The 44,129-nt window shown below is 45.3% G+C and carries 47 protein-coding genes; 38 read left to right on the forward strand and 9 right to left on the reverse strand.

Translation table 11 applies throughout. The features are described from left to right. The 3 genes from BN1234_RS09395 to BN1234_RS09405 form a co-directional block, all read left to right on the forward strand. The coding region (locus BN1234_RS09395) for an FGGY-family carbohydrate kinase (protein ID WP_245640138.1) at positions 1–287 on the forward strand (287 nt) is incomplete at its 5' end. A 157-nt stretch (positions 288–444) separates the two neighbouring features. Further along, positions 445–2,124: a glycerol-3-phosphate dehydrogenase/oxidase gene (locus tag BN1234_RS09400; RefSeq protein WP_054956408.1), complete on the forward strand. Its 1,680-nt coding sequence runs from the start codon at positions 445–447 to the stop codon at positions 2,122–2,124. Between the two features lie 109 nt (positions 2,125–2,233). After that, entirely contained in the window at positions 2,234–3,223 is a 990-nt protein-coding gene (locus tag BN1234_RS09405; protein ID WP_054956409.1) for an aldose 1-epimerase, read from the forward strand. Positions 3,224–3,307: 84 nt separating this feature from the next. Here the strand turns inward: BN1234_RS09405 and BN1234_RS09410 are convergent, their stop codons facing one another. The 3 genes from BN1234_RS09410 to BN1234_RS09420 all read right to left on the reverse strand — a co-directional run bounded on the left by BN1234_RS09410 (position 3,308) and on the right by BN1234_RS09420 (position 5,936). Beyond that, a complete protein-coding gene (locus BN1234_RS09410) occupies positions 3,308–4,147 on the reverse strand; it encodes a YwaF family protein (RefSeq protein ID WP_306455057.1) in 840 nt (279 codons plus the stop codon). A 111-nt stretch (positions 4,148–4,258) separates the two neighbouring features. Then, positions 4,259–4,594, reverse strand: coding sequence for a hypothetical protein (locus BN1234_RS09415; RefSeq protein WP_054956411.1), 336 nt, complete (start codon positions 4,592–4,594; stop codon positions 4,259–4,261). Positions 4,595–4,751: 157 nt separating this feature from the next. Then, on the reverse strand, positions 4,752–5,936 hold the full coding sequence (locus BN1234_RS09420; RefSeq protein WP_054956412.1) for a peptidylprolyl isomerase: 1,185 nt from the start codon (positions 5,934–5,936) through the stop codon (positions 4,752–4,754). A 340-nt stretch (positions 5,937–6,276) separates the two neighbouring features. Between BN1234_RS09420 and selD the strand changes: the two genes are divergently transcribed. The 7 genes from selD to bcbE all read left to right on the forward strand — a co-directional run bounded on the left by selD (position 6,277) and on the right by bcbE (position 15,762). Beyond that, on the forward strand, positions 6,277–7,326 hold the full coding sequence (gene selD / locus BN1234_RS09425) for a selenide, water dikinase SelD (RefSeq protein WP_054956413.1): 1,050 nt from the start codon (positions 6,277–6,279) through the stop codon (positions 7,324–7,326). A gap of 51 nt (positions 7,327–7,377) precedes the next feature. Further along, on the forward strand, positions 7,378–8,442 hold the full coding sequence (gene mnmH, locus BN1234_RS09430; RefSeq protein WP_054956449.1) for a tRNA 2-selenouridine(34) synthase MnmH: 1,065 nt from the start codon (positions 7,378–7,380) through the stop codon (positions 8,440–8,442). A gap of 347 nt (positions 8,443–8,789) precedes the next feature. Then, complete coding sequence (locus BN1234_RS09435; protein WP_054956414.1) at positions 8,790–9,443, forward strand: phosphatase PAP2 family protein; 654 nt, start codon at positions 8,790–8,792, stop codon at positions 9,441–9,443. Between the two features lie 110 nt (positions 9,444–9,553). Next, the gene (locus BN1234_RS09440) at positions 9,554–10,612 is read left to right on the forward strand and encodes an FUSC family protein (RefSeq protein ID WP_054956415.1); all 1,059 of its coding nucleotides are present in this window, start codon (positions 9,554–9,556) and stop codon (positions 10,610–10,612) included. Between the two features lie 14 nt (positions 10,613–10,626). After that, a complete protein-coding gene (helD, locus tag BN1234_RS09445) occupies positions 10,627–12,963 on the forward strand; it encodes an RNA polymerase recycling motor HelD (protein WP_054956450.1) in 2,337 nt (778 codons plus the stop codon). A gap of 182 nt (positions 12,964–13,145) precedes the next feature. Then, positions 13,146–14,450: a methyl-accepting chemotaxis protein gene (locus BN1234_RS09450; protein WP_054956416.1), complete on the forward strand. Its 1,305-nt coding sequence runs from the start codon at positions 13,146–13,148 to the stop codon at positions 14,448–14,450. Between the two features lie 28 nt (positions 14,451–14,478). Continuing rightward, positions 14,479–15,762 (forward strand): bacillibactin exporter BcbE, encoded by a 1,284-nt coding sequence (bcbE, locus tag BN1234_RS09455; protein ID WP_054956417.1) that lies wholly within the window; start codon positions 14,479–14,481, stop codon positions 15,760–15,762. 18 nt (positions 15,763–15,780) lie between these two features. Here the strand turns inward: bcbE and BN1234_RS09460 are convergent, their stop codons facing one another. Then, positions 15,781–16,968, reverse strand: coding sequence for an MFS transporter (locus tag BN1234_RS09460; protein ID WP_054956418.1), 1,188 nt, complete (start codon positions 16,966–16,968; stop codon positions 15,781–15,783). Between the two features lie 16 nt (positions 16,969–16,984). Beyond that, positions 16,985–17,416, reverse strand: a complete 432-nt coding sequence (locus BN1234_RS09465; protein ID WP_170308015.1) for a MarR family winged helix-turn-helix transcriptional regulator — start codon at positions 17,414–17,416, stop codon at positions 16,985–16,987. A gap of 183 nt (positions 17,417–17,599) precedes the next feature. Here BN1234_RS09465 and BN1234_RS09470 point away from each other — a divergent pair, with 183 nt between their 5' ends. The 14 genes from BN1234_RS09470 to BN1234_RS09535 all read left to right on the forward strand — a co-directional run bounded on the left by BN1234_RS09470 (position 17,600) and on the right by BN1234_RS09535 (position 30,320). Beyond that, positions 17,600–18,343 carry a DsbA family protein gene (locus tag BN1234_RS09470; RefSeq protein ID WP_054956420.1) on the forward strand — a complete coding sequence of 248 codons (744 nt, stop codon included), beginning with the start codon at positions 17,600–17,602 and terminating at the stop codon, positions 18,341–18,343. A 188-nt stretch (positions 18,344–18,531) separates the two neighbouring features. Next, positions 18,532–19,260, forward strand: a complete 729-nt coding sequence (locus BN1234_RS09475; RefSeq protein WP_054956421.1) for a glycerophosphodiester phosphodiesterase — start codon at positions 18,532–18,534, stop codon at positions 19,258–19,260. A gap of 13 nt (positions 19,261–19,273) precedes the next feature. Next, positions 19,274–20,479, forward strand: coding sequence for an SLC45 family MFS transporter (locus tag BN1234_RS09480; protein ID WP_054956422.1), 1,206 nt, complete (start codon positions 19,274–19,276; stop codon positions 20,477–20,479). 104 nt (positions 20,480–20,583) lie between these two features. Then, positions 20,584–21,561: a diaminopimelate dehydrogenase gene (locus BN1234_RS09485; RefSeq protein ID WP_054956423.1), complete on the forward strand. Its 978-nt coding sequence runs from the start codon at positions 20,584–20,586 to the stop codon at positions 21,559–21,561. A 192-nt stretch (positions 21,562–21,753) separates the two neighbouring features. Then, positions 21,754–22,374: a TraX family protein gene (locus tag BN1234_RS09490; RefSeq protein ID WP_054956424.1), complete on the forward strand. Its 621-nt coding sequence runs from the start codon at positions 21,754–21,756 to the stop codon at positions 22,372–22,374. A gap of 34 nt (positions 22,375–22,408) precedes the next feature. Further along, the gene (locus BN1234_RS09495; RefSeq protein ID WP_054956425.1) at positions 22,409–22,936 is read left to right on the forward strand and encodes a GNAT family N-acetyltransferase; all 528 of its coding nucleotides are present in this window, start codon (positions 22,409–22,411) and stop codon (positions 22,934–22,936) included. A 39-nt stretch (positions 22,937–22,975) separates the two neighbouring features. Further along, the gene (locus BN1234_RS09500; RefSeq protein ID WP_054956426.1) at positions 22,976–23,425 is read left to right on the forward strand and encodes a hypothetical protein; all 450 of its coding nucleotides are present in this window, start codon (positions 22,976–22,978) and stop codon (positions 23,423–23,425) included. Between the two features lie 87 nt (positions 23,426–23,512). Beyond that, positions 23,513–24,067: an O-acetyl-ADP-ribose deacetylase gene (locus BN1234_RS09505; protein WP_054956427.1), complete on the forward strand. Its 555-nt coding sequence runs from the start codon at positions 23,513–23,515 to the stop codon at positions 24,065–24,067. A 96-nt stretch (positions 24,068–24,163) separates the two neighbouring features. Then, complete coding sequence (rpiA, locus tag BN1234_RS09510; RefSeq protein WP_054956428.1) at positions 24,164–24,847, forward strand: ribose-5-phosphate isomerase RpiA; 684 nt, start codon at positions 24,164–24,166, stop codon at positions 24,845–24,847. 33 nt (positions 24,848–24,880) lie between these two features. Beyond that, entirely contained in the window at positions 24,881–25,330 is a 450-nt protein-coding gene (locus tag BN1234_RS09515) for a MarR family winged helix-turn-helix transcriptional regulator (RefSeq protein WP_054956429.1), read from the forward strand. A 35-nt stretch (positions 25,331–25,365) separates the two neighbouring features. Then, positions 25,366–25,794 carry a GNAT family N-acetyltransferase gene (locus BN1234_RS09520; RefSeq protein WP_054956430.1) on the forward strand — a complete coding sequence of 143 codons (429 nt, stop codon included), beginning with the start codon at positions 25,366–25,368 and terminating at the stop codon, positions 25,792–25,794. A 114-nt stretch (positions 25,795–25,908) separates the two neighbouring features. Beyond that, on the forward strand, positions 25,909–26,412 hold the full coding sequence (locus BN1234_RS09525) for a MarR family winged helix-turn-helix transcriptional regulator (RefSeq protein ID WP_054956431.1): 504 nt from the start codon (positions 25,909–25,911) through the stop codon (positions 26,410–26,412). After that, positions 26,396–29,560: an MMPL family transporter gene (locus BN1234_RS09530; RefSeq protein WP_054956432.1), complete on the forward strand. Its 3,165-nt coding sequence runs from the start codon at positions 26,396–26,398 to the stop codon at positions 29,558–29,560. The genes BN1234_RS09525 and BN1234_RS09530 overlap by 17 nt, the downstream gene beginning before the upstream one ends. A 124-nt stretch (positions 29,561–29,684) precedes the next feature. Then, complete coding sequence (locus BN1234_RS09535) at positions 29,685–30,320, forward strand: GDSL-type esterase/lipase family protein (protein ID WP_245640139.1); 636 nt, start codon at positions 29,685–29,687, stop codon at positions 30,318–30,320. A gap of 73 nt (positions 30,321–30,393) precedes the next feature. On the opposite strand, the gene BN1234_RS09540 is transcribed toward BN1234_RS09535, so the two are convergent. Then, positions 30,394–31,065 (reverse strand): tetratricopeptide repeat protein, encoded by a 672-nt coding sequence (locus tag BN1234_RS09540; protein WP_054956433.1) that lies wholly within the window; start codon positions 31,063–31,065, stop codon positions 30,394–30,396. Positions 31,066–31,217: 152 nt separating this feature from the next. Here BN1234_RS09540 and BN1234_RS09545 point away from each other — a divergent pair, with 152 nt between their 5' ends. Next, positions 31,218–31,808, forward strand: a complete 591-nt coding sequence (locus BN1234_RS09545; protein ID WP_054956434.1) for an HD domain-containing protein — start codon at positions 31,218–31,220, stop codon at positions 31,806–31,808. A 51-nt stretch (positions 31,809–31,859) separates the two neighbouring features. Continuing rightward, a complete protein-coding gene (locus tag BN1234_RS09550; RefSeq protein ID WP_054956435.1) occupies positions 31,860–32,108 on the forward strand; it encodes a helix-turn-helix domain-containing protein in 249 nt (82 codons plus the stop codon). A gap of 94 nt (positions 32,109–32,202) precedes the next feature. On the opposite strand, the gene BN1234_RS09555 is transcribed toward BN1234_RS09550, so the two are convergent. After that, on the reverse strand, positions 32,203–32,409 hold the full coding sequence (locus BN1234_RS09555; protein ID WP_054956436.1) for a DUF5316 domain-containing protein: 207 nt from the start codon (positions 32,407–32,409) through the stop codon (positions 32,203–32,205). Between the two features lie 733 nt (positions 32,410–33,142). Between BN1234_RS09555 and rsmD the strand changes: the two genes are divergently transcribed. Together rsmD and coaD are read left to right on the forward strand one after the other, a co-directional pair. Next, positions 33,143–33,748 carry a 16S rRNA (guanine(966)-N(2))-methyltransferase RsmD gene (gene rsmD / locus BN1234_RS09560; protein ID WP_054956437.1) on the forward strand — a complete coding sequence of 202 codons (606 nt, stop codon included), beginning with the start codon at positions 33,143–33,145 and terminating at the stop codon, positions 33,746–33,748. Next, positions 33,738–34,250, forward strand: a complete 513-nt coding sequence (coaD, locus tag BN1234_RS09565) for a pantetheine-phosphate adenylyltransferase (RefSeq protein WP_054956438.1) — start codon at positions 33,738–33,740, stop codon at positions 34,248–34,250. Before rsmD ends, coaD begins: the two co-directional genes overlap by 11 nt. On the opposite strand, the gene BN1234_RS09570 is transcribed toward coaD, so the two are convergent. Next, complete coding sequence (locus tag BN1234_RS09570; RefSeq protein ID WP_054956439.1) at positions 34,231–35,460, reverse strand: nucleoside recognition domain-containing protein; 1,230 nt, start codon at positions 35,458–35,460, stop codon at positions 34,231–34,233. The genes coaD and BN1234_RS09570 overlap by 20 nt on opposite strands. 117 nt (positions 35,461–35,577) lie before the next feature. Between BN1234_RS09570 and BN1234_RS09575 the strand changes: the two genes are divergently transcribed. Beyond that, positions 35,578–36,618, forward strand: coding sequence for a SepM family pheromone-processing serine protease (locus BN1234_RS09575; protein ID WP_054956440.1), 1,041 nt, complete (start codon positions 35,578–35,580; stop codon positions 36,616–36,618). Here BN1234_RS09575 and BN1234_RS09580 read toward each other — a convergent pair. Beyond that, positions 36,608–37,843, reverse strand: coding sequence for a nucleotidyltransferase (locus BN1234_RS09580; protein WP_054956441.1), 1,236 nt, complete (start codon positions 37,841–37,843; stop codon positions 36,608–36,610). The two genes, BN1234_RS09575 and BN1234_RS09580, sit on opposite strands and share 11 nt — an antisense overlap. Before the next feature lie 183 nt (positions 37,844–38,026). On the opposite strand from BN1234_RS09580, the gene BN1234_RS09585 reads away from it, so the two are divergent. The 9 genes from BN1234_RS09585 to BN1234_RS09625 all read left to right on the forward strand — a co-directional run. Next, the gene (locus BN1234_RS09585) at positions 38,027–38,536 is read left to right on the forward strand and encodes a YceD family protein (RefSeq protein ID WP_054956442.1); all 510 of its coding nucleotides are present in this window, start codon (positions 38,027–38,029) and stop codon (positions 38,534–38,536) included. A 53-nt stretch (positions 38,537–38,589) separates the two neighbouring features. Beyond that, positions 38,590–38,763 carry a 50S ribosomal protein L32 gene (rpmF, locus tag BN1234_RS09590; RefSeq protein ID WP_006211382.1) on the forward strand — a complete coding sequence of 58 codons (174 nt, stop codon included), beginning with the start codon at positions 38,590–38,592 and terminating at the stop codon, positions 38,761–38,763. Positions 38,764–38,942: 179 nt separating this feature from the next. Further along, positions 38,943–39,509 carry a transcription factor FapR gene (gene fapR / locus BN1234_RS09595; RefSeq protein ID WP_054956443.1) on the forward strand — a complete coding sequence of 189 codons (567 nt, stop codon included), beginning with the start codon at positions 38,943–38,945 and terminating at the stop codon, positions 39,507–39,509. Between the two features lie 28 nt (positions 39,510–39,537). Further along, complete coding sequence (gene plsX, locus BN1234_RS09600) at positions 39,538–40,524, forward strand: phosphate acyltransferase PlsX (RefSeq protein ID WP_054956444.1); 987 nt, start codon at positions 39,538–39,540, stop codon at positions 40,522–40,524. An 8-nt stretch (positions 40,525–40,532) separates the two neighbouring features. Further along, positions 40,533–41,525, forward strand: coding sequence for a beta-ketoacyl-ACP synthase III (locus BN1234_RS09605; RefSeq protein WP_054956445.1), 993 nt, complete (start codon positions 40,533–40,535; stop codon positions 41,523–41,525). Positions 41,526–41,560: 35 nt separating this feature from the next. After that, positions 41,561–42,490, forward strand: coding sequence for an ACP S-malonyltransferase (fabD, locus tag BN1234_RS09610; RefSeq protein ID WP_054956446.1), 930 nt, complete (start codon positions 41,561–41,563; stop codon positions 42,488–42,490). Between the two features lie 60 nt (positions 42,491–42,550). Beyond that, positions 42,551–43,300 (forward strand): 3-oxoacyl-[acyl-carrier-protein] reductase, encoded by a 750-nt coding sequence (gene fabG / locus BN1234_RS09615; RefSeq protein WP_054956447.1) that lies wholly within the window; start codon positions 42,551–42,553, stop codon positions 43,298–43,300. A 105-nt stretch (positions 43,301–43,405) separates the two neighbouring features. Next, positions 43,406–43,639 (forward strand): acyl carrier protein, encoded by a 234-nt coding sequence (gene acpP, locus BN1234_RS09620; RefSeq protein WP_054956448.1) that lies wholly within the window; start codon positions 43,406–43,408, stop codon positions 43,637–43,639. Positions 43,640–43,794: 155 nt separating this feature from the next. Further along, the coding region (locus tag BN1234_RS09625) for a beta-ketoacyl synthase N-terminal-like domain-containing protein (RefSeq protein ID WP_281177642.1) at positions 43,795–44,129 on the forward strand (335 nt) is incomplete at its 3' end.

Raw genomic sequence — 44,129 nt, forward strand, 5'->3', positions numbered from 1 at the left:
TCGAATCGCTTCGTGTAGATGGTGGAGCCGTAGCCAATACTTTTATCATGGAATTCCAAAGCGATATTCTGAATGTACCGGTAGAACGTCCTGTAATCAGTGAAACCACAGCCCTGGGGGCGGCATATCTTGCGGGACTTGCGGTAGGCTTCTGGAAGGACCAGGATGAAATCTGCCAAAAATGGAGCGTAGAACGGAAATTTGAACCCACAATGCCGGAAGAAGCCCGGGAGAATCTTTATAAGGGATGGAAAAAGGCTATTTTTGCCGCTATGGCTTTTCATTAAAATTTAATATGTTATAATAGTCCATAAGTTAATATGAGTCAGGAGATCTGGAGAGACCGCAACTCGCGAAATACCTTGTCTAAGGTAGGCTCGCGTGCTTCGCGGTCTCTTTTTTTGTTGGTTATTAAATACTTTGGTTACTCAGGGAGGATATACAATGAATAAGCAGGCACAATCATTTTCAAGCTTGGATCGGAAAGAGAAGCTGGAGAGAACGAAAGGGAAAGCATATGACCTGATTGTAATTGGCGGCGGCATTACGGGGGCGGGAATCGCACTGGATGCTGTCACGCGAGGCATGAGTATTTTGCTGCTTGAAATGCAAGACTTTGCCGCCGGAACAAGCAGCCGATCCACGAAGCTTGTACACGGGGGCCTACGCTATCTGAAGCAATTTGAAATCGGAATGGTAGCTGAAGTGGGTAAAGAACGGGCAGTGGTATATGAGAATGGACCGCATGTAACGACACCGGAATGGATGCTCCTTCCTATACACAAGGGAGGGACTTTCGGAAAATTCAGCACCTCCATAGGACTTCGAGTATATGATTTTCTCGCTGGGGTGAAGCGTAGTGAACGGCGGTCGATGCTGTCCTCTGAAGAGACATTGCACAGAGAGCCGCTCCTGAAGAAAGAAGGATTAAAAGGCGGAGGCTATTATGTGGAATACCGGACTGACGATGCCCGATTAACACTGGAAGTGCTGAAAGAAGCAGCAGTGCATGGTGCTGAACTGATCAATTACGCAAAAGCAGAATCTCTCGATTATGATTCTAACGGTGTAATTACTGGAATTAAGGTCCGGGATATGCTGGACGGAGATGTTTATGCAGTAACAGGGACAAAAATCGTAAACGCTGCTGGTCCATGGGTTGATCATATCCGTGAAATAGATGGCTCCAAGAAGGGGAAGAAGCTTCAATTGACCAAAGGTGTCCATCTCGTTATAGATCAATCGAAATTCCCGCTTCGCCAAGCTGTATATTTTGACACGCCGGATGGTAGAATGGTGTTTGCTATACCGCGTGAAGGCAAAGCATATGTAGGGACAACAGATACTGTTTATTCAAAAGATCCTGCGCATCCGGTGATGACGAAGCAGGACCGTGACTATATCTTAAAAGCAATCCATTTTATGTTTCCTGAAGTCAAGCTGAAGGAATCGGATGTAGAGTCGGCTTGGGCGGGCGTGAGACCTCTTATTTTGGAAGAAGGGAAGTGCCCTTCAGAAATTTCACGTAAAGACGAAGTGTGGGAGTCTCCTTCTGGGCTAATTACGATTGCAGGAGGGAAGCTGACGGGATATCGAAAGATGGCCGCTGAAGCAGTTGACCTGGTTGCCAAGCGAATTCAAGAGAGTGGTGGCAAAGGTTATGGTTCTTGTCAAACGAAGAGGATGCCTATTTCAGGGGGCCATGTGGGAGGATCAGTGAATTTTCCGGCATATATACGTGAATCTACTGAGCAAGGCAGCAAGAGAGGGATTGATGCACATCTTGCGGAAAGCTGGGTACGGATGTATGGCTCCAATGCAGAGAAGCTGTTTAAGCTTGCCTCTGAAGTGAAGAAGGAAGGAGAACAATACAATCTTCCTCTAGAGGTTTTGGTGCCCCTGGTGTATGCAATACAATATGAAATGGCTGTGAAGCCTGTAGATTTCTTTATTCGGCGTACCGGTTCTTTGCTCTTTAATATTCAGTGGACGCGTCAGTGGAAAGAAGCGGTTATACGGTATATGGCGGATAAAATGAACTGGACCGCAGAGCAGACCAGGGCATTAACTGAGGAACTTGAACGGGAAATTAAAGATGCGACGATACCGGCAACCCTGGATTAGCATACCTTCAGTCCATCAAGCGAGTATAAGTGGATGTTGGGAATGATATAGTGCCTTCATTCGTGGGTATGGTATCCTTATAAGAGTCATTACAGGGAGGAGAATAGCTATGAACCACAAGGCATATGAAGGATCTTATCAGGGGGAAAAGGCAGTATGGCTGCAATATGGCCCTTATGAGGCAGTGATGCTGCCTGAAATCGGTGGAAATCTGATTGCTTTCCGGGACAATGAAAGCGGTTATCGGTTTTTGCGGGAGCCTTCTGAATCAGAGATGGAGGGATTTAAAGAAAATCCCGGCGTACACGGTATTCCGGTTCTGTTTCCTCCAAATCGATATGAGGATGGGGAATTCCCTTGGAATGGGCAGATGTATCAGTTTCCGGTGAATGAAGAGGATACGGGTAATCATTTACATGGTTTTTTACATACGATTCCTTGGCATGTAGAGGAGTTTGGAACGAACGCCTTCGAAAGTTTTGTCACGGTAAGTATTCGTATCGATAAAGACCATCCCGTATACCGTATGCTGCCTCATCAGTTCACCTTCAGGCTTCGGTATGCGTTAAGTGGGGACGGCCTGTCTCAGCAAATATTTATCCGCAATGAGGGTGAACAGGAGATGCCTTGTCTTCTGGCATTCCATACAGCCATTAATGCACCGTTCGCTGAAGGCAGCACAGCTGATGATTGTAAGTTGAAGCTTACCATCGGCAAGCGGTGGGAATTGAGTAACCGCATGCTGCCAACAGGACAACATCAGCCATTGTCTGAAGATGAGGAGCTTATGCGTACAGAAGGAGTTAGTCCGTATTTTGACGAAATGGACAATCACTATACCGCAGTTCCGCAGAATGGAAGAAATCGCATGGAGCTTAGTGATTCCCGAATAGGCAAAACCTTGGTCTACGATGTAGGCACTTCCTATAAACAGTGGATGATCTGGAACAACAAAGCGTGTAAACAATATTTCTGTCCGGAGCCGCAGATCAATCTAGTCAATGCTCCGAATGTCGATCTGCCAGCGGAAGAGATTGGCTTGTTCGGACTCGGGCCAGGGGAGATCTGGGAAGAGACAGCTCGATTATATCTGAAATAAATTTTTGATATTTTATATTATGAAGAGAAGCGTATGGATAATCCCCTCTGGATAGAGCGGATACCATACGCTTCTTTTATGATTTTATAACGATGACTCAGAAGATATTTTCCCGGCCTTGAGTGATGATCTTATACGATCCGGGATTGCAAAGAATATTGCATACATTCCAATAAACAGTACGAGCGCGAACATTTCTTCTATTATAAGATATAGCGGATGGGGGCCGAGTAAATCAAGCAACGAAGGTGCCGAAGGTTTACGCATCAGGAACATATAATTGGAACCGAGCGCAAAATTGATGAATCCGACGATAATTGCAGCAGCATTCAGGTATACCATAGTCCAGCCAATCGATTTCCAGCTTGGGCGATATCCGCGAATCCATGTCATATATAATGGTGCAATGATAATAGCAAGATGGACTACAAAGAAATGAAAGAATCGGAAATGCGGAAATGGATAATCAAGACTCGGGGTAAGAACTGCCTGGAGTGCACCGCCTATTCCGGCAAAATAAATGAAAGGATAAATAGCGCGGCTGTCTGTCATGAGCATGATGGCTGACAGCAGCATTGTCAGGCTGCACAGCTCCAGCGGAAGAGAAGTGGTACGGTCCCAGATCCCGCTCGATACATACCAAACTTGAAGGCAAATTTCAGACAGGACCAAGGCAGTAATTAACATCCATTTGATAAAAGAGCCGGCAAAGCGGTTGTTCCTGATCCAGTTACGGCAAAAATATAATCCCAGAATCAGAAGCACCAATAAGCCGAGAATAAGCATATGTTCTAGGGAGAAGGCTTGAAAGACATGCGGATAATTAGGGTCGAATATCGAAATAATGGGACACCTCCCCTTGAATAAGGAATGGAATATAAGAATATTACCATAAAATACAAAGTTTAGAAATGGTAATTCGATCTCTTAGGAAGGGAGGAGGTGGATGAAATAAAGGGGACACAGCAAAAAGGAGGTTCTCAAGATCTTGGATCTTCTTGAGATACCTCCTTTTTAGTCCGATTAGGCAGCTGTTTATCTGTTTGCCGCTATTAACCGTTTGAGTGGCTCCTGTTTTCTTCGAGGAATCCGAAGAATTTTTGAAGAAGGTGCCTTTTCACCAAAAAAAACAATTCCCTGTTCGACATCAGTAGCTTTGTTAACATTAACATAGCAGTGGCCGCCTACATTAAAGAACTGTTTTCTGGATAAAAGCGAGGTGATTTGTTCGGCAGTCATTCTTTTCTTTATATTGTAATTCCTGCCGTGAAAGCTGACCAAACCATGAATTCCGGTTTTAAAGAACAGAATGTCCGTCTCGACCACGAAGTCCTCATACACATTTCTGGATTCAGGTGCGTACTGCATCATTCTGATTCCCCCTTATTGGATCATCCTTATTGATAACGCTTTCATTCTAACATTTTTTTGGAACGAGTCAAAGAACTAATTTTGAATTCATAAAAAAAAGCACCCTATATCAAAGAAGATATAAGGTGCCTTGCTGAAACCGTAGGACGAGGATAGTCTACTTAGACTCTTTAGAAGCGTCAGCGCTATCGTTTTCTTTGGCTTCGAGTGTATTTGTAATTTTGGCTTTCTCTTTCAATTCCTGAAGGTACGCACCGGACTGATCGTTCACTTTACCGGCAACGAGCTGCTTGCGGATATCCTCTTTCTTATCTTCCAGGGTTGGGTTTGTTGCTTCCTTCCGGTCCGTCACTTTGACAATATGGTACCCGTAGGAGGTTTTTACAGGCACTTTAGAATAAGTGCCTTTTTCCAGTTTAAAGGCTTCTTCTTCAAAAGCAGGGTCATATTCCCCTCTGCTAAAGAAGTCCAAGTCGCCGCCTGTCTCTTTCGTTGCATCTTGGTTTTTCTCTTTGGCAATCGCTGCAAAGTCTGCGCCTTCATCCAGCTGTTTAATGATTGCTTTCGCTTCTTCTTCAGTTTCTACAAGGATATGGGAAGCACGGACTTGTTCAGGAGTAGAAAAGCTATCCTTGTACTGTTCGTAAGTTGACTTTATCTCTTCGTCAGTAACCTTAACCTTGTCGCCCAGCAGTTGAGTGAGTTCAAGCTGGTATTTTGTTTGTTCTTTGAATAAATCAAGGGTCATACCGCTTGCAGTTAAAGCCGAGTTGAACTGTTCTTCTGAAGGGAAGCTTTTCTTAACAGATTCAACCTCTTCGTTTACCTGAGCATCTGTAATTACGATGGACTTCTTGTCCAGCTCCTGATTAACCAGTTCCATGCGGATGAGGTAATCCAGTGTCGGTTCTCCGCCGGCTTTAACCAACTCATCATATAACTCGTCTTTCGTAATTTTCTCATTATTTACTGTCGCCACTGCCTTACCGCCATTATTCTTGCCAAAAGGGTTCACAATCAGAACCACGATTAAAGCAGCTGCCAGTACGATCGAAGCAATCATCCAGCCTTTTCCGCCATTGCCGCCAGAGGCTGCTGCTGTTTGTTTTATGTCGCCATAGTTAGATGAAGCAGCACCTGATGTCTCTGCCTGCTGCATGGTATTATCATCCAATGGTTTAAGGTCATCCTGATCCGCATCCGGAGTATTCTCTAAATCTGATGGTTCTGTCACCAGATTATTCTCTTCCGGGGTAACAGACTCTGTTGTTTCGTTCGGAGCTTGTCCAAAGTCATCTTCCGGACGCCCGCTATTTGTTGGTTGTACATCATTTTCTTTCATTAAATTATTGACTCCCTTCAACTGCTCCTCATAATGAGTAACTATTATCTTTTTTCACTTTACCAGATTACTTGGTCACTTACCTTAAGAATTGATAAAAAAATAATGAAATCTAACCACAAAATTTAGTTTTAATGGTTGCTTTGGGGAAAATTCATGATTAAATGGCTCATAAATAGACTTAGAGCCTGCATTTTCATATAATGAATAAGGAGTTTACTTTAAGGACGTTTGTTAATCAGCCCCCGGTAGATGCCGAAATGCTGCAATGCGGCGCTGCATTCCGGGGTTGTTGTATGTCAATACAGCTGATTGTATAAATTTGAAAGGATGATCGATCATGAATCAACCAGAAAAAATCAAACTAACCTCATTCTCTTCTAAAGGAGGATGCGGATGTAAGATCGGTCCTGCTGATCTGGCCGGGGTTATCCGAACTCTTCCGCCGACTGAACCAAATCCGAACCTACTCGTAGGCCTGGATACTAGCGATGATGCGGGTGTATACCGCTTAACGGATGAGCTTGCTATGGTGCAGACCGTTGATTTCTTCACACCGATTGTTGATGATCCGTATTCTTTTGGACAGGTCGCTGCAGCTAATGCGATCAGTGATATATACGCCATGGGAGGTAAGCCTCTGACTGCATTGAACATTGTTGCATTTCCGATTTCCACGCTGGACAAGCAAGTCCTTTCGGATATTTTGCGCGGGGCGGCAGACAAGTTGAAGGAAGCGGGCGTTACTCTTGTAGGCGGTCATTCCATTGATGATAAGGAACCGAAATTTGGCCTTGCTGTTACAGGCATTGTCCATCCGGATAAGGTTCGCACTAACGCAGGAGCTAAGCCGGGGGACGCACTTATTCTGACCAAACCTATTGGAGTAGGTATTCTGACAAGCTCTATTAAGAAGGATTTGCTAAACGAAGAAGAAATATCCCGAGTTACTTCCGTTATGGCCGGATTAAATAAGACGGCTGCAGAAATCATGGAAAGCTATCAGGTTCATGCTTGTACAGATGTAACAGGATTTGGCCTCATGGGTCATTCGCTTGAGATGGCTAAAGGAAGCGGGACGGGAATCGTGATTGTCAAAGATCAGGTTCCTGTTCTTCCAAGAGTACGGGAATTGGCTGAAGCGGGTGTTATTCCTGGCGGTACGAAGAATAATCATGCCCATGTTCAGGATTCGGTTCATTTCCCTGAAGGGATGGACGAAACCGATCGTTTGATTTTGTGTGATGCCGTTACTTCAGGCGGTTTGCTCATTGCACTTGATGAAAAGGAAGCTGGAAAACTTCTTAAGGAATTACTTGATGCCGGGGTAGAAGCAGGTATGATTGGACGCGTGACAGAAGAGAATCCGGGTATGATTGTTGTCGAGTAACAACCAGAGCGGTTTGGCATGGAATAAAAGGAGCGTAATGATATGTTTCAAATGTTTCAAGACATCGGCGTGGAAGAATTATTGGAGCTTAAGCGCAGTAAAAAATTCAGTCTGATCGATGTTAGGTCTCCTTCCGAATTTAGAGAGTCAACCATACCGGGAAGTTATAACATACCGGTATTTAATGATGAAGAAAGAGCCGAGATCGGAACCCTTTATAAGCAGGTTAGTGTTGATGCAGCCAAGGAGCGCGGTCTCGAATTGATGTCGGCCAAGCTTCCGGATTTTGTGAAGCAATTTAAGGAAATAGAGGGCAATAAGGCCGTATTCTGTTGGAGAGGCGGAATGCGCAGCAGAACGGCAGCTACCGTCCTCGCCTTAATGGACATTCATGTATACCGGATCCAGGGCGGAATAAAATCATATCGTAAATTCGTTTTGGATACGCTAGATCATTTCGAGTGGGATGCGAAAGCTTTCGTACTCCATGGTTTCACAGGAACAGGAAAAACGGCGGTTCTGGAGCAGCTTCAGAGTGAGGGATATCCTGTCTTGGATCTGGAGAACTTGTCGGGACACCGTGGATCCATTTTTGGACATATCGGTCTTGCCTCACATAATCAGAAGACGTTTGATTCCTTGTTGTTTGAACGAATCAAGGAAATCAGCGACGCTCCTTATGTCTTGCTGGAAGCCGAGAGCAAGCGGATCGGAAAGGTTATACTTCCTGATTTTCTTATGAAGAAGAAAGAGGAAGGCGTGGCAATCGTACTGGATGTGCCAATAGAGGAACGAATTTCTCAGATCATGAAGGATTATCGTCCCGCCGAGTTTAAATCCGAGTGTATCCAAGCTTTCAATCGGATTAAGAATAGAATCCATACTCCGATCGCCGCCGAAATTAGCAAATGTCTTGATGAGGATCGTTTTCCGGAAGCTGTAGAAATGCTGCTGACGCATTACTATGACCCGAAGTATGATCATTCTTCAAGTCACTATAACGAGGACAACCAGATTGCCATACATGTAGAAAGCATTGAAGAAGGCGTTCAGGCAGTAAAAGATCTGCTGCGCGAGCGGGGTTATGTAGAAGAATCTGCGAAGCCACAGTCCTAATGGGAGCTGGCATATAGGAATGGCCCTAGTTTAAATGAGACAGCTTATTCGAGTAATAAACACATGGCGGTGCCAGGGAACACATCCCTGCATCGCTATTTTGTTTTGGTCAGAACAAATAAACTGGAACAGGGCAGCGATGGGAGGAATGTTTCGTATCCGTAGCGTCTCTCAAAAGCTAAATGAGGCGGCACTTCATGCATGTTTACATGTCAAACGGTGATAATAAAGGAAATTTAATGGAAGTAGGAGCCTTGTTCCTACAGGGGTGTACAGCAAGTACTATACATGGTATCATCTTGTTTCTGGTGATTTTTAACTGTGAACGATGATAAGGAGCGAACTTCATGAATCACTACCGCACAGGTACCAGTACCCGGTTCAGACGCTTTTTAACAATTTCCCTGATCTCATGCTTAGCCTTTGCAGCGGTGGCGGCTTTAGTTGTAGCGGGGGAAGCAGATTGGTTTGATGTCAGTGTGAAAGAACTGGTCCGTGGATTTGAGGCGCCCTCCGTTACAGTGATTGCGAAGGGATTCACCTACTTGGGTTCCAATCTTTCAATCACTGTGATTTGTATAGCGATTGGCATATGGATGTATGTGAAACTGCGGTTCCGAAGAGAAGTGATGTTTTTTGCTATCGTGGTACTCTGCTCGGCCATTTTGAATATGATTTTAAAAAATATGTTTCGGCGATTAAGGCCTGACACAGAGCGTTTAATCGAGGTAACCGGATATAGCTTTCCAAGCGGTCATTCCATGGCTGCCTTTACGCTTTACGGTATATTTACATACTTGCTATGGAAGCATTTAGCGACGGCAGCGAGCAGAAGATTTGTTCTGACTGTATTCAGTGTTCTCATTCTTTGTATTGGATTGAGTCGAATCTATTTGGGCGTTCATTATCCCAGCGATGTGCTCGGGGGTTATTTGGCAAGCTGTACATGGCTGATGTTAGCCATCGGGATATATGAGTATCGTTATAGCTCAAATGCATAATATTGTAACGCACAGGGTAATAACTCCGTATATGAAATGGTTTCGGAATTTGAAGTGTTATTCCATTATACATAATAGTGGATAGAAACATGTGTAAAGGAGGGCTGTCGATGGCCTTTGGCGCTAGAATGTTTAAGACGGGCTTGGCTGTGACCCTAGCCCTCTATCTGACGCAACTATTAGGGATTTCCTCTCCGGTCGGTGCTGCCATTGCGGCGATTTTTGCCATGCAGCCCTCGATTTATCGATCGTGGAGGTACTTTCTCGATCAAATACAGACGAGTACTTTAGGAGCGATACTGGCTATGCTTGGAGGATATTTTCTAACCAATCAGCCTATTGCTGTCGGTCTTGTTTGTATTCTGGTCATTATGATATGTATTAAATTAAACATGGGGGAGACGATAGGCTTAACGTTGGTTACCGTCATTTCAGTGATGGAAGCTTCGGGACAGTGGGATTTTGCTTTTAATCGTTTTTTTCTCACGCTGATTGGTATTATTTCTGCTTTTTTAATTAATATTTTGGTTTTCCCTCCTAAACCGAAAGATCAATACTTTAAACAGATCAACAGTGTCTTTGATAAAATGTCATTGCTCATGCGAACGGCGATCTCTCATGAAATTAAAGATTCTGTGTACCGCGACGAGATGAACAGCCTTGAAGGATCAATCAAATCGATCGGAGACAAGTATAATTTATTTGAGGAAGAACAGAAGAAGCTGAAGAGGGCGAAGTACAGCCACTCCAGACAATTGGTTGTGTATAAGCATTTATTGATTTCGCTCCAAAAAGGGTACGAAGTGCTAAATGCGGTGGAGAATCATTATTTCCAGGCGAAACGAAGTGGAGAGATTGATGAACAGTTTGATGCTCACCTTGAGCATCTTATCAAATTCCATGAGCATATATTGTGGAAATTTGAAGATAAACTGAAGCCTAACGTGGATGAAGCCGATACTATGGCAGAGAAGAACGAAGCTTTTATGGACCAAGTGATATGCGGTGCGGGAACAGAGCCGGGAGGCTTCCGAATGACCATTGTTGCCGCAGCTATGTATGATTACGGTCATACACTGGATCGTTTAAACAGCGTTGCTGATCATATCAGCCGGTTTGTTGAAAAGAAGAACAATGGTGGAGATATCTTGGCTTGGCTCAAAAGATAACGGGGGATGAAAAGATGGCAATCAGTGATCAGGATTGGAAGGATGAACAGGCTCGAGTCACCGAGGTGACCGAGAAAATCGGCCGAAAGATTACAGAGCTTGAAGCCGATGTCGGTTTAGTACGCGGTGAAGTCATTTCCATGCGGAAAGAATTCTGGGATGAAGTAACTGTCAATTTCAGCAACCCTGACGATTTAGGAGAGACATCCACGAACCTGCGGCAGCAGTCTCAGGTACTTTCGGAGAGAGAAAGATCTCACCTGCAATCCAGTAAGGCACTAAAAAAATATAATAAACTGGTGTATTCACCCTACTTCGGACGAATCGATTTCAGGGAAGAAGGCTCAAGTAAGACGGAGCAGATCTACCTTGGGATTGGCTCCTTTATGGATGATGATTCAGAAGAATTCCTTGTTTATGACTGGCGTGCTCCGATTTCCAGCTTGTATTATGATGGTTCTCCGGGATTGAGTCAGTATGAAACTCCTTCCGGCATGGTTTCAGGAGATATGAGTTTGAAACGTCAGTTTGTTATTCACGACCGTATTATTGAGGTCCTGTTTGACACAGGCATGACTATTGGAGATGAGCTGCTTCAGCAGGTGCTCAGCCACAGTGCCGATGACCGCATGAAGAATATCGTAGCAACGATTCAAAAGGAGCAGAATGCGGTTATTCGAAATGACAAAACCCGGATGCTGATTGTTCAGGGTGCTGCAGGAAGCGGCAAAACATCCGCTGCACTGCAGAGGGTCGCTTACTTATTATATAAGTACCGTGAGGTGCTCCAGGCGGATCAGCTGATACTATTCTCTCCGAACCCGCTTTTTAACAGCTATGTATCCACAGTGCTGCCAGAGCTTGGGGAAGAAAATATGCAGCAAACGACATTTCAGTCTTATCTGGAGCATCGCCTAGGCAAGGAATTCGAGCTGGAGGATGTGTTTACACAGACTGAAATCTTGCTGAATGCACCGGATACGCCAGCTCATCGGGCCCGGCTTCAGGGGATTGCTTTTAAATCCTCCGCTCCATATCTGGATATCATTCGTTCCTATAAGACCCTGCTCGAGAAGGAGAACATGATGTTCAAGCCTGTCGTCTTCCAGGGAAAAACAATTGTAAGCAGAGATGAGATGACTGCCCAATTCTATAGCTATGATTCGGCAGTGAAGATGACGGGAAGACTTGAGTTAATGAGGGAATGGCTTCTCAAACGATTGTCTGAATTTACTCATGAAGAACGAAAAGCATCCTGGGTAGAAGATCAGATCGAGCTGATGGATCCCGATGACTATCACCGTGCGTACCAAACCATGCGCCGCAAGCAGAATAAGAAGGAAATAAGCTTTAATGATTTTGATAAAGAAAAGGAATTGCTTGGACGCATGGTCGTGAGTAATCGTCTGAAGCCATTGCGTCGATGGGTTAAACGGCTCCGCTTCGTTGACGGGAAAGGTTTATACAAGAAGCTGTTCATGGATGAACGATTAATCCGGCGGTTGGCTGGCACAGATACGAATCTGCCTGATCTTTGGAATGAGGTATGCAGCCAGACCATACAGAAGATCGAAGATAATGAGTTGTTTTATGAGGACGCAACTCCGTTTCTTTATCTGAAAGAGCTGCTGCAGGGGTTCCATTCCAATACAGCGATACGGCATGTGATTGTGGATGAGGTGCAGGATTACTCCGAGTTCCAATTAGAGTTTCTCAAGCGGCTTTTCCCGCGTGCGAAGATGACGGTTCTGGGAGATTTGAATCAAGCCATTTATGCGCATGGAGAGGCGCTTGGAAACCTTGAGAATCTGGTAAGTCTGTATGGGAAGGAAGAGACAGAAGTGATCTCTTTGACTCGAAGTTACAGATCTACCTATGAAATTGTTAATTTTACAAAAAAAATGATTCCGGGTGGAGAGGTTATCGTTCCGTTTAACCGGCCGGGAGCTGAACCACTGGTCATTCAAACGGAAAATGATTCTGAATTGAAGCAAGCCGTTATTGATGATATCCGAGCTCTTCATGCGAAGGGCTACCATTATGTAGCCGTTATATGCAAGACCGAAGCGGAAAGCAGGTATGTTGAACGTCAACTGTCTGCAGACATTCCTGTAAGGCTGATCACCAAGACCACACCTGCATTCGAGAAAGGAACCCTGGTTATTCCGGCATATCTGGCCAAGGGAGTGGAATTTGATGCCGTCATTATATATAACGGATCAAATGATGTGTACAGCAAGGAGAGCGAACGGAAGTTGTTCTATACAGCATGTACCCGGGCTATGCATGAGCTTCATATTTACCATAAAGGGGAGAAAAGCCGGTTTCTTCCTGACACGCAGCAGCATTAAAGAGTTATAACAATATCGCCCGTTGCAGAATATGTATTGATCGTGTTGATCTTACCTATTCTGCAACGGGCGTTTTTTTATAAAAAAGATATATTTAGCAGCATATTAAAATATGTATTAGTAACAATTAATAGTTTCCGTAAGCTGTTCAAATACCATGGGTAAGGGAAGGGTGGTCCGGAATGAAGCTAAAAACAAAAACCATGATCTTTTCTATTGTGGCTTCTATCATGATCCTCAGTATGATATGGATCAGTTTCATTCCGGTTAATGCAGACCTTCGGAATGGAATCATACTGGCTGTCGGAATCATGCTAATTATTTATTCCTTACTCCACAGTAGGATGCTAGTGAGGTCCATTCACTCTGTAACACAGATTCGGCACCAGCTCTTGGCTTTTGCTGAAGGCGGAGGCGATCTGGTAGCCCTTCTGGATATCCGGACAAAAGGCGAGATCAGAGACACTGCAGATGCTTGCAATAAGCTGATGAAATCCTACAGAGAAAAGGTGATCGAGGTTCAATCTGCAGCTGATCAGTTAGCCCAATATACAAGTTTGCTTCAAACCGGCTCTGAAGAATTACGCCGGACAACACAGCACGCCTCGGGAATTATGGATGAACTTAAGGCAGGTGCTGAGAGTCAGCTGCAAGATATGGAGACTACATCAACTGTTGTGTGTGGAATGACGGAGAGGATAAAGCAGATTACTGTGACAACAAGTACTGCGGCTGAACTTTCCAGTAAGACCAATAAACTTGCTGGAAAAGGGGAAGAGGCGATGGATCATATTCTCCCGAAGATAGAAAATATTCGTGAGGGTGTCGATAAGTCTTCAAAAGCATTGGAGGCAGTAGGGGAAAAGGCTGCAGGTATTGGGGTTATGGGCAATATAATAACCGACATAGCAGCACAGGCAGGACTTCTTTCCTTAAACGCCTCTATTGAAGCTGCCAGAGCTGGAGAACATGGAAGAGGATTTGCTGTTGTTGCTTCTGAAGTGAGAAAACTGTCTGAACAGACAACCGCCTCGACTGAAAAAATCGCTCAATCTATTCATCAGATTCAGCAGGATGTAATGGATATAACTTTCGTGATGAAGGAAGCGCTTCTTTTAATAAAGGAAGTAATTCGTGGAGCTGCCGGAGCCAGAGATTCCCTTCATAACATTGAACAATCCATCGGAGATCTGAATGATCATATGAACGGAGTTAGCGCCACTGCTGCTCAGTTGAATGATGAAGCGGAGAAAATTCTGAATTCAACCCATCGAATTACATATATTACGAAGAAGACGGCAGACTATTCCCAAACGTTCAGCACCGAGGAACAAGTAGCTGCAATGGCGGAAATTAAAGGTGCGATACACATGCTAAATGAGCTATCGGGTCACTTGAAGGGATTAAGCTCAAAAATTAAGTGTAACGATGATGACCATCTATTTAACATGCATATTACGGAGGAAAGAATCCACAATATAAGATGAAGCAAATGATGTTAAAGGTGGTCTTCTCATGGAGAGTAAGAAGCGGGATTTGTTTGCACTTGCATCCATACCGCTAATTATGACGCTGGGCAACTCGATGCTAATCCCTATTCTCCCGCAAATAGCAAAAGAATTACGAATTAGCTCGTTTATGGTCAGCATGTTGATTACGGTTTATGCAGTTGTGGCTATACTGCTTATACCTATTGCAGGTTATCTTTCAGATCGATTTGGTCGAAAGAAGATCATCATTCCAAGCTTAATCATTGCTGCAGCTGGGGGAGGCGTATCAGCCGCTGCTGCCTGGTTAATGAGTGGGACTGGTGCGTATGCTGTAATTTTAGCCGGGAGGCTGCTTCAGGGTATAGGAGCTGCCGGTGCTTTCCCTATTGTGATTCCGCTTGTAAGTGACATGTTTAAAGAGGAAGAAGAAGTAAGTAAAAGCCTGGGCATTATCGAAACATCGAATACATTTGGCAAGGTCATCAGCCCTATTCTGGGAGCTTTCCTGGGAAGCCTAATATGGTTCTTGCCGTTTATCGCCATACCTGTATTGTGTTTGATTTCTCTTGTGCTGGTTATTTTTCTTGTGAAGCCGCCGAAGTTCAAGGAAAATAAACAAACAATCCGGGAATTTTTAAGCACAACGAAAGAGATTCTTCATGAAAAGGGCCGGTGGTTGTATGCGATCTTCGCCATTGGCGGTATAGCAATGTTCGGTGTGTTTGGTGTTCTATTTTATTTATCGGAGACATTGGAATCGACTTACGGTCTAAAGGGAGTTGTAAAAGGCCTTGTCCTGGCAATACCGCTCGCGGCGCTTTGTTTAGCTTCGTTCCTGGCAGGAAAATTCATTGGAGACAACAAGGTTGTTATGAAGTGGACTGCATTCGCAGGAATGACCTTACTTACAGCAGCGCTGATTATTGCAGGATTCAGCGATCAGATTTATTTTGTTGTCGGCTTAATGACACTGGGAAGCATCGGCATCGGACTAGCGCTTCCATGTATGGATACGTTGCTTACTGAAGGTATAGAAAAACAGCAGCGAGGTATGATCTCGTCGCTGTACAGCAGTATGCGCTTCATAGGAGTCTCGCTTGGACCTCCGGCAGTTTCCTTGCTTCTGAAAGCACATCACTGGGTCTTGTTCAGCGTGCTGGCGTCCGTATCAGCAGTTGGAGCTCTTCTTACTTTCTTTGCTGTCAAACCCGGAGAGAAGAATGAGGATGATGAGCATAAGAAAGAGCCACGGAGAGTTAACTTTAGACTTCAGCGTTCTATTAGAAATAAAAGCCTTGCCCGTAAATAGGGCAAGGCTTTTGAATATTCATTTCCGGAAGAGCGCAGATGATTTAGTTATAAGGTTTATTGCATAAATAATGACTACTAAAAAGACAGCAATGGCAGAATAACGGTACATGATTGTATAACTTGTTATCTGTGCAATAGCTCCAAGCAGCATCGCACCGATTGCTACGCCCAAATCTAGAGAGTTCAGAAACATTCCGTTTGCCATACCGCGCTGCCGGGGAGGTACCTCCTGAATCATCCAGGTCTGCAGTGAAGGCTGTATAGAACCAAATCCAAGCCCATAACATAGTGCTGACATAAACAGGCCGAATGTTGTTGTTTCGAACGTAAGCAGCAATAGACCCGCACACATAAATAGCGCACCGGGAATAAGAAGAGCTTTATGTCCATATCGATCATATAATCTCCCGGATACAGGTCGAATTACAATGATGGCAAGTGCATTAAACAAAAAGAAGTATTGCGGATTAGAAAGGTGAACCTCCATCCCGTATAAAGCCAGAAAACTTAGCAGACCCCCATAGGTAATAGAAACTAAAAAATTCAAAACAGCAGGAAGGACCAGCCGGCGCAGATTCACAGCACTATTTTCTTTCAGGGGAGATGCAGGCTTAGGCTCTCTATGCACCTTCGGTGTTTTTGAAGTCAGTATAAAGGCTAACGGAAAGATAAGGATGTTGATTGCTGAAGTCATAAAGACAAGTGGAGTGAAGCCTCCTCCTTGAAGAAGGGTCAATCCAATCATCGGTCCAATAGACATCGCAAGCGTTGTAGATAATCCGAAAAAACCCATGCCTTCACCCAAGCGCTTGGCCGGGATGATGTCCGAAGCCATGGTCGGAAAGGAAGTGCTTGTCATACCAAAGCCGATACCATATAAGATGCGCATAAGCAGCAAAAAAATAATGCTTGATGCTGCATAGTATCCGAGAATCGCTAACAGGGAAATAAACAGCCCGATATATAAAAGTTGACGGCGTTTGCCTTTCTCAAGAGCTTTGCTGGAGAACAGTCTGGAAAAGATAGCGCTGAATGCAAACAGACTTGTAATTAAGCTTACCTGGGTCGGATTAGCATCAAAGGCTTCCTTCGCATATGCGGGTAAAGTAGTTAACAGCATCTGAAGGGTGAGGAATAGGAACAGGTTGCTTATTGTTAGCATTATAAATTCTTTGGTCCAAAGTTTGTTGGTTGCTTGATTCATGAATAAATATCTCCTGTTAAATCAAATTCGTTAAGTTTTCGTTCATGCGGGAGAGTATATCCCTGAACTTTTCCATTTCACTGTCATGGATGCCTTCTGTGATCAGGCGGCTGCATTCTTGCTCGATTGTAGATGTAGAGGCAAGCAGATCTTTACCGGCTTCAGTAATGTAGAGTAAGAAGGCTCTGCGATCATGAGGGGAGGTTTCTCTCTGAATGAGTCCTTTTCTTTCTAATAGATCAAGGATCCGGGTAGTTGTTGGCTGATCCTTCACAGCTCTTGCGGCGACTTCCTTCTGGTTAACACCTTCACTGCGCGCGATTTGATTTAGAACAGTCCACTGTTCAGGAGTGATATCAAAAGGTTTCAATTTACTTAAGAACAGATTGGAAGCTCGCCGGTATGTATAACCAAGCTGAAATCCAATGGAATGATTGTCTTCAGGCATTCTCAAGAAGTTCACCACTTTCGTTTTGTTTTAAATAGTTGTCTATGCAATTATATGCCTGACATGTGAAATAGGCAACATTTTGAAGACTATTACTAGGAAAACGACTGTTAGATATGTCCTAGGAGCGCAGCGAATACTTACTTATAATGTCGATATCTATAAATAATGGAGGAAAAAGAAATGGGAGAGAGTAAACGTAAAGGTCCGTCCCAGTCACGGGTGAACCAGACTAGATCAGCAAGGTCATCTTCTCGCAGCATGGCTTGGGCTGCTATCATCACTGGATTCATCATTGTTGCAGTGATTTCTGCCCTGATTATGATGAATAATAAAGAAGGAATGGAATATCCTGATCTTGATCAAGTTCAAGCAGGAGAAGTCCCCGAAGGATTTGATGTCCAGAACCAGCCCGTCTTGGGTGACCTCAATGCACCGATTCAAATCGTTGAATTTTCAGATTATAAATGTCCTTTCTGTAAGGAATGGACAGAAGAAGTTTTCCCGAAGCTTAAAACAGAATATATTGATACAGGGAAAGCGAATTTTGTATATGTAGATATGGCCTTTCTTGCTCCGGACTCTGTCCTTGCTGCTTTAGCCGGGGAGACGCTGTACCAGATGAACCCGGAGTATTTCTGGAAGTACCATCAGCTAATGACTGAGCGTCAGGGGGACAAGCATCAAGAATGGGCAACGTATTCCTTCATTACAAATTTGGTCAAAGATGAGATGCCTGAAGTGCCGTTAGAGCAGTTTAAGGCGGATTTGAAGTCCGAGAAGTATATTAAGCATATCAAGCGTGATCTGGATATCTCGGATAAACAAGGTGTGAACGGAACTCCAACGGTATTCGTGAATGGAGTTAAATTTGAAGAACCTACCTTCGAGGATCTCAAGGCATTTATCGAAGAAAGTGCCAACTAGTCAAAATGTAAAATCACTACGAATAAACCAGGCGCAGCGTAATGCGCTTGGTTTTTTTCTGCTGATAAGACGGGAAGGCGAAGCCATATTTTTAGTGAAAAAAATGACTGCGCTTACAGGATGTTGCAGGGTGAACGTGGAATAGGAAGGAGATAGAGTGAATAACGTACATTCAGGAGGAATTCAAAATGACAGAGATGATTAATTTTGCACACCGGGGGGCATCAGCCGTCTGTCCTGAGAACACCATGGCAGCATTTCGGAAAGCACTGGAATTTGGCGCAACTGGGATTGAGACCGATGTACAAATGACGAAAGACGGCAAGCTTGTTCTCATCCATGACGAGATACTCAAGCGAACAACCGATGGACAAGGCTTTGTAAAGGATCATACATGGGAGGAGCTCCAGCAGCTTGATGCAGGCTCCTGGTTTCATGAGCAGTTCCGCGGAGAACGGATTCCTTCGCTTGAACAATTGCTTCACTTAACCAAAGACCAGGGAACCATCATAAATATTGAATTAAAGAATGGGATTATTCAGTATGCTGAGCTGGAAGAAAGGGTTATTGCCGCCGTTCGCAGCTTCGGGATGGAGGAGAGGGTAGTGATTTCCAGCTTTAATCACTATTCGCTTGTGAAGTGCAAGTCCCTTGCACCGGAAATCCGTACCGGTCTCTTGTATATGGAAGGTCTGTACCGGCCTTGGGAATATGCCAAGACTGCTTTGGCTGATGCTCTGCACGCTAACAAGTATGCTGTATTGCCGGAATGGGTGGAAGAGGCTAAGGCAAACGGTATCGTGTACCATCCCTTCACGGTTAATGATCCTGAAGAAATGAAGAAGCTGATTGCAGCTAATGTTGCAGGAATTATTACGGACCATCCGGATTTACTGCATCGATTGCTGAATACTTAAGGAGTGTGAATAGGTGAAAAAGACGTGGCTGCTCGGATTCGGATTTTTCAGTATCAGTATTACCTGGGCATTATATAATGCGTTTGTTCCTTTTTTTCTTGAAAGGTACATATCGAGTGTAGCAATGATCGGTTTTGTGATGACCATTGATAATTATTTTGCTCTGTTTCTGCAGCCATGGATCGGCAATCGAAGTGACCGGACCCATACCCGATTCGGCAGAAGGATGCCGTATCTGCTTATCGGCATGCCGCTGGGTGCTTTATTTACAGCCATTATTCCATTTCATACTGGAATATTTACCTTAATAATATTTATGATGCTTATGAATCTGGCGATGAGCCTTTACCGTTCACCAACTGTAGCTCTAATGCCTGACATAACAGCGGAGAAGGACAGAACCCGCGCGAATGGAATTATTAATTTCATGGGAGGAATAGGCTCTATTGTTGCATTTGGCGCCGGTTCGATTTTATACAAGGCTAATCCTTCATTTCCGTTTATAGCGGCTGCATGCGTGACGGTCATCTCTTTGTTTATTTTGATGCGGTTTATCAAGGAGAGACGAGATGCACCAGGTTACGCCGCTCAAACTGAAGTGAAGACAAGAATATCTCTAAAGGGCCAGCTGGACCGCACAACGATCTTCCTGCTAGCCGCGATATTCTTCTGGTTCGTTGGTTACCAAGGCGTGGAAACCTTATTCACCTTATATGGCAAAAATGAAATGGGGCTAACTGAATCGGAAGCGTCGTTCTCCCTTACGTTCTTTTCACTTGCTTTCGTATTATTCGCCATCCCAAGCGGTTTGCTTGGAAGTAAGTTTGGCAAGAAACGGGTCATTCTGATTGGTGTTACGGGGTTGTTTATTATCTTTGCACTGGTTCCGTTTATTAAATCCTTGCTCGTACTTCGAATTCTGCTGGCTGTTGGAGGCTTGTTCTGGGCTTGCATTAATATCAACTCCTATCCATTTGTTGTATCGACAGGTTCCGAGAAGAGCATCGGTACACGTACAGGATTATATTATTTGGTATCCTCGCTTGCAGCCATTACATCTCCGCCGCTGCTCGGACAGCTTATTGATGTGTTCGGTTACCCGATCCTGTTTTATTGTGCGGCAGGCAGTATGCTTATTGCCTTGTTCTGTGTATCCATGATCCAACATTCTGAAAATTCAAACCGAGCACAAGAAGATAATTCTGTTCTCCCGATATGATGGATATTTCAACAAAATATTTGCACTTAAGTGCTGGTAATTGTTTAAATATTACAAAACTCTTGATACAATAGCGGAGGTTAATCATATTAAGGAGGCGTCATATGTCACACAAGATAAGAGTGGGGATTGTTGGATACGGAAACCTGGGCCGCGGGGTTGAAAAGGCTATTAAGCAAAATTCTGATATCGAATTGAAAGCTGTATTTTCCCGCCGGGATCCTGGGGGAGTGGCCTCTGAGGCAAAAGCGGTACATATATCCGAGTTAGATCAATATAAAGACCAGATTGATGTACTGATTCTTTGCGGCGGTTCAGCTACGGATTTACCGGAACAGGGACCGGCTTTGGCTGGGAAGTTCCATACGGTAGACAGCTTTGATACTCATGCTAAAATTCCGTCTTATTTCGAAAGTGTGGATGCTCCTGCACGTGAAGGCGGTAAAGTAAGCGTCATCTCCACAGGCTGGGACCCGGGACTGTTCTCCCTGAACAGACTGCTGGCAGAAGCCATACTTCCAGAAGGTAATGAATATACATTTTGGGGAAAAGGTGTAAGCCAAGGCCATTCTGATGCAATCCGCCGTGTTGCCGGTGTGAAGAACGGTGTCCAGTATACCATTCCTCGTGAAGAGGCGATTCAGCGAGTTCGTAGAGGTGAGAATCCTGAGCTTAGCACACGTGAGAAGCATCTTCGTGAATGCTTCATCGTGGCTGAAGAAGGAGCAGACAAAGCTGCGATTGAGCAGGAAATCAAGGAAATGCCGAATTACTTCGCTGACTATGATACTGTAGTAAACTTTATCAGCGAGGAAGAGATGAAGCGTGATCACGCTGCAATGCCGCACGGCGGCATGGTACTGCGCAGCGGTCGTACAGGTGAAAACAGCAACCAGATTATCGAGTTTGGCTTGACTCTGGATAGTAACCCTGAGTTTACAGCAAGCGTGTTGGTTGCTTATGCCCGTGCTGCTTATAAACTCGGACAAGCAGGGGACAGTGGAGCCAAAACAGTGTTTGATATTCCATTTGGCTTGCTCTCACCAAAATCTCCAGCGGAGCTTCGTAAAGAGCTTTTATAATAATTTATTTTAAAACGGTGCAGGAAAATGCCCGTACCCACGATGGGTACGGGCATTTTTCCCGAGAACAGGCACAACTGGAAGCGGTTAATGCCAGGAACTTGCAGCCTAAGGAAAAGAAACTCATAATGGGAGAAAGAGTGAGCCGGATACTCATTGTATTTACTGCTTAAAACTATTGGAGGAACGAACATGCAGCTGCTGGCGATGCTAACGATGCTAATAGATCATGTGGGACTCGTCTTTTTTCCGGATCAGGAGATTTGGAGAATAATTGGACGGATTGCGTTCCCCTTGTATGTCTACGCACTTGTTCAAGGTTATAACCGCACATCCTCCAAGCCCCGGTATATAATTCGGTTAAGTGTCATTGCTCTGTTATCCCAAATTCCTTATCAGCTTGCACTAGCTTCTTCCGGTTTAAATGTAGTTGTATCTCTATTAGCCGGTGTTATCGTGCTTCTGTTGCTGGACCGAACCGAATCCTTCTTAATATCAGTATTTATTGCTGCCGGGGCAGGCTTTATTATGGAGATGTTTCCTTTTGATTATGGAGCTTACGGTCTGATTCTAATCTTGATTTTTCGATATGCGCCGGTTCACTGGCTAGTACCATGGCACCTCATGCTGAATATTCTTTATATGTACTTAAACGGCTGGTTTTTGCAAATGTGGAGTCTTTTTCCGACCGTATTATATGCTTACGGTCCAGCGATATGGAGGAGCCTAGAAAGGATCCGAGTCCGTTCATGGATGTGGAGATCATTTTATCCGCTTCATTTATCGTTAATTGCTGTGATTAAATGGTTGTAAATCATGTTAAGGTTACATAATTGGGGAGGATTCAATGATTATTATTCGAGAGATGGACGCACAAGAAGGAAAGAAAATATCAGAAATTGATCGTTCTGAATTTATTCATCATATCTATGTTGATAAACAAGGTGAACTTCAAAAAATTGATAACCCTCACGAGTGTCCTACTTGGGATGGGGAATCGATGGAGTATCTTATTAAACGATTTACTGCAGAGCTTGAACAAGGCGGAAAAGGGTTTGGAGCGTTTGATGGCGAACGGTTAGTAGGGTTTGGCGTGCTTGGTCATCGTGAAAGAGGTCTGCTAAAGGATCATTTGCAGGTTGACCTGATGTATGTAAGCCGCAATTATCGGAGACAGGGAATTGGAACTCTATTAATGAAGGAACTAAGTGAAGAGGCAAGAGACCGTGGGGCTTCTTATCTTTATATATCCTCCACGGAAACAGAATCAGCAGTTAGCTTCTATACTTCGAATGGAGGTCTGCTTACAGAGGACAAGGACCCGGACCTTTTTGAGTTGGAGCCGAAGGATATTCATATGGTTATAAAGCTATAGCGCAAGTCGCTGTACAAACGTACATAAGGAGAAGGTCAAATGCTTAAGTTTGGAATTGCGGTAAGTTTATTGATATTTGCAGCAGCAGGTTACTTGGCATTTCGAAATTCAAGATTGATTGCTGAGAAGAAGCAGGGAGCATACATGAACGCGCCTGCCGCTGAATATACCGTTTATATGACAAAGGATTTTACCGAAGAGGATCAGATGGCGATGACACCGCTGTACATGATGGAAGCCCATGATCAGGATGGAAGAGTGAATGTGATGCTGTGCCGGCTGAAAGGAGGAGCTCGCGGGGATCTAAAGCTCACAGAAGCGGGGAATATTTTGATTCATCATATACGTCAAGCACATCAAAAAGGAAGTTTTATATCTTACCGCATGAATAAGGAAGCATGGGAAAGCCAGGAAGAGCTGCAGATGGCTGAACGCATTGCTGAAGCAGCTGGCAAAGAACAGGCACCGGATCTGATTAATGTGAAATGATATATGTTAAATAGATGAGCTGGGAAGAGGGTCAATCTCCCCTATGTCGGGGTAATGTAGGTAAAAGGCCGAAAGGAGATTTTCCGAATGAAAAAGGTAACGATCGGAAAGACAACGGTCTCTGTTTTATCAGGCGATATAACCGCTTGGAAAGGTGATATTATCGTTAATGCTGCAAATTCCGGCCTGTTGGGCGGAGGTGGTGTTGATGGGGCTATTCACCAGGCAGGCGGGCCTGAAATTATGGAGCAATGTAAGGAAATACGCAAGCTCCAGGGAGGATGCCCGCCTGGTCATGCCGTTATAACAGGGGGTGGCAATCTGGAAGTTAAGCATGTCATCCATACCGTGGGACCTATATGGGAAGGCGGAGGGCGCGGTGAAGCGATCACGTTAGCTGAGTGTTATCGAAGCAGCTTGCAGCTTGCAAACGAAGTGGGAGCCCGCTCGATTGCATTCCCGAATATTAGCACAGGTATTTATGGTTATCCCAAGTCTCCTGCTTGTGACGTTGCTTTAAAATCGGTAGCTGAATTTTTAGAAGAGGAACAGCAGCAAAATCAGCTTGAGCAGATTGACTTTGTCTGCTATGATGCCGAGAATGCAGAATTATACGCTCGCTGGCTCGAAAGATATGATTAACTGATTATCACTTTTGGCGGGGCTTGCTTTTGCAGCCTCGTTTATATTTTACTAGTACATATGGGAGCGGTTATTTGGCAAAGGAGATCATGAGGCATGAACAAGAAGAAGAATGCTGCTGAAAAAGCTGTAACATATGTTCAGGATGGAATGAAAGTGGGGTTAGGTACAGGCTCAACAGCCTATTGGGCAGTTGTAAGGCTTGGTGAGCTGGTTCAGGAAGGGCTTCGGATTCAAGCTGTAGCAACTTCGAAGGCTACGGAAAAGCTGGCTGCCGAGCACGGAATAGAGCTTACCCCATTCCACCAGATTGACAGGCTTGACCTAACGATTGATGGTGCTGATGAGCTGGATTCCCAGCTTCGTTTAATAAAAGGCGGAGGCGGCGCGCTGCTGCGTGAGAAGATAACCGCATACCACAGTGACAAGCTTCTGATTGTGGCAGATGAAGGAAAGCTGGTTACGACGCTTGGCGCTTTTCCGCTGCCTGTTGAGATTGTTCCTTTTGCAACCGAATGGACTGTGGCTGCTTTAGAGCAATTAGGCTGCAGCGTGCAGCTTCGAAAAGATGAAGCTGACGGATTATATATTTCTGATAATGGAAATGTTATAGCCGATTGTAAGTTTGGTATAATAAACTCTCCTGAGCAACTGCAGAAGCAATTGAAGGAGATTCCGGGTATTGTCGAGCATGGTTTGTTTATTGGAATGGCAGACAAAGCTTTTATCGGATGCGATGATGGTTCTGTGAAAGTGATCCAAAGCCAGCCGTTCAAATAACTCGGAATAGATAATTTCGGAGGTTAAGAGAGCATGTCGGATAATCATGAGCACGAAGATTTGTCATTATATTTGTTAGTGGTGCTTTCACGGGCTTACAATTCAGTGATGGCACATTCGAATCGTAGTATTCAAAGCCATGGATTGAATTCAACGGAGTTCGGAGTATTGGATGTGCTCTACCATAAAGGACCGCAGCCTCTTCAAAAAATCGGTGAAAAAGTCCTTATTTCCAGCGGAAACATTACCTATGTAGTGGACAAGCTGCAGAAAAAGAACCTGCTTGTAAGAAGAGCCTCGGCTGAAGACCGCCGGGTCATTTATGCAGAGCTGACAGAAGAAGGGACCAGGTTGTTTGAGAACATCTTCGCCAGCCATAAAGAGAAGATTATGAAAGCAGTAAGCGGGTTATCTGATGAAGAGAAGCGACAGGCATCTATTCTGCTTCGAAAACTCGGAACATCAGCACAAGAAATGCTGTGATGGATGAAATTAGCTGCTGAAATGGGGTTAGAAACATGATAAAAAATATTTCCTCACGTTTGGATGATTTAGAGGTAAAGGAACTGCTTGCCTACTCCGTTTTCCCAGACCCTGAACAATTGGATCAAGCTGTAGAAGCCTACAGGAGCCCGAATGGACTGGAACTGTTCGGATATGAGGAAGAAGGAATATTAGTCGGTATTATCGGTATAGACATCGAGGATGAGGAACTAACGATCAAGCATATTGCTGTTACACCGGAAAACCGTGGAAAGGATTACGGCCGAGGAATGATTATGGAACTGATGCTTCAGCTAAAGCCCTCAAGGGTTATTGCGGAGACGGATGAGGAATCCGTAGGCTTCTACCGCAGCATCGGATTCGAAATCTACAGTCTTGGAGAAACCTATCCTGGAGTAGAACGCTTCCGGTGTGTGTATGAGGTGGAAGAGGAGCAGGATTGAAATTGAAACAATATAAACTGGTTGGTCTCGGCAAAGGGAGACTAACCAGTTTTTTATTGTTTAAATTTGACATTTTGAGCATGGTGGAATATAGTTCCATCATAAAATAGTTTTATGGATGAACTAATTGGACAGGAGGGGAGAAACATCGATCTTAGAAGTACAGAAAGCTGGATAAATCGATACATCGAAGCGGATATGATGGTGAGCAGGCGGATTCTGGCGGATACCCGGGAAGGAATCGGTGTGGATTTGACGAGAGAGCAGTACCAGGTGATGTGTTTGATTAATAATAATGAGCAGTCTACATCGACTTTTTTGGCGGAAAATCTGTTTGTCGGCAAGAGCTCCATCACAGCGATTGTGAACCGTATGGTAGAGCGTGAATGGATAGAGAGAACACGAGATGAGGATGACCGCAGAGTTGTTTATTTAAAGTTAACGAATGCCGGGCAAGCGGTGCATCGACAAGCGAAGATGCATTTGCAGGCGCTTGTATCCTCTTATTTGACATATTTTGATGAAAGGGAAGTGGAGCACTTTATTACCTTGTATGAAAAATTGGCCAGGTTGATGCATGGGCATGGAGGAGAAAGAGTAAATGAAAATCATACTTAAAGCCAAATGGGCTGTTATCGTATTTTGGCTCGCTGCCGCCGTCCTGCTGTTGCTGGCGGCACCATCCATGACGGATTTGGTCCGGGAGAAAGGGCAGTTATCCGTCCCTGATGGCTACTCCTCTTCACAAGCATCCGAATTATTAAAAGAGATGAATGCCGGCAATGACAGCGGAGATTTTGCCCATTCGGCAATGGTATTTTACAATGCGGACGGCCTTGGAAAAGAGGGGGAGAGCAAGGTCAAGCAAGCCGTAGCTGACTTGAAGGAAGCGAAGTCTGCACTGGGCATTGATTCGGTGATGAATCCCTTTGATGAACCCTTGTTAAAAGACAAGATGATATCCGGGGATGGCACAACCATTATGATTGCCGTTTCATCGGATAAGGAGAAAATGCCTGAAAAAGAAATGAGAACAAAAGTACATGAGGCATTAGGTGATATCGGTGTTGAATATTATCTGACGGGCAATGAATTAATTAATGAAGACACGATTCAAGGATCAGAGGATGGCCTCAAGAAGACGGAATACATCACCATTGTATTTATACTTGTTATTTTGTTTGCTGTGTTTCGTTCGATTGTCGCACCGTTTGTCCCTCTGTTGACGGTGGGGATCAGTTATCTGGTATCCCAGTCGATCGTGGCTTTTTTAGTGGATTCTTTCGATTTCCCGCTGTCGACTTTTACTCAAATATTTATGGTTGCCGTGATGTTCGGAATTGGAACCGACTACTGTATTCTGTTGATAAGCAGATATAAAGAGGAAATGCTGAGACAGGAAAACACAGCAGCAGCTATTACAGAGACTTACCGGACTGCAGGCAAAACGGTATTCTTCTCAGGTCTCGCTGTATTTGTCGGATTTTTGTCGATTGGGTTGTCCCAGTTTATTTTATACCGGTCTGCTGTCGCGGTAGCGGTTGGCATCGCAGTCATGATGTTAGCATTGTTCACAGTTGTTCCATTCTTCATGGCGGTACTCGGCAGCAGGCTCTTCTGGCCGTCGAAGAGATCACTCGAACATAAAGAGAGCAAGGTCTGGGGACTTGCGGGTCAATTCTCACTTAAACGTTCGTGGGCAGCCCTTCTTATCGTTGCTGTTATCTGTATTCCGTTCCTGGTTTCTTATAACGGGCAATTGTCGTTTAATAGCATGGAGGAAATAAGTGAGGATTATGAGTCGGTTAAAGGCTTTAATCTCATTGAATCTGCATTCGGATCAGGGCAGTCGATGCCGGCGACCGTAGTCATTAAGAATGATGACCGGATGGATACCGGTGAATATATGGGCTTAACAGAAAGAATATCCCGCGAAATTTTAAAAGTGGATGGTGTTGATTCGGTTCGCAGCTTATCTCGCCCGGCTGGTGATGAAATTAAGGATTTCTATGTTGCAGAGCAAGTCGGGACTCTTAATGAGGGCCTGAACCAGACAACGGACGGATTATCAGAGATACAAAAAGGGTTGTCGGAGGCCAGTCTTCAATTAAGCCAAAATGAACCAAGGCTGAAAGAGGCGGCAGATGGCAGTGCTAAGCTTGCACAGGGGACTGAAGAGCTTAAACAGGGAATCGGGCAGCTTGGGGATGCACTACGGCAGATTCAGCAGGGCATACAGAGTGGGTCATCTGGTGCCGGTGAACTGAAGAGTGGCTTGATAACCGCTAAGAAGAGTGTGCAGCAGCTTGCAGCTGCCAATCAGGAGCTGCTTAAAGGATACAGGCAGGCAGCTCAAGGAATGAGTGCTTTAGGCAAGGCAATGGATACAATTCAGAATCAATTAAGTGGTGTTGCAAGTGCGTTGGGTGGATTGGATTCTTCCTTCAAGCGATTAGAAGCTGCCATGCCTGGTTTACTTCAGAATCCGGATTACCTGACGATACGAGGCACGGTCAGTGAGACAGAAAAGGGTGCTTCACAGCTTGCTGCAGGATTGGCCCAGATGCAGCAGCAGACGAAACAGGCAGCCGAAGGGCTTAACAAGGCCAATGAGGGCTTTGCGGCTGCAGCAGCGGGTCAACAGGCTCTGGCTAAAGGCTTTGATCAATTCATCTCAGGAATGGATGCTCTGCAGAATGGACTGGAGCAAGCAGCAGCCGGTCAAGGCCAGGTGGTTGGCAAGGTGCCATCGATTCAGTCAGGGCTTGAGGAGATGCAGGGCGGGCAGGAGCAAATTCAGGATGGCTTCGATCAATTGGTGACTCAGCTTGCTCAGTTGACTGATGGGCTTGATCAAAGTGCGGAAGGTCTTTCGAAGATTGGCAGCGGATTAGATACAGCACAAGATTATCTGGCACAGATTCAAGCAGCGCCGGATACAGAGTTGAGCGGTTTCTTTATTCCCCAAGAGGCACTTAACAATAAAGATATGGAGCGGGCTTTTGATAATTATTTGTCTGCCGATCGAAAGATCATGACCCTGGACGTTGTTTTCGAAGGGAATCCTTATGCTGCCGGTACGCTTGATAGTATAAAACTTATTGAAGAGGCAGTAGATCGAGCCGTGAAGGGCACAAAGCTTGAGAATGCACAGCAGGCAATCAGCGGAGTGACAAGCACCTATGCGGATTTGAAGATGATTTCGGATGAAGATTATAACCGTACGGTAATTTTGATGTTAACCGGGATTTTGCTCATACTCATCTTCCTGCTACGATCGATCGTTATGCCGATCTATCTGATGTTTTCCTTAATAATTACGTATTACGTATCACTGGGGATCACTGAATTTGTGTTTGTAGATATGCTCGGCTATTCAGGGATTAGCTGGGCAACTCCGTTCTTTGGATTTGTCATGCTTATGGCGCTTGGCGTCGATTACAGTATCTTCCTGATGGACCGTTTTAACGAGAATAGAACGATGAGTGTTCAGGATGCCATTTTGCATGCGATGCGAAACATGGGTACGGTTATTCTGTCTGCTGTCTTGATATTAGGCGGTACTTTTGCAGCGATGTACCCTTCAGGTGTGCTGTCCATGATGCAAATCGCAACCGTGGTGCTGACCGGGCTGGTGCTGTATGCCTTGTTATTCCTGCCATTCTTCGTTCCCGTGATGGTTAAAATGTTCGGCAGAGCGAATTGGTGGCCATTTACAGCAAGGAATAATCAGGCTCAAGAAAATCATCAAGGCCTGAACCTATAAAAGCTTAACTTTATTTCCGATCTTTCCCTGTTTGGATTGGCACATGGTGCGAGGCTGTTATCCGTTTCATAAAACTAAAATCCGGCATATGCTATCTAACCGAGCAGGGGTGGAGGTGAAGGATGTGGTGTATCAGTACGCTGCGATCGGAGACTCTCTGACCTTTGGGGTTGGAGCATTGCCCGGCAGCGGTTTTGTACCCTTGTACAGTCGTATGGCTGAAGAGCGCCTTCAACAGGTTGTAAGGTTTAAGAACCTGGGTATTAACGGGTTGACCTCGGAGAAGCTGTATGAACGGATTATGAGTGATGCACGGTTACGCATTTCTCTGAAAGTTGCGGGATTAATCACCATATCCATCGGGGGGAATGACCTGATTCGAGCTGTGAAATCGGGTGGGTTCCGCCCGGACCGCGAGCGCCTCGAGAAGGCCTTGGAGCGGTGCCAGCGTAATATTTCCGGGTGTATATCAGCAATTTACAAACTGAAATCTGGGGACAATCAACCTTATATTTTACGGGCAGTAGGATTATACAATCCATATCCCTCCTGGGGTGAGGCAGCGGAGTATGTGACTCGCTTCAACAGATATTTACGGGGAATGGAACATGGCGGCTTCCTTCGGATCGCTGATATTTATTGGAGGTTCGCCGGCCGTGAACAGGAGCTATTGTCCTTTGACGGTATTCATCCAAGCACGAAGGGGCATCGTGTAATTGCTGAGGAGCTGGATCGGCTTGGTTACAAGCCTATAAAATAAAAAAACCGGACTTTTCGAAGAGAAAAGCCGGTTTTTTAGATATATGGAAATGTTTAAGCTGCTTATAATAATATTAGCCTTTCCCTTTCAGAATGCTTCGCACAGCCCATTTTCGCTCTTGGCGTTTCTTGTATTTAGGCAGAGATTTATAGATGGCGACAGATTCCTTAAAAGCTGCCTTAGCTTCCTCATTTCTGCCCAAATCCTTATACATGGACCCAAGAAGGTAGAATGCTTCACTCGATGAGGAATGTATAGAATGGAACTGCTCAACGTAAGCAATAGCTTTTTCCCGGTCCGATGATTTGAAAGCCGCAGCTAAACGCAGGTAGGGGCGTCCATATTTCACTCTCGGATTGAGCTTAAGAGCCTTAAGTATGTATTGCTCGCCTTGGGATACGTTTCCTGTCTTCAATAAACATGTCCCCAGGTCATCCCAATATTCAGCAGAATCTTCAGATTGGATCTGGATGGATTCCAGAAGTTTTAATGCTTCATCAACCTTTTTTCGTTCGATGAGTAATCTTGCAAGTTCATGTCTGGAGGATACATCGCTTGGGCTGCTTGCAATAGTAGCACGGAGTTTTGAGATCTGACGAAGCCGCTTGAAGGGTCGAGTAACGCTCGGAAATAACCCGACGAAACGACGATCCAGAAGATATACAATTAGAAGCAGAACTAGTATGGCAATGAACGGATTGCCGATTATATTCCATAACAAAATGAAACCAAAAAATTTACCCATTATACTCCTCCATCTTCCTTTGTAAAAATTTGAACATTGTGTAAAATGATTACTTATATAGCCTTCCCATTATATCATAAGATGAAATGGAGTTAGGACAATTTTACATAGAACATGCTAACAAATGAAAAGTATATCAGGGGGACCAGCATATGAATGAACGTTTTATGAGACAATTGGAATTTATTAGAGAAGTAGATAAGCTGAAAAGTATCGTTAGAAGATCCTATTTGACTGATGGAAGCAGGAGAGAGAACGACGCGGAGCATACTTGGCATATTGCACTGATGGCAGCGGTGCTTGAAGAGCATGCTGGTGAGGAGAGACCGGATCTTCTGCGGGTACTTCGAATGCTTTTGATTCATGACCTGGTTGAGATTGATGCAGGTGACACTTTTGCATATGACGTGAAAGGATATTTAGATAAGTTCGATAGGGAGCAAATAGCGGCAAAGCGGATCTTTCAAATTCTGCCTGAAGACCAGGGAAGAGGGATGATGGAGCTGTGGCTTGAATTTGAGGAAGAAAGCTCAAATGAAGCCAAATTCGCTGCTGCAATGGACCGTCTCCAGCCGATTCTTCACAATTATGCGACAGAAGGAAAGTCATGGCGTGAGCATAACGTGACTTCAACCCAAGTCTTATCACGGATTGATTCACTCTCCTCATCTGTTCCAGCTATTGCCGAATGGGCTAAGGAACTGATTGGTGATGCGGTAAAGAAGGGTTACTTATTGCCATGATATTGAAAAATAGCATCTCACAGCCGATATATATCGGTAGAGGTGATATCAATGGCGAAAAAGGGGCAGATTTTTCAGTATTACAGCCTGGAAACCAAGAAAAAAGCTATTGCCATGCGGCTGGATGGAATGACCAAGAAAGAAGTAGCTGAAGCATTGAGTATACCTGATATTGGCCGGTTGAAGGTATGGATGCGGAAGTATCGTGAACAAGGGGAACAGGGGCTAATTGACCGGCGCAGAAAGCCAGATATGCCGGTGGAGGATTGCACCAGGGAATTAGAAGAGCAGCACGAATAAAATTATGATGCAAAAATAATACCTGGATCAGCGTGCGGAGGAGGGGCTCTGGCACGCTTTTTTCATATAAGTAATGGTTGATGAATTTAGAAGATTATTGAAACAGCCACCATACCCCGGATAATAACAGAAATATGACCCCCGCCAAAAAGAACCAGTTAGCCGTTTTCTGTTTAGATCTGCGGTCATCCTTCGAATCAGCGTAGAAATTTCCTCTCTGCTGATATCCAGTCGTAAATGCTCCTGACAGAAGCCCCGTAATCAAGAGGCAGGCAATTCCAATAATCAGAAGAATTTTCATTTGATATACCTCCTATTTCAAACGTGTTGGACTCCGGATCGTTTAGACTATGAAATCCAAACAGGCACTACTATTATCCATATTGTGGCAGTTGGGGCGGTTTAAGTAAAGAGATTTCTTTCAAATGTTTATCTCTATTATTAAAATAGATGCGGCGATTTTAAGTAGGTTATCCGGCATCGTCATGACATTGTTTGGATTTATCGATGACTTCTATCAGTTGAGTGTAGACGTAATGATAATCTTGAAAAGCGTTTTGGGTGATTACTGTTTCGTCCTCACTGGATACGCATCCTAAAAGATTTTGTTATTTATGGGTTGGCCTTTTTGACTGGATATGCACGAAGCAGCGGAGGGGACGAAACGATTCGTACCCGCAGCGTCTCTCAACAACAAAATGAAGCGATTCACCCAATGAAAACAACGAAAAGAGCGCCTATCTCTAGGCGCTCAATTCATGGGAGAGGAGAAACCGGACGAAGAGCTTATGGGGAAACGTAAGTCTTCTCCGCGGTTGTCTACGACATACATTGATGTCGATAATTTAAGGATGCCCGCGGGGCATATGGAATATACGTGGTCTTTGAAAAAACAATGAGCACAGGGTATGAATCATTTTTCATATGCGGTGCGATTATGTTACGATAGCCTCATAAAATGCCGATTTTACGTTTTAGCGGAGAATGACGCTGCCGGCATTTCATATTTAGACAAAGAACGGGTGATAGTTGTAGTGAGAGTAGTAGCGGGAAGTGCCAAGGGCCGGCCGCTGAAAAGCGTGCCTGGCATGGGTACTCGTCCAACGACGGATAAAGTGAAAGAAGCCATATTCAGTATGATAGGTCCGTATTTTGACGGTGGAGCTGTGCTGGATTTGTTCGCCGGAACCGGGGGGCTTGGAATTGAGGCGCTGAGCCGGGGAATGAAGCGGGCAGTGTTTATCGACATGGAACCGAAAAGCATTGATACCATTAAGGCTAACCTCAAATCGACAGGATTTGAAGCGGATGCTGAAATATATCGTAACGATGCAGGAAGAGCGATTAAAGCACTCGAAAAGAGAAAAGCAATCTTTGACCTTGTGTTTTTGGATCCACCCTACCGTATGAAAAATGGCGATGCACTGATGATGGAAATGGCTGCGAGAGGGCTGCTTGGTGCAGATGCCTTAATCGTACTGGAATATGAATCAAGTTATTCATATCCCGAGGAAGTCAGCGGGTTCCGTCATTTGCGTACCGCCAAGTACGGAGAGACTGCCGTGTCCATATACGAATATAACAGAACAGAAGAACCGGCGGACGAGCCCGGCAAGGAGGGTACCACCCATGAAAACTGAGAATAAAAGTACATATCGCGTCGCCGTTTATCCCGGAAGCTTTGATCCGGTAACGATGGGGCATATGGATATTATTACGAGAGCATCCAAACAGTTTGATCTGCTCATCGTAGCTGTGCTTAACAACTTAAGTAAGAATCCTTTGTTTACCTTAGAAGAGCGGAAAGAGCTGCTGAGAAAAGTGACCTCTCACCTGCCCAATGTTGAGGTGGACGGGTTCCGGGATTTACTTGCCAATTATGTCCGTCAAAAAGAAGCACAAGTGATTGTGCGCGGAATCCGGTCGGTTACTGATTTTGAGTATGAGCTGGCCATGGCATCAACGAATCATAAGCTGAATCCGGATGCGGAAACGATTTTTATGATGACCAATCCGAAGTACTCCTATCTAAGCTCCAGTCTTGTGAAAGAAATAGCCCATTTCAATGGGGATACAACAGATCTGGTTAGTCCGGAGGTAGATATTGCTCTGCGTAAAAAGTTTAATCATTACGTCGAATGATATAGCGGGATATTGCCCAGAACATAGCTGTTAGAACAATCGAAGCAATCACTTGCCATTGAAAGAGCTCAGGAAACTTGTTCCAGAGACTAAAATGCTGATCACTCTGCAAAGCTTCATGAGGCACAACACCAAAAGCCGGAAGGACAGATAGAGTCATGGAAGCTGCCGGCTTCCAGAAGAGAAGGGTTAAACCAAAGGCATAAGCTGCATGCACAAGCCGTTTAAATGCGAATACGCTCCATTTCACGCTTCCATGAGATTTTAGGCCAGAAAGGCTCTGAAGTTGAGCGCTAATGCCGCTCCAAGCCAGAACGGCTGAGAGAAGACTCAGTTGTAAACCGGGTGAAGTGAATATTCCTTCAGTGATCGACTGAGATCCGATATGAACTTCGAGTAAACCGGCTGCAATAAATGGAATGATATTTGAAGAAAGAGGATCTGATAATACATTCACCATGACCGCAAAGATCATGATAAAGCCGCCGGTCATCATTAAGGTTTGAACGGAACGTGTTACGGATTCGCCCAGCAGTTTACCGAAGCTCCTTCCATCCCGGCTGCGTGCCCTTGCTGCGGCTTTGGCTGCTTGCAGCAGCAAAGATGTGCCTTTTTGCTGTCCAACGGCCATGCTAGTATAGATTGAACGCTTAAGGTTAGCTCGCCCGGTATTTTTTGACTTAGGAGAGTACGTCCATGCTGCAAGGAGACCTGAGATCCAGTGGATTGCGAGCAGGAAATATCCTGCTTCCGGTTGATGAAGAAGGCCGCCTCCAATAACAACCAGAATGGTCATGGGATTACAGAAGTGGGCCATGGCTGTAAGCCTTCCGGCCTCCGCTGCTGTGAGTTCATTATTCTTTACCATTTCGGCTGACAGCTGAGCTGCTGCCGGAAATCCTGCAATCATGCCGGTGATTAGCACGGTGCCTCCGCTGCCCGGCAGGTGGAATATTTTTCGCATCATCGGTTCTAGGAGCACGCCCATACCATGGGACCAGCCATAGGCATTAATCATCTCCACCAGAACTAAAAAAGGGAGAAGCGCCGGAAATACAATGTTCCACCATAACTTCAATGCATGGAGAGAAGCCTGAAAGGCTGGTTCAGGCGCACTGACAACGGATATTACAAGCATGAGAGCAGCGGTGCCGAGAAGAATGGTGGACCAGATGCCGGATGAACGAAGGGTGGCTTTGTCTTTATTCAAAAGGATTCTCCTCTCCGCATAAACATGGCTAGTACCACTGTATGCAGAGGAGACAACCATCAGACCAAAAGAGGTACCAAGGAGTGGCGTTAGTTATTGCAGGGGGATAGGAAAATCATGAAAAGAACCGTTAAACCAGGTGGTATACGAGTACTTGTATATCTTTTGCTCATTGGAATATTGCTGTATGTGGTCGTGTACATGCCAACACCTTATTTGATTTACCAGCCGGGGAGTGCAGAAGAAGTAAGGCCAATGATTTCTGTTGAGAAGGGCGATCCTTCTGAAGAAGGAACCTTTATGCTTACAACCGTATCAGCAAGCTATGCCAATATGGCACTTCTGGTCATGTCGGCTTTTAACTCGAACGCTGAAGTGGTGCCGAAGGAAGAGAAGATGGGCGGCCAAAACAAAGCGGAATATGCAGCCACCCAAATGTACTATATGAATTCATCCCAGTCTTCAGCAATGGAGGCAGCCTATCATGAAGCGGATATCGATTACGATATCATTCCTGCTTACATGTTTATCATGTCGGTTCCAAAAGACTCGGCGAACAAGGAACGCTTCCGACCAGGTGACAAGCTGCTCTCCGTCGATGGCGAGCCGGCTTCTGACAATGTTAAGCTTGCTGAAATGCTGTCTGCCCAAACCATCGGGGATGTGGTAGAAGTTAAGTTAGAGCGGGGCGGCAAGACGATTACGGAGAAGGTGCCTTTAGTATCGATTAAGGATAATAAAACCGGAACAGAGCGTCCAGGCTTAGGGGTGGTCATTGCCACCATGCAGAAGGTAGAGCCGAGAAATCCGGATCATCGGATTATATTTGCGGACACAGAAATCGGAGGCCCGTCTGCCGGTTTGATGTTCACGATGGAAATTTATAATCAGCTTACACCTGGAGATCTAAGTAAGGGTTATCGTGTGGCTGGAACCGGAACCATTGATAATGAAGGCAACGTGGGGCCGATCGGAGGAGTCAAACATAAAATTGTGGCTGCTCACCGGGAGGGAGCAGAACTATTCTTCGTTCCGCGTAAAAATTATGAAGAGGCTAAAGTAAAAGCCGATCACATCGGTACCGATATGAAGCTTATCCCGGTTGACAAGCTCGGAGATGCGATCGACTATATGAATGCCTTGTCTCCTAAAGGGTAACAGGAGGAAGGAAAAAATCACTGAACATTTGGGCTGCTGCAGGGCTTGGATATGCGTTAGCGTAGACAGCAGCTGCTTCCAGATCCCAAGTTAAATAGGGATGCGAGAAGGTGGAGGGCTTCATGACTACCGGCAGTGTGGCCGACCTTTTCATTTGCTTTAGAAGCGTCCTTCCTTTCGTGCTGAAGCCGAGGACCCGGATAAACCCGGGACCTTCAGCGAGCTGGGAACGGGTTAATTCGGTTTTGCGATGATGGAGCAAGATATGCAGAAGCATACGCTGCAGCTTGGTTCGTGTATAGCGTTTTGTCTTTAATGCAGTGAGCAGGGATTCAACAGTAGGTTCACGAAGCTCAGGGAGAAGCCGCTTGATCCGGTGTTCAAGCCCTTCCGTTACCTCATAATATGATTCGAGTTCAGACGTACTGTGTGTAAGCAGGGCATGGAACAACGGTTGACGAAATCTTTCCCAGTCCATAGGCCCAAATCCTTCAGCGAATTCCCTATGAAGAATATCAAGCGTGTATTCCGGAACGTAGGATGAAACAGAATCAAGTCCATCCTCCAAAATAAGCTTGCGGATTGAGGTCGCGCTGGCAATATTCCGGTTAGCCGGTACCAAATCGTGATAATTGGCACCTTCCCGCGGAATGGTATATGGAACGATGCTGCTATCGAGCCGCTCAAGCGCGATCAGATAATGCAGACCAAGCGAGTTGTTGGGCTGTGACATCAGTTGTGATAAATGCTGAATGGATGCTTCCGATTCTCCTGTTACTGAGGCGGCAGCTGCTGCGTACGCGGCGGGAAAGTTACTGCCGCTTGCCATGCGCTGTGCGATCTCAATCTGAAGCTCCCCGCTTTCTCTAGCCAGCGCCTTGGCAAGCGGGAGCATTTCCTTGAGGCTTCCGCTTTCTGAACCAAAGGAAATGCAGTCGACGATACCGGTCCCTTTCAGAAGAGAAACAGCGCCGTAAGCGAACCACTCTGCCGGTTGTACAGCATAGGCTGCCGGCAGTTCGATGACAAGGTCTGCACCCATATGAAGCGCCATCTCTGTACGTGCGCGTTTATGAACGAGCGCGGGTTCACCCCGTTGCAAAAATGGACCGCTCATAACGGCAATTACAGCATCCGCTTGGGTGATTTCTTTCGATCTTGTATAATGAAGCACATGGCCGTTGTGCAAGGGGTTATATTCCACAACAATTCCAACGGTTTTCATTTAACCAACTCCTTGATAAAAATATATCATAATTCATTGGCTCTTCTGCAAGAATAACTGAAGCAGCATCGAATTACCGATGCTATATTAAAAACAATTTCGGTCTAGAAATTGATTGGTATGATGTTGACAAAAGTCTCTTAAAATCGGTATAATAATCTTTGTTTGCTTGGAGTGATGGATATGCTTATTCAATTTAAGAAATTGACAACCAGCGATCAACCGTTACAGTTCCATCAAACCGTGGATGTTAGCCAAGCTGTAAAGGGTCGGAAGGAAATTGTTTCTGTAGCTCCGCTTGAAGTGGATCTAACGGTTACACCAACCGTCACTGGCTCGGTAGACGTTCATGGTCGGTTAAAGGGTCAGCTAGAGATGACATGCTCACGCTGTCTTAAACCGGTTACTGAACAACTGGACATCCCTTTTCATGAAGTATTCCAGCCCGTAGAGGATCCTGATAATGTTCAGGATGAAAGTGAAGATATTACATACGTAAAGGGCGAGAGTGTGGATCTCGCTGAGTATGTAGAAGAAGCTTTTATACTCTACTTGCCGTTTGCCCCGGTTTGCAGTGAGGATTGTAAGGGGCTTTGCCCAAGCTGCGGTAAAGACCTGAATGAAGGTTCCTGCAATTGCGATACAGAAGTAATCGACCCGAGGTTAGCTGGGCTGAAGGACTTTTTTAAATGATGATGGATATGAACATCCCGTGTAAACGGGTTAACTGATAAGGAGGTGGGAACATGGCAGTACCTCAACGTAGAACGTCCAAAACACGTCGTGACAAGCGTCGTACTCACTTTAAATTGGCTGTGCCAGGCATGGTGAAATGCGAACAGTGCGGAGAATTGAAACTTGCTCACCGCGTATGTAAAGTGTGCGGAACGTACAAAGCAAGAGAGATTATCAAGCAATAGTTTTTTTAATAAGTAGTACTTCATCTTTGGTGAGGTGCTATTTTTTTTGTCTTTAAGCCACTTTCTTTTTGAAGTAACATGATTTATACTTAACTTTAGTACCAGGTTCTAATATTAGGGTTAACATTTTACATAAATGAAGAGAATGATGCCATTGAGGCAGAAGGAGTTGCACCGTCATCGAACGTCTATCTAAAAAAGATCGGCATCAGCGGTTGATTCAGTTGATTGATGAGAACCCTTTTGTCACAGACCGAGAGTTAACGCGCCAGCTCAAAGTGAGCATTCAGACGATTCGTCTTGACCGGATGGAGCTTGGCATTCCTGAGCTTCGTGAACGGATGAAGCTGATGGCCGAGCATTCTTATGATCAGGTCCGTTCATTGTCACTGGAAGAAGTGATCGGTGATGTGGTAGATTTACAGCTAGACAAGAGTGGTATTTCCATTTTTGAAATCCGGGAAGAGCATGTGTTTAGCAAAACGCTGATTGCCAGGGGACACTACGTTTTCGCTCAGGCGAATTCGCTCGCTGTTGCTGTTATTAATGATGAGATCGCTCTGACTTCGTCAGCAGATATTCGTTTTTTACGGCAAGTAAGGCTTGGAGAGAAATGCATTGCAAAAGCCTATGTGCGTTCAAATGCAGGACAGAAGGGTAAAGCTAAGGTCGAGGTGTTTACCTATGTCGGTGATGAAATGGTATTCCAGGGGAACTTTGTTGTATACCGTTCCACAGGGGAGTAACAGAGCAAGAGTTTAAGGAGGATTCAGCATGAGAATTGCTATAGATGCTATGGGTGGCGACAATGCCCCTCTCAGCAACGTAGAGGGTGCAATTGCTGCTGCCCAGGAGTGGAAAGATACGGAGATTATACTTGTGGGAGACCAGGCCCGGATTGAGCCGCTTCTGAAAGAAACACCTTCGAATCTGATTCTTGAACATGCGAGTGAAGTGATCGAAGCAGAGGACGAGCCTGTTAGGGCTGTGCGACGTAAGAAGGACGCTTCAATGGTCGTGGCGGGAAGAATGGTCCGTGAAGGTAAAGCCGATGCAATGATTTCTGCCGGTAACACAGGGGCACTTATGACGACAGGATTGCTTGTTGTGGGCAGGATGCAGGGGATCGAACGCCCTGCGCTTGCACCGATGATTCCTACGCTGGACGGAAAGGGCGTACTCGCTCTGGATCTGGGTGCGAATATGGACTCCAAGCCGGAGCATCTTGAACAATATGCCTTGATGGGCAGCTTGTACCGTGAAAAAGTACATGGGATATCCAAGCCTAGAGTAGGTCTCTTGAATGTCGGAACAGAACCCGGCAAGGGAAATGAATTAACGAAGCATGCCTATCCTCTGCTCGAACAGCTGCCAATTCATTTTGTCGGCAATGTGGAGGCTCGTGATGTAATGAACGGTGTGTGTGATGTGCTTGTGTGCGATGGGTTTGCCGGCAATATTTTGCTGAAATCTATCGAAGGAACAGCTGGGGCTTTATTTTCACTGCTGAAGGAACAATTCGGACAATCGCTGAAAACGAAGCTGGCCGCTGCTATGATGATGCCGCAGCTAAAAAATCTGAAGTCTGTTATGGATTACAAGGAGCACGGAGGGGCCCCGCTCCTTGGGTTAAGCGGTCTGGTGGTCAAGAGTCATGGTTCTGCTGACGGTAATGCGATTAAGAATGCGGTTCGTCAAGCCCGGATAGCCATGCAAAATCGTTTGGTTGAAAGCATATCGAACGAAATTAGCAGGAAGTGAGTGAGAACATGAACAACAATTTACGTCCGGTTGGAATTATCGGAACAGGCAAATACGTGCCTGAGAAAATTTTAACAAATAGCGATCTTGAGAAAATAGTAGAAACAAATGATGAATGGATCGTCTCGCGAACAGGAATCAAGGAACGTCATATTGCTTCAGATAATCAAGCAACATCGGATCTGGCATATGAAGCTGCGGTTAAAGCACTGGACTCTGCAGGCTTGTCAGCTTCAGATCTGGATCTGATTATCGTCGCAACGATTACACCGGATATGTCCTTTCCGTCTACGGCATGTATTTTACAGGATCGTCTCGGTGCTAAAAAAGCCGCTGCATTTGATTTATCGGCAGCATGTTCAGGATTTGTATATGGTCTGGCTACGGCAACGAATTTTCTGCAGACAGGAATGTACAATAATGCGCTCGTCATTGGTGCAGATTGCCTGTCCAGAATTACAGATTACACGGATCGCAACACCTGCGTGCTGTTCGGTGATGGTGCAGGCGCAGTCGTGCTTGGAGAAGTTCCGGAAGGAAGAGGATTTCAATCCTTTGATCTTGGGGCAGAAGGAGCTGGAGGCGCACACCTTTATCTTGAAGCTGGCGGTTCTCGTATGCCGGCGTCTGCTGAAACGGTTGAAGGGAAGAAACACTATATTTACATGAACGGGCGGGAAGTATTTAAGTTTGCGGTTCGAGTCATGAGCTCTGCGACAGAGGCAGTCCTGTCTAAAGCGGGCATAACCAAAGAAGATATTGACGTGTTTGTTCCTCATCAAGCCAATATACGTATTATTCAGTCTGCTATGGAACGTTTAAACCTTCCGGCAGAGAGAGTGGTAGTCAATGTTGACAAGTATGCTAACACATCGGCGGCTTCCGTTCCGCTTGCCTTGGTGGAAGCCGTGGAAGATGGACGCCTGAAGGAAGGCGACACCGTAGTAATGGTCGGTTTTGGCGGCGGTTTGACTTGGGGCGCATCCGTTCTTAAATGGTAGGAGAAATCGTAATCTAGCTGAAGGGAGCATTACATTTGGGAAAGATAGCTTTTGTTTTTCCAGGCCAAGGCGCCCAAGTGGTAGGCATGGCCAAAGATGTATTTGATGAAGTCCCGGCGTCCCGCAGGGTCATCGAAACAGCAGATGAATCGCTTGGATTCGCTCTAAGTTCAATCATGTTTAAAGGTCCGGATCAGGAATTGAAGCAAACATACAATACACAACCCGCACTTCTTGCTGCCAGCGTGGCATATTTGGAGGCTTTCCGCGAGAAAGGTATTACTCCGGATTATGTGGCTGGACACAGCCTTGGGGAGTACAGTGCACTTGTCTCAGCTGGAGTTCTGACTCTAAAGGAAGCTGTCGGGATTGTACGTGCGCGCGGTGAATATATGGAACAGGCCGTTCCCGGCGGACAAGGAGCTATGGCAGCAGTGCTCGGAGCAGATCGTGCAGCACTGGACAGCCTGTGCCGTGAGGTATCAGAAAACGGGAATCCTGTGGAACTGGCGAATATTAACTGCCCCGGACAAATTGTAATATCAGGCTCGGCTGAAGGGGTTGCAGCCGTATCGGAACGCGTTAAGGAAGCAGGCGGTAAGCGGGCTATTCCTCTTGAGGTCAGCGGCCCGTTTCACTCTTCTCTGATGAGAGAAGCTGCTGAGCTTCTGTCTGGGAAGCTTAAGGGTGTGAATCTGTCAGCACCTGCTGTACCTGTAGTTGCTAATGTTACAGCGCAGCCGGTCAGCTCACCCGAAGATATTCGCAAGCTGCTCGTAGAGCAGGTGTATTCTCCAGTATTGTGGCATGACAGCGTGGAATGGATGATCAGCCAAGGTGTGGATACCTTTATCGAGATCGGACCAGGAAATGTGCTGACCGGCCTAATTAAGAAGATCGACAGAAGTGTAAAGCTGATTAATATCAATAGTCTGGCCAGCATTAAGGAGTTCGAGGCACTGTAGGCTCTCTTTGGAACTGAAAACTCCACTTTTTGGGTAGACTCGGGGAAAGGAGGTACATTCATGAACGAAGCTTTAAAAGGACAAACGGCTCTGGTTACAGGTGCTTCCCGGGGGATCGGGCGCAGTATTGCGCTTGCTTTAGCTGACATGGGGGCAAATGTAGCTGTTAACTATTCCGGTAACGAGAATGCTGCAGCGGAAGTTGTATCTGAAATACGTGCTAAAGGCGTTGAAGCTATTGCATTGAAAGCTAACGTCGGAATCAGCGCTGAAGCGGATGGGCTGGTCAAGCAAGTGCTTGACACTTGGGGCAGAATCGATATTCTGGTGAATAATGCCGGGATTACTAGAGATAATTTAATCATGAGGATGAAAGAAGAAGAGTTCGACCAAGTGATTGAAACGAACCTGAAAGGTGTCTTTAACTGCCTGAAGGCGGTAACCCGTCCGATGATGAAGCAGCGCTATGGACGAATTATTAATATTTCCTCTGTCGTTGGAGCTCTGGGTAATGCGGGTCAAGCGAACTATGTAGCTGCCAAAGCCGGAGTAATCGGGCTGACGAAATCCGCTGCCCGTGAGCTTGCATCCCGTGGAATTACCGTGAACGCTGTCGCCCCTGGATTTATTGATACCGATATGACGCGGGAGCTATCAGAGGAAATGCGTGAGAAGATGCTGGGGGATATCCCGCTTGCACGCCTTGGAAAACCGGAAGAAATCGCTGATGTCGTTACTTTCCTGGTTTCTTCCGGCGCAGGCTACATGACAGGGCAGACACTTCATGTGGACGGCGGAATGTATATGTAACATTTCCCGCTGTACCAGAGTGTCTGCAATAACTAACGTTTTCAACTGCCTTCTATGGCAATTTGAAATGATAACTTGTATAATTACCAAGAGGAGGTGAGCCGGATGTCCGATGTATTGGAACGCGTTAAACGCATCGTCGTCGACCGCCTGGGTGCTGACGAAGCCGACGTAACACTAGAAGCATCTTTCAAAGAAGATCTTGGAGCTGATTCTCTCGATGTAGTTGAATTGGTTATGGAATTGGAAGATGAGTTTGATATGGAGATCTCTGATGAAGATGCGGAGAAAATTACGACCGTAGGTGAAGTTGTAAAGTACATACAATCTCATACCTAAGTCTAAAGTGAGTCCCGTTCTTGTTGTAAGGCGGGACTTCTCCACATTTTCTCAAACGGATTAAAGTGTCATGAATTATGATGATAGATTATGCTGTTCCAGGGTTTTTACGATATTGTAGAATGTTTGGACAGTCCATATAGAGGTGAATCTGCTTGAAGAAAAGAGTGGTTGTTACAGGAATGGGTGTTATGACCTCCATTGGTCAGGACATCGAAACGTTTTGGAACAGCTTGATGACCGGTAAATCAGGTGTATCGCATATCGAGGCATTTGATGTCAGTGAATATCCGACGCAAATTGCTGCATCGATAAAGGATTTTAATCCGGAAGATTATATGGAGCGCAAGGAAGCGCGCAAGATGGACCGTTTTGTTCAATTTGCGGTAGCTGCAGGTACGAAAGCGCTTGAAGACAGCGGGATCAAGATTGGTGAGAACGCTGATGCAGAACGCGTAGGAGTATCTATCGGATCCGGTATTGGCGGTTT

This window comes from Paenibacillus dakarensis (genome assembly GCF_001373415.1).
GTDB lineage: Bacteria > Bacillota > Bacilli > Paenibacillales > Paenibacillaceae > Paenibacillus_AQ > Paenibacillus_AQ dakarensis.

Coding starts and splice junctions, on each gene's coding strand:
- BN1234_RS09545 (WP_054956434.1), top strand. CDS start 31,218: ATGAATGAACGTTTTATGAGACAATTGGAATTTATTAGAGAAGTAGAT.
- BN1234_RS09440 (WP_054956415.1), top strand. CDS start 9,554: ATGGCCTTTGGCGCTAGAATGTTTAAGACGGGCTTGGCTGTGACCCTA.
- helD (WP_054956450.1), top strand. CDS start 10,627: ATGGCAATCAGTGATCAGGATTGGAAGGATGAACAGGCTCGAGTCACC.
- BN1234_RS09400 (WP_054956408.1), top strand. CDS start 445: ATGAATAAGCAGGCACAATCATTTTCAAGCTTGGATCGGAAAGAGAAG.
- BN1234_RS09515 (WP_054956429.1), top strand. CDS start 24,881: ATGTCGGATAATCATGAGCACGAAGATTTGTCATTATATTTGTTAGTG.
- BN1234_RS09585 (WP_054956442.1), top strand. CDS start 38,027: ATGCTTATTCAATTTAAGAAATTGACAACCAGCGATCAACCGTTACAG.
- rpmF (WP_006211382.1), top strand. CDS start 38,590: ATGGCAGTACCTCAACGTAGAACGTCCAAAACACGTCGTGACAAGCGT.
- BN1234_RS09420 (WP_054956412.1), bottom strand. CDS start 5,936: ATGAAAGAAAATGATGTACAACCAACAAATAGCGGGCGTCCGGAAGAT.
- rpiA (WP_054956428.1), top strand. CDS start 24,164: ATGAACAAGAAGAAGAATGCTGCTGAAAAAGCTGTAACATATGTTCAG.
- BN1234_RS09435 (WP_054956414.1), top strand. CDS start 8,790: ATGAATCACTACCGCACAGGTACCAGTACCCGGTTCAGACGCTTTTTA.
- BN1234_RS09580 (WP_054956441.1), bottom strand. CDS start 37,843: ATGAAAACCGTTGGAATTGTTGTGGAATATAACCCCTTGCACAACGGC.
- BN1234_RS09475 (WP_054956421.1), top strand. CDS start 18,532: ATGACAGAGATGATTAATTTTGCACACCGGGGGGCATCAGCCGTCTGT.
- BN1234_RS09490 (WP_054956424.1), top strand. CDS start 21,754: ATGCAGCTGCTGGCGATGCTAACGATGCTAATAGATCATGTGGGACTC.
- BN1234_RS09575 (WP_054956440.1), top strand. CDS start 35,578: ATGAAAAGAACCGTTAAACCAGGTGGTATACGAGTACTTGTATATCTT.
- BN1234_RS09465 (WP_170308015.1), bottom strand. CDS start 17,416: ATGCCTGAAGACAATCATTCCATTGGATTTCAGCTTGGTTATACATAC.
- BN1234_RS09555 (WP_054956436.1), bottom strand. CDS start 32,409: ATGAAAATTCTTCTGATTATTGGAATTGCCTGCCTCTTGATTACGGGG.
- bcbE (WP_054956417.1), top strand. CDS start 14,479: ATGGAGAGTAAGAAGCGGGATTTGTTTGCACTTGCATCCATACCGCTA.
- BN1234_RS09540 (WP_054956433.1), bottom strand. CDS start 31,065: ATGGGTAAATTTTTTGGTTTCATTTTGTTATGGAATATAATCGGCAAT.
- BN1234_RS09605 (WP_054956445.1), top strand. CDS start 40,533: ATGAACAACAATTTACGTCCGGTTGGAATTATCGGAACAGGCAAATAC.
- BN1234_RS09450 (WP_054956416.1), top strand. CDS start 13,146: ATGAAGCTAAAAACAAAAACCATGATCTTTTCTATTGTGGCTTCTATC.
- BN1234_RS09460 (WP_054956418.1), bottom strand. CDS start 16,968: ATGAATCAAGCAACCAACAAACTTTGGACCAAAGAATTTATAATGCTA.
- BN1234_RS09405 (WP_054956409.1), top strand. CDS start 2,234: ATGAACCACAAGGCATATGAAGGATCTTATCAGGGGGAAAAGGCAGTA.
- BN1234_RS09470 (WP_054956420.1), top strand. CDS start 17,600: ATGGGAGAGAGTAAACGTAAAGGTCCGTCCCAGTCACGGGTGAACCAG.
- BN1234_RS09520 (WP_054956430.1), top strand. CDS start 25,366: ATGATAAAAAATATTTCCTCACGTTTGGATGATTTAGAGGTAAAGGAA.
- plsX (WP_054956444.1), top strand. CDS start 39,538: ATGAGAATTGCTATAGATGCTATGGGTGGCGACAATGCCCCTCTCAGC.
- BN1234_RS09500 (WP_054956426.1), top strand. CDS start 22,976: ATGCTTAAGTTTGGAATTGCGGTAAGTTTATTGATATTTGCAGCAGCA.
- BN1234_RS09485 (WP_054956423.1), top strand. CDS start 20,584: ATGTCACACAAGATAAGAGTGGGGATTGTTGGATACGGAAACCTGGGC.
- BN1234_RS09495 (WP_054956425.1), top strand. CDS start 22,409: ATGATTATTATTCGAGAGATGGACGCACAAGAAGGAAAGAAAATATCA.
- BN1234_RS09505 (WP_054956427.1), top strand. CDS start 23,513: ATGAAAAAGGTAACGATCGGAAAGACAACGGTCTCTGTTTTATCAGGC.
- BN1234_RS09415 (WP_054956411.1), bottom strand. CDS start 4,594: ATGATGCAGTACGCACCTGAATCCAGAAATGTGTATGAGGACTTCGTG.
- coaD (WP_054956438.1), top strand. CDS start 33,738: ATGAAAACTGAGAATAAAAGTACATATCGCGTCGCCGTTTATCCCGGA.
- BN1234_RS09550 (WP_054956435.1), top strand. CDS start 31,860: ATGGCGAAAAAGGGGCAGATTTTTCAGTATTACAGCCTGGAAACCAAG.
- mnmH (WP_054956449.1), top strand. CDS start 7,378: ATGTTTCAAGACATCGGCGTGGAAGAATTATTGGAGCTTAAGCGCAGT.
- selD (WP_054956413.1), top strand. CDS start 6,277: ATGAATCAACCAGAAAAAATCAAACTAACCTCATTCTCTTCTAAAGGA.
- BN1234_RS09530 (WP_054956432.1), top strand. CDS start 26,396: ATGAAAATCATACTTAAAGCCAAATGGGCTGTTATCGTATTTTGGCTC.
- fabG (WP_054956447.1), top strand. CDS start 42,551: ATGAACGAAGCTTTAAAAGGACAAACGGCTCTGGTTACAGGTGCTTCC.
- BN1234_RS09525 (WP_054956431.1), top strand. CDS start 25,909: ATGGATGAACTAATTGGACAGGAGGGGAGAAACATCGATCTTAGAAGT.
- acpP (WP_054956448.1), top strand. CDS start 43,406: ATGTCCGATGTATTGGAACGCGTTAAACGCATCGTCGTCGACCGCCTG.